At 71.7% G+C, this 55,693-nt stretch carries 53 protein-coding genes (2 of these 53 cut by a window edge); 30 read left to right on the forward strand and 23 right to left on the reverse strand.

Features of this window, described 5'->3' with window-relative positions; all coding sequences use genetic code 11:
- Positions 1–847 carry the 3' portion of a helix-turn-helix transcriptional regulator gene (locus KAK03_RS08450; RefSeq protein ID WP_210853323.1) on the forward strand. Its footprint begins 125 nt before the window's first position, so only the last 847 of its 972 coding nucleotides appear in the window; its start codon lies off the left edge, out of view; the stop codon is at positions 845–847.
- A gap of 13 nt (positions 848–860) precedes the next feature.
- On the opposite strand, the gene KAK03_RS08455 is transcribed toward KAK03_RS08450, so the two are convergent.
- Complete coding sequence (locus KAK03_RS08455; protein ID WP_210853325.1) at positions 861–1,244, reverse strand: VOC family protein; 384 nt, start codon at positions 1,242–1,244, stop codon at positions 861–863.
- Between the two features lie 177 nt (positions 1,245–1,421).
- Between KAK03_RS08455 and KAK03_RS08460 the strand changes: the two genes are divergently transcribed.
- A complete protein-coding gene (locus KAK03_RS08460) occupies positions 1,422–3,704 on the forward strand; it encodes a winged helix-turn-helix domain-containing protein (protein ID WP_210853327.1) in 2,283 nt (760 codons plus the stop codon).
- Positions 3,705–3,739: 35 nt separating this feature from the next.
- Here the strand turns inward: KAK03_RS08460 and KAK03_RS08465 are convergent, their stop codons facing one another.
- The 3 genes from KAK03_RS08465 to KAK03_RS08475 all read right to left on the reverse strand — a co-directional run bounded on the left by KAK03_RS08465 (position 3,740) and on the right by KAK03_RS08475 (position 6,806).
- Positions 3,740–4,624, reverse strand: a complete 885-nt coding sequence (locus KAK03_RS08465; protein ID WP_210853329.1) for a DUF2145 domain-containing protein — start codon at positions 4,622–4,624, stop codon at positions 3,740–3,742.
- Between the two features lie 14 nt (positions 4,625–4,638).
- Entirely contained in the window at positions 4,639–5,091 is a 453-nt protein-coding gene (locus KAK03_RS08470; RefSeq protein ID WP_210853331.1) for a hypothetical protein, read from the reverse strand.
- Positions 5,092–5,159: 68 nt separating this feature from the next.
- Positions 5,160–6,806, reverse strand: coding sequence for a hypothetical protein (locus KAK03_RS08475; protein ID WP_210853333.1), 1,647 nt, complete (start codon positions 6,804–6,806; stop codon positions 5,160–5,162).
- A gap of 129 nt (positions 6,807–6,935) precedes the next feature.
- Between KAK03_RS08475 and KAK03_RS08480 the strand changes: the two genes are divergently transcribed.
- Complete coding sequence (locus KAK03_RS08480) at positions 6,936–8,198, forward strand: alanine racemase (RefSeq protein WP_210853335.1); 1,263 nt, start codon at positions 6,936–6,938, stop codon at positions 8,196–8,198.
- Here the strand turns inward: KAK03_RS08480 and KAK03_RS08485 are convergent.
- Entirely contained in the window at positions 8,182–9,264 is a 1,083-nt protein-coding gene (locus KAK03_RS08485; protein ID WP_210853337.1) for a GGDEF domain-containing protein, read from the reverse strand. The two genes, KAK03_RS08480 and KAK03_RS08485, sit on opposite strands and share 17 nt — an antisense overlap.
- A 109-nt stretch (positions 9,265–9,373) precedes the next feature.
- Complete coding sequence (locus tag KAK03_RS08490) at positions 9,374–10,366, reverse strand: MerR family transcriptional regulator (RefSeq protein WP_210853339.1); 993 nt, start codon at positions 10,364–10,366, stop codon at positions 9,374–9,376.
- A 167-nt stretch (positions 10,367–10,533) separates the two neighbouring features.
- Here KAK03_RS08490 and KAK03_RS08495 point away from each other — a divergent pair, with 167 nt between their 5' ends.
- The 15 genes from KAK03_RS08495 to KAK03_RS08565 all read left to right on the forward strand — a co-directional run bounded on the left by KAK03_RS08495 (position 10,534) and on the right by KAK03_RS08565 (position 23,583).
- Complete coding sequence (locus KAK03_RS08495; RefSeq protein ID WP_210853340.1) at positions 10,534–11,835, forward strand: NAD(P)/FAD-dependent oxidoreductase; 1,302 nt, start codon at positions 10,534–10,536, stop codon at positions 11,833–11,835.
- The gene (locus KAK03_RS08500) at positions 11,832–12,599 is read left to right on the forward strand and encodes a DUF1365 domain-containing protein (RefSeq protein ID WP_210853342.1); all 768 of its coding nucleotides are present in this window, start codon (positions 11,832–11,834) and stop codon (positions 12,597–12,599) included. The genes KAK03_RS08495 and KAK03_RS08500 overlap by 4 nt, the downstream gene beginning before the upstream one ends.
- Positions 12,600–12,623: 24 nt before the next feature.
- Positions 12,624–13,847 (forward strand): SAM-dependent methyltransferase, encoded by a 1,224-nt coding sequence (locus KAK03_RS08505; RefSeq protein WP_210853344.1) that lies wholly within the window; start codon positions 12,624–12,626, stop codon positions 13,845–13,847.
- Positions 13,848–13,850: 3 nt separating this feature from the next.
- Complete coding sequence (locus KAK03_RS08510) at positions 13,851–14,381, forward strand: chalcone isomerase family protein (RefSeq protein WP_210853346.1); 531 nt, start codon at positions 13,851–13,853, stop codon at positions 14,379–14,381.
- A gap of 52 nt (positions 14,382–14,433) precedes the next feature.
- The gene (locus KAK03_RS08515) at positions 14,434–15,687 is read left to right on the forward strand and encodes an MFS transporter (RefSeq protein WP_310738513.1); all 1,254 of its coding nucleotides are present in this window, start codon (positions 14,434–14,436) and stop codon (positions 15,685–15,687) included.
- The gene (locus KAK03_RS08520) at positions 15,684–16,223 is read left to right on the forward strand and encodes a DUF3833 domain-containing protein (RefSeq protein WP_210853350.1); all 540 of its coding nucleotides are present in this window, start codon (positions 15,684–15,686) and stop codon (positions 16,221–16,223) included. Before KAK03_RS08515 ends, KAK03_RS08520 begins: the two co-directional genes overlap by 4 nt.
- Positions 16,220–16,990 (forward strand): SDR family NAD(P)-dependent oxidoreductase, encoded by a 771-nt coding sequence (locus tag KAK03_RS08525; protein WP_210853352.1) that lies wholly within the window; start codon positions 16,220–16,222, stop codon positions 16,988–16,990. Before KAK03_RS08520 ends, KAK03_RS08525 begins: the two co-directional genes overlap by 4 nt.
- A gap of 8 nt (positions 16,991–16,998) precedes the next feature.
- Entirely contained in the window at positions 16,999–17,433 is a 435-nt protein-coding gene (locus KAK03_RS08530; protein WP_210853354.1) for a nuclear transport factor 2 family protein, read from the forward strand.
- On the forward strand, positions 17,426–18,274 hold the full coding sequence (locus KAK03_RS08535) for an endonuclease (protein ID WP_210853356.1): 849 nt from the start codon (positions 17,426–17,428) through the stop codon (positions 18,272–18,274). The genes KAK03_RS08530 and KAK03_RS08535 overlap by 8 nt, the downstream gene beginning before the upstream one ends.
- A gap of 36 nt (positions 18,275–18,310) precedes the next feature.
- Positions 18,311–18,988 (forward strand): response regulator, encoded by a 678-nt coding sequence (locus KAK03_RS08540; RefSeq protein ID WP_210853358.1) that lies wholly within the window; start codon positions 18,311–18,313, stop codon positions 18,986–18,988.
- Positions 18,978–20,384, forward strand: coding sequence for a sensor histidine kinase (locus KAK03_RS08545; RefSeq protein ID WP_210853360.1), 1,407 nt, complete (start codon positions 18,978–18,980; stop codon positions 20,382–20,384). Before KAK03_RS08540 ends, KAK03_RS08545 begins: the two co-directional genes overlap by 11 nt.
- 57 nt (positions 20,385–20,441) lie before the next feature.
- Positions 20,442–21,800 carry a cytochrome c1 protein gene (locus KAK03_RS08550; RefSeq protein WP_210853362.1) on the forward strand — a complete coding sequence of 453 codons (1,359 nt, stop codon included), beginning with the start codon at positions 20,442–20,444 and terminating at the stop codon, positions 21,798–21,800.
- A gap of 2 nt (positions 21,801–21,802) precedes the next feature.
- Positions 21,803–22,171, forward strand: a complete 369-nt coding sequence (locus KAK03_RS08555; protein ID WP_210853364.1) for a c-type cytochrome — start codon at positions 21,803–21,805, stop codon at positions 22,169–22,171.
- Positions 22,168–22,749, forward strand: a complete 582-nt coding sequence (locus KAK03_RS08560) for a NapC/NirT family cytochrome c (RefSeq protein ID WP_210853366.1) — start codon at positions 22,168–22,170, stop codon at positions 22,747–22,749. The genes KAK03_RS08555 and KAK03_RS08560 overlap by 4 nt, the downstream gene beginning before the upstream one ends.
- Before the next feature lie 69 nt (positions 22,750–22,818).
- The gene (locus KAK03_RS08565) at positions 22,819–23,583 is read left to right on the forward strand and encodes a TerC family protein (protein ID WP_210853368.1); all 765 of its coding nucleotides are present in this window, start codon (positions 22,819–22,821) and stop codon (positions 23,581–23,583) included.
- Between the two features lie 49 nt (positions 23,584–23,632).
- Here KAK03_RS08565 and KAK03_RS08570 read toward each other — a convergent pair whose 3' ends face one another.
- The 4 genes from KAK03_RS08570 to cobA are packed head-to-tail and all read right to left on the reverse strand — an operon-like array spanning position 23,633 to position 26,095.
- Positions 23,633–24,226, reverse strand: coding sequence for a nitroreductase family protein (locus tag KAK03_RS08570; RefSeq protein ID WP_210853370.1), 594 nt, complete (start codon positions 24,224–24,226; stop codon positions 23,633–23,635).
- Complete coding sequence (locus KAK03_RS08575; RefSeq protein WP_210853372.1) at positions 24,216–24,668, reverse strand: hypothetical protein; 453 nt, start codon at positions 24,666–24,668, stop codon at positions 24,216–24,218. Before KAK03_RS08575 ends, KAK03_RS08570 begins: the two co-directional genes overlap by 11 nt.
- Entirely contained in the window at positions 24,665–25,252 is a 588-nt protein-coding gene (locus tag KAK03_RS08580; RefSeq protein WP_210853375.1) for an RDD family protein, read from the reverse strand. The genes KAK03_RS08575 and KAK03_RS08580 overlap by 4 nt, the downstream gene beginning before the upstream one ends.
- Positions 25,253–25,303: 51 nt before the next feature.
- The gene (cobA, locus tag KAK03_RS08585; protein WP_210853377.1) at positions 25,304–26,095 is read right to left on the reverse strand and encodes a uroporphyrinogen-III C-methyltransferase; all 792 of its coding nucleotides are present in this window, start codon (positions 26,093–26,095) and stop codon (positions 25,304–25,306) included.
- Positions 26,096–26,278: 183 nt separating this feature from the next.
- Here cobA and KAK03_RS08590 point away from each other — a divergent pair, with 183 nt between their 5' ends.
- From KAK03_RS08590 to KAK03_RS08630, 9 genes are read left to right on the forward strand one after another with little or no spacing between them, the layout of a single operon-like run.
- A complete protein-coding gene (locus KAK03_RS08590) occupies positions 26,279–28,000 on the forward strand; it encodes a cytochrome D1 domain-containing protein (RefSeq protein WP_210853385.1) in 1,722 nt (573 codons plus the stop codon).
- A gap of 51 nt (positions 28,001–28,051) precedes the next feature.
- Positions 28,052–28,357 carry a c-type cytochrome gene (locus tag KAK03_RS08595; protein WP_210853387.1) on the forward strand — a complete coding sequence of 102 codons (306 nt, stop codon included), beginning with the start codon at positions 28,052–28,054 and terminating at the stop codon, positions 28,355–28,357.
- Positions 28,358–28,359: 2 nt separating this feature from the next.
- Positions 28,360–28,689, forward strand: a complete 330-nt coding sequence (locus KAK03_RS08600; RefSeq protein WP_210853389.1) for a c-type cytochrome — start codon at positions 28,360–28,362, stop codon at positions 28,687–28,689.
- Positions 28,689–29,864 (forward strand): cytochrome D1 domain-containing protein, encoded by a 1,176-nt coding sequence (locus KAK03_RS08605; RefSeq protein WP_210853529.1) that lies wholly within the window; start codon positions 28,689–28,691, stop codon positions 29,862–29,864. The genes KAK03_RS08600 and KAK03_RS08605 overlap by 1 nt, the downstream gene beginning before the upstream one ends.
- Positions 29,865–29,868: 4 nt before the next feature.
- Positions 29,869–30,864 carry a siroheme decarboxylase subunit beta gene (gene ahbB, locus KAK03_RS08610; RefSeq protein ID WP_210853391.1) on the forward strand — a complete coding sequence of 332 codons (996 nt, stop codon included), beginning with the start codon at positions 29,869–29,871 and terminating at the stop codon, positions 30,862–30,864.
- The gene (locus KAK03_RS08615; protein ID WP_210853392.1) at positions 30,848–31,318 is read left to right on the forward strand and encodes an Lrp/AsnC family transcriptional regulator; all 471 of its coding nucleotides are present in this window, start codon (positions 30,848–30,850) and stop codon (positions 31,316–31,318) included. The genes ahbB (KAK03_RS08610) and KAK03_RS08615 overlap by 17 nt, the downstream gene beginning before the upstream one ends.
- The gene (gene ahbB, locus KAK03_RS08620; RefSeq protein WP_210853394.1) at positions 31,305–31,784 is read left to right on the forward strand and encodes a siroheme decarboxylase subunit beta; all 480 of its coding nucleotides are present in this window, start codon (positions 31,305–31,307) and stop codon (positions 31,782–31,784) included. Before KAK03_RS08615 ends, ahbB (KAK03_RS08620) begins: the two co-directional genes overlap by 14 nt.
- A 2-nt stretch (positions 31,785–31,786) precedes the next feature.
- The gene (gene nirJ / locus KAK03_RS08625; protein WP_210853396.1) at positions 31,787–33,118 is read left to right on the forward strand and encodes a heme d1 biosynthesis radical SAM protein NirJ; all 1,332 of its coding nucleotides are present in this window, start codon (positions 31,787–31,789) and stop codon (positions 33,116–33,118) included.
- A gap of 42 nt (positions 33,119–33,160) precedes the next feature.
- Entirely contained in the window at positions 33,161–33,397 is a 237-nt protein-coding gene (locus KAK03_RS08630) for a hypothetical protein (protein WP_210853398.1), read from the forward strand.
- Positions 33,398–33,423: 26 nt separating this feature from the next.
- Here the strand turns inward: KAK03_RS08630 and KAK03_RS08635 are convergent, their stop codons facing one another.
- From KAK03_RS08635 to uvrA, 3 genes are read right to left on the reverse strand one after another with little or no spacing between them, the layout of a single operon-like run.
- Positions 33,424–36,573: a hybrid sensor histidine kinase/response regulator gene (locus tag KAK03_RS08635; protein ID WP_210853400.1), complete on the reverse strand. Its 3,150-nt coding sequence runs from the start codon at positions 36,571–36,573 to the stop codon at positions 33,424–33,426.
- Positions 36,570–37,553 (reverse strand): ABC transporter substrate-binding protein, encoded by a 984-nt coding sequence (locus KAK03_RS08640; protein ID WP_210853402.1) that lies wholly within the window; start codon positions 37,551–37,553, stop codon positions 36,570–36,572. Before KAK03_RS08640 ends, KAK03_RS08635 begins: the two co-directional genes overlap by 4 nt.
- A 51-nt stretch (positions 37,554–37,604) precedes the next feature.
- Positions 37,605–43,256, reverse strand: coding sequence for an excinuclease ABC subunit UvrA (gene uvrA / locus KAK03_RS08645; RefSeq protein WP_210853404.1), 5,652 nt, complete (start codon positions 43,254–43,256; stop codon positions 37,605–37,607).
- Positions 43,257–43,537: 281 nt separating this feature from the next.
- Here uvrA and KAK03_RS08650 point away from each other — a divergent pair, with 281 nt between their 5' ends.
- Positions 43,538–43,915, forward strand: a complete 378-nt coding sequence (locus KAK03_RS08650) for a hypothetical protein (RefSeq protein ID WP_247661021.1) — start codon at positions 43,538–43,540, stop codon at positions 43,913–43,915.
- A 101-nt stretch (positions 43,916–44,016) separates the two neighbouring features.
- The gene (locus KAK03_RS08655; RefSeq protein ID WP_210853406.1) at positions 44,017–45,141 is read left to right on the forward strand and encodes an ABC transporter substrate-binding protein; all 1,125 of its coding nucleotides are present in this window, start codon (positions 44,017–44,019) and stop codon (positions 45,139–45,141) included.
- A 3-nt stretch (positions 45,142–45,144) separates the two neighbouring features.
- Here the strand turns inward: KAK03_RS08655 and KAK03_RS08660 are convergent, their stop codons facing one another.
- From KAK03_RS08660 to KAK03_RS08685, 6 genes are all read right to left on the reverse strand, one after another.
- Positions 45,145–45,813, reverse strand: a complete 669-nt coding sequence (locus KAK03_RS08660; RefSeq protein WP_210853408.1) for an ankyrin repeat domain-containing protein — start codon at positions 45,811–45,813, stop codon at positions 45,145–45,147.
- Entirely contained in the window at positions 45,810–46,298 is a 489-nt protein-coding gene (locus tag KAK03_RS08665) for a GlcG/HbpS family heme-binding protein (protein ID WP_210853409.1), read from the reverse strand. The genes KAK03_RS08660 and KAK03_RS08665 overlap by 4 nt, the downstream gene beginning before the upstream one ends.
- 102 nt (positions 46,299–46,400) lie before the next feature.
- Complete coding sequence (locus KAK03_RS08670; protein WP_210853411.1) at positions 46,401–47,024, reverse strand: response regulator transcription factor; 624 nt, start codon at positions 47,022–47,024, stop codon at positions 46,401–46,403.
- Complete coding sequence (locus KAK03_RS08675) at positions 47,024–48,322, reverse strand: sensor histidine kinase (protein WP_247661022.1); 1,299 nt, start codon at positions 48,320–48,322, stop codon at positions 47,024–47,026. Before KAK03_RS08675 ends, KAK03_RS08670 begins: the two co-directional genes overlap by 1 nt.
- Positions 48,323–48,474: 152 nt before the next feature.
- Positions 48,475–48,975, reverse strand: a complete 501-nt coding sequence (locus KAK03_RS08680; protein ID WP_247661023.1) for a hypothetical protein — start codon at positions 48,973–48,975, stop codon at positions 48,475–48,477.
- 355 nt (positions 48,976–49,330) lie between these two features.
- Entirely contained in the window at positions 49,331–49,882 is a 552-nt protein-coding gene (locus KAK03_RS08685) for a hypothetical protein (protein WP_210853415.1), read from the reverse strand.
- A gap of 195 nt (positions 49,883–50,077) precedes the next feature.
- Here KAK03_RS08685 and KAK03_RS08690 point away from each other — a divergent pair, with 195 nt between their 5' ends.
- Positions 50,078–51,133, forward strand: coding sequence for a hypothetical protein (locus KAK03_RS08690; RefSeq protein ID WP_210853417.1), 1,056 nt, complete (start codon positions 50,078–50,080; stop codon positions 51,131–51,133).
- A gap of 12 nt (positions 51,134–51,145) precedes the next feature.
- Here the strand turns inward: KAK03_RS08690 and KAK03_RS08695 are convergent, their stop codons facing one another.
- The 4 genes in view from KAK03_RS08695 to KAK03_RS08710 are tightly spaced (at most 17 nt apart) and all read right to left on the reverse strand, a layout consistent with a single transcriptional unit that may run on beyond the window.
- Positions 51,146–51,982, reverse strand: a complete 837-nt coding sequence (locus tag KAK03_RS08695; protein WP_210853419.1) for an alpha/beta fold hydrolase — start codon at positions 51,980–51,982, stop codon at positions 51,146–51,148.
- A gap of 16 nt (positions 51,983–51,998) precedes the next feature.
- On the reverse strand, positions 51,999–54,185 hold the full coding sequence (locus tag KAK03_RS08700) for a D-(-)-3-hydroxybutyrate oligomer hydrolase (RefSeq protein WP_210853421.1): 2,187 nt from the start codon (positions 54,183–54,185) through the stop codon (positions 51,999–52,001).
- Positions 54,186–54,202: 17 nt separating this feature from the next.
- Entirely contained in the window at positions 54,203–55,309 is a 1,107-nt protein-coding gene (locus KAK03_RS08705; protein WP_210853535.1) for a branched-chain amino acid ABC transporter permease, read from the reverse strand.
- Positions 55,310–55,316: 7 nt separating this feature from the next.
- Positions 55,317–55,693 carry the end of a branched-chain amino acid ABC transporter permease gene (locus KAK03_RS08710; protein WP_210853422.1) on the reverse strand. 637 nt of this gene lie beyond the right edge of the window, so only the last 377 of its 1,014 coding nucleotides appear in the window; its start codon lies beyond the right edge, outside the window — the gene reads right to left on this strand; it ends in the stop codon at positions 55,317–55,319.

Below are 55,693 nucleotides of genomic sequence, written 5' to 3' on the forward strand. Positions count from 1 at the left end.
GTCGGCAGCCGGTGTACCGGTCTATGGCGAGCGCGGTCCGGGCGGTGGCTTCCAGCTGCACGCCGGCTGGCGCACCCAGCTGACCGGCCTGGACGCCGACGAGGCCCGCGCGCTGCCGCTGCTGACGCTGCCCGCCGCCGCCCGTGAGCTGGGCCTGGGCGATGCGGCCCGCCGCGCCGGCGCCAAGCTGCTGGCCGCGCTGCCCGGTGACTCGGCCACGCTCAGCGGGCGGCTGCAGGCCTGCTTCCATGTCGACCCACTGGGCTGGTACCACGCGCCAGACGCGGTGCCGCACCTGCCGGCGCTGGCGCAGGCGGTGCTGGATGGGCGCCGGGTGCTGATCGACTACCAGAGCTGGAAGGGCCCACGCCGCTACCAGGCCGAACCGCTGGGTCTGGTGCTCAAGGCCGGCCAGTGGTACGCCGTGGTCGCGGCCGGCGCACGCACGATGACGCTCAAGGTGACGCAGGTCCAGGCGCTGACCGTGCTGGACGAGGTGGTCGAGCGACGCCCGGACTTCGATCTGGCCCGCTGGTGGCAGGCCTCAGTCGAGCGCTTCGAGCGCGAGCTGCGGCCGCTGCGCGCCACGCTGCGGGCCTCGCCTGAAGGCTGTCGGCGACTGGCCGAACTGGGCGACTACGCGGCGCAGGCCGTGGCCCGCGCCACGCCGGCGCCGTCGCCCGCCGGTTGGCGCCGGCTGAGCCTGCCGATCGAGACTGCCGAGCAGGCCGTGCGCCTGGTGATGGGTCTGGCGCCCGAGGTCGAGCTGATCGACCCCGCGTCCCTGCGCGCTCAGCTGGCCCGCTGGTGCCGGGCGCTGGCGCGCCAACACCAGTCACCGCCGTGAACGCGGTCGGTGCTCACTGGCCCGGCGGCGGCTGCCACAGCTCGAGCTTGTTGCCTTCCGGATCGAGCACCCAGCCGAACTTGCCGTACTCGGACTCCTCGACCTTGTCGAGCACCTGGCAGCCCTCGGCCCGCAGCGCGGCCAGCAGGCCGTGCAGATCCTCGACCCGGAAGTTCACCATGAAGGGCGCGGTGCTCGGCGCGAAGTAGGCGGTGTCGTCCTTGAACGGCGTCCAGATCGTGGTGCCCGCACCAGCAGGGTTGTCGTCGGCCCAACGAAAGGCCACGCCGCCCCAGCCATCGACCGCCAGACCCAGGTGGGTGCGGTACCACGCGGCCAGGGCCTGCGGGTCGCGCGCCTTGAAGAAGATGCCGCCGATGCCAGTGACACGTCGCATAGCCAACTCCTTGCGTGTGGACAGAGGGTCTGCGTACCATCGTAGTCAAATACCCTGGGCAGCGCCAGGCGGGACCGGCAGCGCTGCTCAGCGGTCGAGGCGAGGGTCGGGGCCGCTGCTCGGGCGACGCCTGCCCATCCTCACGGGTGCCCACCACCTCTGCACGAACACCCCCTGATGCCTTCGGTCCAGCGATTCGCCTTCGGGCCCTTCGAGCTCGATGTCGCCCAGCGCGAGCTGCGCCACGACGGCCAGCCGGTCGCACTCGGTCCGCGCCTGTTCGACCTGCTGCACCTGCTGGTCGATCAGCGCCACCGCGTGGTCGCCCGCGAAGAGATCCTGGCCCGTGTGTGGGCAGGCCGGGTGACCTCGCCCGGCGTGCTGCCGCAGGCCATGCTCAAGCTGCGCGGCGCCCTGGAGCGCGGCGCGCCGACCGAGTGGTTCAAGAGCGCGCGTGGCGTGGGCTACCGCTTCGTCCATCCGGTTCAGGAGCTCGACGGGGCCGGCGCCCCGCGGGCGCCGCGCGCCGCCCCGGCCCCGCACAGCGGCAGTCTCCGGGTGGGCATGCTGCCCTGCATGAACTACACCGGCGACCCGACCTTGCAGTGGTTGTGCCTGGGCCTGCCGGCCCTGGCCGCGCAGATGCTGGAGGCCGACACCCGCCTGTCACTGATCGGCAGCGCCACGATGGCCGAATACGCCCGCGCGGCCCAAGAGCCCGCGCCCGCCCAGGACCTGGCCTTGCGCGCACTGCGTGAACTGGGTCTGGACGTGGTGGTACAGGGGCGCCTGACCCGCCAGTCCGACCTGCTGTGGCTGCACGGCGACCTGGTCTACAGCGATGGCCGGCGGGTGCCGGTGACCAGCCTGCGCGGGCCGCACTGGCACTCGCTGGCGCTGCGCTGGGCGGAGTCGGTCCAGGCGCTGCTGACCTCGGGCGCCGGCACCGCGCTGGCCGCGATCTCGCCCGACCCGTTCGTGGTGGAAGCCTTTGCCCGCGCCTGCGAGCTGTTCCTGCGCGGCGAGTACGCCAAGGCCAGGCCGCTGCTGCAGGTGGTGGTCGACCTGGAGCCGCAGCAGCCCGACGTGCAGCTGCAGCTGCTGCGCACCCAGTTCGTGATGAACGACCCGCAGGCGGTGGCCTTCGGCGAACGGCTGGTGGCCCAGCTTCAGCAGCAGTCCGCGCGGGCCGCGCTGATGGCGCCGGCCCACCTGGCGCTGGCGCTGGCCTACACGCAGCACGGAGGTGACGAGGCCGCGGCCGGTGTGCAGACGCAGCTGCGGCTGGCCCTGAAGCAGTGCGAGGGCCAGGGCGACCAGGACTGGGCCCTGATGGTGCGCCTGAACGCCGCCGTGCTGACGGGCCGCCGCGGCGACCTCGCCGACGCTGAGCAGGCGTTCGGCGAGGTCATCCGCCTGTGCCGTCGATGTGGCAACCTCAAGCGCCTGGGTCAGGCGCTGACCGGGGCGTCGATGTTCGATCTGCTCGGCGGCCAGCTGGCCCTGGCGCGACAACGGCTGGAGGAAGCGTCGGACCTCTGGCAGCAACGTGTGCCGCATGTGCGCTCGACGATCCACACCGGGCTGAGCCTGGTCGAGGTCGATGGCCTGATGGGCTGGCTGGACAGTGCGCAGGCGCACCTGGACCAGGCGATGGACGCACTGGAGAGGGAGGGCTTCCTGCCCTACCTGGGCTCGGCCCTGACCACGGCGGCCCACATGCTGCTGGACCGCATGGACCTGGGTCGTGCGCGTCGACTGCTGGCGCTCTATGGCGCACAGCCCGAGCTGCAGCATCCGCTGGTCGAGTGCGGACGGGCCGGCGTGCAAGGCCTGGTCGACCTGCTCAGCGGCGACGCCGCCGCGGCGCAGCAGGCCTGGGCGCTGGTCCATGCCCGGGCCGAGGCGCCCAACGGGCCTGGCTACGCCGTCTGGCGCGCGTGGACCGTGCCACTGCTGCGGCTGGCGGTGCGCCGTGGCCAGCACGCGTTGCGCCAGGCACTGGAAGCGGCGCTGCGCGCCCACTGCCGTCTGCCGCGTGACGTCGAGCTGGCCGGCGTGCTGGCCCATGCCGCAGCGAGCGATGCCCTGGACGCCGGCCGGCGCGACGACGCCGCAGCGTGCCTGACCGAGGTATCGCGCCAGCCTGATCGTGGCCACGAGCCCGCGCTGGCGGCGCTGGACCTGGCCTGGCTGCACCTGGAAGACGCCCGACTGGGGGCGGCCGACGTGATCATCTCAGGCCTGGGCCCGTGGGCCGACCAGCACCCCCTGGGCCGCCTGGTGCAGGCACGCCGCTGCCAGGCCAGCAGCGACCCCGCGGGCGCCGTTGAGCAGCATGCCCAAGCCCTGGCCCTGGTGGCAGGCGCCCGGCCGGCCTGGGCCAGGGCCTGGCCTGACGCGCGGCAAGCCGCGCCCCGACTGCCGCGCCTGCTCAGTGCGATGCACTTCGAACCTTAGGGCCTTCGCAACCCTTCCGGTCGTGTGAACAGCCCCTAGTCCAGCGGCGTCAGCACATCGCCGGGGGCTGGCCGGCAGCCGTCGGCGATGGGCGGGCCGTTCTCGCGCAGCACCACCCGCCGACCGTCATGGCACAGCTCGATGCGCCTGGCTTGCGGGTAGCGCTGCCGCACGAAGTCCTCGATCGAGCTGGGCAGGCTGACCTGCCAGACCCCCTGCTGCAGCGTCTCGCGCGGCTGGCCGCCGCCGCGCACCCACGGGATGAAGGGGGCCAGGCCCTGCAGTGCACCGGTCTCCACATGGGCGGGCCGGTAGCCGGCCTCGGCCAGCCAGGCCTGGGCGCCGGCCCGCCCCGGCGGCGCCCCCCAGGCGCGTGCCATCAACTCCAGCAGCCACTGGTTGCAGTTCTGGTCGCTCAGGTCGAAAGGGTAGCTGGCGGCGTTGTAGCGCGGCTCCAGAACGCCCAGCGCCGAGGTCTCGTCCAGCGCCGCACGGGCCAGCGCAGAAGCCGCCTCGGGGGGCAGCAGCAGCAGCGAGACGTAGCCTTCATCGGGGTCGGCAAAGTCCAGCAGGAAGCCGGGCAGGCCCTGGTCGAAGACGCGTGAGCGCTGCTCCTCGCACGCGAAGTACAGCTGGCGCACAGCCCAGGGCGCCAGCGGGTTGTCACGCAGGGCCACACCCGCGTGTGAATAGCGCTGGCCGAGCCAGTGCAGGTTGGTGCCCGAGCGCGACACCAGCACCGCCGGTGCGGTCGACTGCCGCAGGCGCTCACGCAACACCGCGCCGAAGCGCAGCAGCCGATCGTGCTGGGTGGCGTTGGGCTGCAGCGGCTGGCTGCACCAGACGGACCAACGGGCCTGGACCGCCGATGCGCACAGCAGCGCGAGCGCCCCAGCCGCCAGCGCGCGGCGCCAGGCCATGCGGCGGGTCGATCTCAGATGGCGCGGGTCTGCAGTTCGGCGTGCCAGTCGTCGGCCACCACCAGGAAGAAGGCGGCCTGGGTGGCTGCACTGCGCAGTTCGGTGCCGTACGGCCGGTCGGTCGCGCTGACCACGCCGCCCACCGCCAGTTGGCCCGCCTGCGCCGCCGCGGGCGGCAGCAGCAGCGCGAAGTCCTGCGCCCCAGCGCCATCGATCGCCTGCAGGCTCACCCGCAACCGGCCGGTGGCGTCCCCCGCTTCGGCGATCTGCACGATGCGGTAGTCACCCTGCGCCACCTGCGCAGGCCGGCTGGACGAGTTGCTCGACCCCTGGACCGAGTCGGAGCTGCTGCCCAGCGAAGCCGAGCCGGCCGACGACGCCGAGGAGGCAAAGCTCTCCGCCCAGACGGAGGCGTGGGCCGACAGCCCCAACAGGACAGCGGCGAGAGACAGTCGAACAGCATGCATGGCAGGCTCCTGGCAGATCAGTCGTGGCGAGCCGCAAGCATACCTGCCTGCCAGGAGGTTCCTGCGGTTCAGGGCACCGGCGGCGGATTCAGGCCCGTGAAGCAGGGGAAGTTGCGCACATCGTTGATGAAACTGAGGTCCAGGGCGATGCTCCCCAACGCGGGCGTGAAGTGCACCTCTTCGATCGAATAGGCCGTCATCTGGCGTCCTGCCGCGTCGGTGATGCGCCAGGTGTCCGGTGCCAGGGCGTCCACGCGGTAATCGGCCGCCGTGCCCACCAGGCTCAGGCTGTCGTGGCCCAGGCTGCCGTTGACCAGCGTGCCGTTGTCGAAACCGCCCAGCGTGATCTGGTCGTCGCCCTGCGCCAGGTGGACCACCCCGGCGTTGCGGCCCAGCAGCACGAGGTCATCGCCATCGGCGGTTTCCAGCGAGCGAACGGACCCGTTGACCTGCAGCTGGTCATTGCCCGAGCCCAGGTTCAGCGCGTTGGCGCTGCCGCCAATGAACATCAGGTCGTTGCCGCCGCCCAGCACCACGTCATTGACGTTCAGCGCCACGCTGACCAGATCGGTCCCGTCGCCGGTGCACAGGTTGCCCATGTTCTGGCCAACGGCCAGGCTGTTGTTGCCGTAGCCCATGTTGATCGAGTGCACGCTGCCATCGATCACCGCCCGGTCGTTGTCGTTGCCGAAGCAGACGCTGCCCACGTCACCGCCCACCAGCAGCACGTTGTCACCGAAGCCGAAGCTGATCGACCCGGCGTCGCCGCGCACATTCAGCGAGTCGATGCCCGAGCCGCCCGAGTAGGAGCCCAGGTCACCGCCCACCTCGACGCAGTTGCGCCCATCGCCCACGCTGGCCGAATTCAGATCGCCAAAGACGATGATCTTGTCCTGCTGCCAGCCCGTGGAGACGCTGTGCAGATCACCGCCCACGCGCAGGAAGTTGGTGCCTGCGCCCAGGCTGGCGCTGTCGAGGTCACCGGCCACCCGGACCGTGTCGTTGTCGTGGCCGGTGGAAATGCTGGCCAGATCGCCGCCCACCGTCACGTCATTGGTGCCGAAGCCGAGCGAGGCCGAGTCCAGATCGCCCTTCACCACGACCAGGTCGTCGCCGTTTCCGGTCGACAGGCTGGCCAGGTGACCATCGACCTGGACGCGGTTCTGGCCGAAGCCCAGCGACGCCGAGGCCAGGTTGCCCTGCACCACCACGACATCGTCACCGTTGCCGGTGCTGAGGCTGGCCAGGTGGCCGGTCACCGCCACATCGTTGCGGCCATCGCCCAGGCTGGCCGAGGCCAGGTTGCCGCCCACTTGGACCCGGTCATCGCCCGAGCCGGTGCTGAGGCTGGCCAGGCTGCCCGCCACCTCCACGTCGTTCTGGCCATTGCCCAGGCTGGCGCTGTCCAGGTCGCCATGGATGACGACGCGGTCATCGCCCTGGCCGCCGCCCAGCACCTTGACCCGCACCACACCGTCGCGGCTGGCCGCGCCCACCTCCAGCTGGTTGTTCCCCTCGCCCAGTTGCACCTGGTCCACGCTGTCACCAACGACGATGCGGTCGTTGCCAAGGCCGGCGCTGATCGAGACCGCGCTGCCGGTGATCGTGAAGGCGTTGTCGCCGTTGCCTAGCCAGACGTTGCGGGCATCGCCATTGATGTCGAACGGGGCGCGGAATCTGAAGTCGTAGTCGGTGGTCGATCGGCTGGCAGCCATGGGTACTCCGTCGGTGAAAGGGGTGTGACCGAATGTTAGGAACGCGGCTCATCGAGCGCAGCAGGCGCTGGATCACTTTTCGATCAGTTCTCGATCAGCCCAACCGTGCCAGGCCGCTACGATCGGTCCATGCTGATCGACCACGACTTCAAGGGCTTCCCGCCGCTGCACCCGCCGCTGCCGCTGTCGGCCATCGGCGCCCAGGGCTGGCAGCTGCTGCGCGGCGACCTGGCCCTGCCGCTGGCGGTGCTGCGCGAGGACGCGCTGCGCCACAACCTGGCCTGGATGCGCGACTTCTGCGCAGAGCGCGGCCTGAGCCTGGCGCCGCATGGCAAGACCAGCATGTCGCCCGAGCTGTGGGCGCTGCAGCGCGAGGCCGGCGCCTGGGGCCTGAGCGTGGCCACCGCCTGGCAGGCGGCGCAGGCCGCGCGGCACGGCATGGCGAACATCGTCATCGCCAACCAGGTGGTGCAGGCGGCCGAGCTGGACACGCTGGCCGGGCTGCTGGACCGCGACCCGGCGCTGCGCCTGTGGTTCCTGGTGGACTCACCGGCCCAGGTGGCGCTGATCGAGGCCTGGCAGGTGGCGCGCGCAAGCGCCCGGCGTTTTGACGTGCTGCTGGAGCTGGGCCTGGCCGGCCAGCGCACCGGCACGCGCCACCACGACGAGGCCCTGGCGCTGGGACGGCGCATCGCCGCCAGCCCGGCGCTGCGCCTGGCGGGCCTGGAGTGCTACGAGGGCGCGCTGGCCACCTGCAACGACGCCCAGGATGTGCCGGCGGTGAACGCGCTGATGGACCGGGTGGACGCGCTGGCCCGCGCGCTGCTGGCCGAGGGCGCCTTCGACACCGGCGGCGCGGCGCTGATCCTCAGCGCCGGCGGCTCCTCGGTGTTCGATCTGGTGGCGGCGCGGCTGCAGCCCGACCTGGGCGTGCCGGTGCGCGGCGTGTTGCGCTCGGGCTGCTACCTGACGCACGACCACGTCCATTACCACCGCCATCTGCAGTGCATGGGCCTGCGCCTGCGCCAGGCCACCACGCTGCAGCCGGCGCTGGAAGTGCTGGCCGCGGTGCAGTCGGTGCCCGAGCCCGGGCTGGCGCTGCTGGGCTGCGGCAAGCGCGATGTGTCCTTCGACATGGACCTGCCGCTGCCGCTGTGGCGCGCCCAGCCGGGCGACACCGCCGCGGCGCCGGTGCCGGCCGGCTGGCAGATCAGCCGGCTCAACGACCAGCACGCCTACCTGCGCTTCGACGCCGCAGACCCCGCGCCCGAGGTGGGCGAGATCATCGGCCTGGGCATCTCGCACCCCTGCACCAGCTTCGACAAGTGGCGCTGGCTGCCGCTGGTGGACGCCGCCTACCGCGTCACCGGCGCGGTCACAACGCGGTTCTGACCCGGTTGCGGCCGTCGCGCTTGGCGGCGTAGAGCGCCAGGTCGGCGGCGCGCAGCAGATCGCTGCCGTCGCCCTCGTCCTCGGCGCTCAGACAGGCCACGCCGGCACTGACGGTCATGTCCACCTGCTCGTCGATCCAGGCCAGCGGCCGGGCCGCCAGGGCGGCGCGCAGGCGGTCGATGCTGGCCACGGCGAGCGCCAGGTCGGTGTCCGGCATCAGCACCACGAACTCCTCGCCGCCCAGACGACCGCCGGTGTCGTAGCCGCGCAGCTCGCGCCGCATCAGCTCGGCGAACTGGCGCAGCACCTGGTCGCCGGCCTCGTGGCCGTGGTGGTCATTGACGCTCTTGAAGTGGTCCAGGTCCAGCACCGCCACACTGAGGGGCCGGCCGCTGCGGCGCGCGCGCGCCACCTCGCCCTGCAGCGCCTCCAGCAGCGCGCGGCGGTTGCGCAGGCCGGTCAGCGCGTCGGTGTCGGCCAGGGCCAGCAGGCGCTGTTCGTTGAGGTCGGCGGCCCACTCGCTCAGCGCGGTCAGGGCAATCGCCACCGTGATGCACCCGACCACCAGCGACTGGCTGATCGACTTCTGGGTGGCCGCGGGCAGCGCCTGCAGCGACGCGTGGGCCGGCCAGCCCCATTGGTCGAATGCCAGGAAGATCAGCGCGTTGCACAGCGACAGCACCAGCGCCGAGCGCCATTGCGCCAGCGGGAAGAAGGCCAGCGTCAGCACGGCGAACAGCAGGAAGTAGATGTGGGCGCCCAGGGCGGTGCCGATGCCCGCCAGGACCGCCGCCAGTGTGCCGCCCATCGCCAGCGCGAACACCAGCCAGCGCGCCTGCTGGTCACGTCCCTGCGCGTTCAGGCGCCAGACCAGCGGCACACCCAGCACGAAGGGCAACTGTGCCCAGCCCGTGCGCACCAGCGCCGGATTGCCGCTCCACTGGTAATAGGCGAAGTAGGCCAGGATGGTCAGCGCCACCCCCGCAGCGCCCAGGTTGACCTGCATGATCTTGCGGCGGGTCGTCACGCTGGCCTGGCTGCGCGCGCCCGCCCACAGCCAGTCCATCCAGGGCAGGCAGCGGGCAGGGGAAGACGACGGGCAACTGGACATCAACCAGGACGCAGGGCTGTGTATCGGTGATACATCGGCCCGCGTGGCCGAGTCTTGAGCTGGGTCAGGCGGCGCGCCAGGCCTCGACCAGCGCCGGCAGTTCATCGAGCCGCGCGACCGCCTGCACGCCCTGCGGTGGGCGCGGCCCCAGCAGCGCCTGCACCGGTCCGCCCACCCACAGGCCGACGGCCGGCGGCAACGCCGTGCGCAGGCTCTGCAGGCCCGACCGCAGCGCGCGCGGCTGGGCCAGGCGGCTGGTGCCCAGCGCCACCACATCGACCGCCAGCCGGCGCGTGGCCTCGGCGATCTCGGCCACCGGGGTGTCCGGGCCCAGCATCACGGTCTCGCAGCGCTGCAGGGCCAGCGCCGCCTGCGCCATCAGCAGGCCCAGCGTGTGCTGCTCGCCCGGCAGCGTGGTCAGCAGCACGCGGGGCGGCCGTGCCGGGGCGGCGGCGCCGGGCGCCAGCGCCGCGGTGGCTTCGCGCAGCGAGGCCTCGACGGTGTCGGTGAACAGGTGCTCCTGGAACACCGACAGCTCACCTCGCGACCACGCCTCGCCCACCTGCGCGGCCAGCGGCGCCACCACCTCCTGCAGCGTGGCCAGCAGCCCGCGCGCCAGCATCTGCTGCTGCAGGCCGGCGCGCAAAGCGTCGGTGCGGTGCGCCTGCACCAGCGCCAGCCAGGACGGATCCAACGCGCCCAGGGACTGCGCCGCAACCTGCGCGGCGCGGGCATGGCGCGCGCGCGGACGGCGCCCGGCCGGGGGCTGCCCGCACAAGGCCTGCAACTCCGCCACCGGCAGCGGCACCACCTGTCCCGGCCGGTGGCCGGCATCGAGCAGGCGGCGGATCAGGCGCAGGCGCTGCAGCTGGGCCTCGTCGTATCGGCGCTCACCCTGGGCGTCGCGCTCGGGCGTCGGGAAGCCGTAGCGCCGCTCCCAGACCCGCAGCGTGTCCTTGCTCAGGCCGGTCTCGCGCACCACGTCGGCAATGCCGTGGGTCGCCGCCGGCGGGCGCTCGGGCGCGTCGGGCGAAGACCGTGTCGACATTGGGGGCATGGCCGCATTGTCGAGGACGATCCTGGACATCTCCAAGTGAATAACCATTTTGTCGTAGACAAAACGGTAGTTTGTTGGATACTGTCCACGTCGCTCATCCGTGCGGGCGCATCGCTCGTACGGGTTCCCAGGGGTCGCACTCCTCAGCCCGCACACAAGGACTCTTCATGAGAATCGCCATCGTCGGCTCCGGCATTTCCGGCCTCGCGGTCGCCCATGCGCTGCGCGGGCAGGCCGAGCTGACGCTGTTCGAGGCGGGCTCGCACTTCGGCGGCCATGCGCACACCGTGGACGTCACGCTGCCCACCGCCCAGGGCCCGGTGACCCACGGCGTGGACACCGGCTTCCTCGTCTTCAACCACCGCACCTACCCGCGGCTGCTGCGCCTGTTCGACGCGCTCGACGTGCCCACGGCGCCGTCGGACATGTCCTTCTCGGTGCAGGCCCCCACCGCGCAGGGGCCGCTGGAATGGAGCGGCCACTCGCTGGACACGGTCTTCGCCCAGCGCAGCAACCTGCTGCGCCCGCGCTTCTGGGGCATGTTGAGCGATCTGTTGCGCTTCAACCGCCTGTGCACCCGCCTGGCCGACAGTGGCGAGGAGGCCGCGCTGCAGGAACCGCTGCAGGACTTCCTGGACCGCCACCGCTTCGGCACCGCGCTGCGCGAGCACTACCTGCTGCCGATGCTGGCCTGCATCTGGAGCTGCCCCACCGACCAGATGCTGCGCTTCCCGGTGGCCACGATGATCCGCTTCTGCCACAACCACGGCCTGCTGCAGGTGAGCGACCGGCCGCAGTGGTACACGGTGCGCGGTGGCTCCCGCGAGTACGTGCGGCGCATCGTCGCCGGTCTGGCCGATGCCCGCCTGGATACCCCGGTGCGCGCGATCCAGCGCCTGCCCGGCGGGGTGCGGGTGCACACCGACCAGGGCAGCGAGGCCTTCGACGAGGTCGTGCTGGCCACCCATGCCCCGCAGGCGCTGGCGCTGCTGGGCGAGCAGGCCGACGCGCTGGAGCGCTCGGTGCTGGGCGCGATCCGCACCCAGCCCAACCGCGCCGTGCTGCACACCGACGCGTCGGTGCTGCCCAGTCGCACCGCCGCCTGGGCGGCCTGGAACTTCGAGAGCGCCGGCCAGGGCACGCGCGAGGTCTGCCTGCACTACCTGATCAACCGCCTGCAGCCGCTGCCCTGGTCGCAGCCGGTGGTGGTGTCGCTGAACCCGCTGCGGCCGATCGCGCCCCAGCATGTGCTGGGCGAGTTCGACGTCGCCCACCCGGTGTTCGACCAGGCCGCGATCGACGCCCAGCGCCGCCTGCCGGCGCTGCAGGGTCAGCACCACACCTGGTTCTGCGGCGCCTGGGCCGGCTATGGCTTCCACGAGGACGGCCTGGCCGCCGGCCAGCGCGTGGCCGAGGCGCTGGCGCTGCGCATCGCCGAGCAGCCTCCGCGCGCGCTGGAGGCCGCGTGAACACCGCCCAGCTGGGCTTCGGCCAGGTGCGGCACACGCGGCTGCGTCCGCAGCGCCACGCCTTCGCCTACCCCAGCGCCTTCCTGATGCTGCCCATGCGCAGCCTGCAGCGCGCGCCGGGCGCGCTGCCGCGCAACCGCTGGGCGCCGATCGCCTTCTGGGACCGCGACCACGGCGACGGCCGCGGCCCGGAGGACGGCGGCGCGCTGGCCTGGCTGGACGAGCTGCTGCGCAGCGAGGGCATCACCGATGCGAGCGGCGAGGCCTGGCTGCAGTGCTTCCCGCGCGTGCTGGGCCACACCTTCAAGCCGGTCAGCTTCTGGTGGTGCGAGCGCGCCGACGGTACGCTGCGCGCGGTCGTCGCCGAGGTCAACAACACCTTCGGCGAGCGCCACTGCTACCTGCTGGATGACCCGCGCGAAGGCCAGGAGCTGCGCGCCGACAAGGTCTTCCATGTCTCGCCCTTCTGCGATGTGGCCGGCAGCTACCGCTTCCGCCTGCTGCGCACCCAGCGCCCCGGCGAAGCGCCTCGCGTGGTGGTGCGCGTCGACCACGACGACGCCCAGGGCGCGCTACTGCAGACCAGCTGGAGCGGCGCGCTGGAACCCGTCACGCCGGTGGCGCTGCGCCGCGCCTGGCTGCGCCACCCGCTGCTGACGCTGGGCATCGTCTGGCGCATCCACTGGCAGGCCCTGGGCCTGTGGTGGCGGCGCACCGGTTTCCGCTCCAAGCCCGCGCCGCCGGCGCGCTTCGTCACCCGCTGACCGACGTCATCGAGAGGCCCCCCGATGAACACCCGCACCCTGCGCTCCCCGCTGTCCCTGGCGCTGCCCGGCGACACCCCCGCTGCCGCCCGCACCGTGCTGCGCCTGCTCGGCGGCCTGCAGCACGGCCAGCTGACGCTGCAACTGCCCGGCGGCGCCGTGCAGCACTTCGGTGCCCACGACGCGCCGCTGCACGCCCAGCTGCACCTGCACGACTGGACACCCTTCTCGGCCGCGCTGAAGTCCGGCGACATCGGCTTCGCCGAGGCCTGGATCGACGGCCGCTGGAGCACCCCTGACCTGCCGCTGCTGCTGCGCGTGCTGGCCGCCAACCGGCCGGTGCTGGACGAAGCGATCTTCGGCCGCTGGTGGGGCCGGCTGGCCTATCGGTTGCGTCACCTGATGCGCCGCAACACCCGCGCCAACAGCCGCAAGAACATCCATGCCCACTACGACCTGGGCAACGACTTCTACCGCCTGTGGCTGGACGAGACGATGAACTACTCGTCGGCCTGGTTCGCCGGCGACCGCCAACGCAGCCTGCCCGAGGCCCAGCACGCCAAGGTGCAGCGCGTGCTGCAGCAGGCGCGCGTGCAACCCGGCTCGCGCGTGCTGGAGATCGGCTGCGGCTGGGGCGCGCTGGCCGAAGCCGCCGCCGGCGCCGGGGCGCAGCTCACCGGCGTGACGCTGTCCACCGAGCAGCTGGCCTGGGCGCGCGAGCGCCTGGCCAAGGCCGGTCTGCAGGCCGACCTGCGTCTGCAGGACTACCGCGACATCGACGACGGCCCGTATGACGCGATCTGCTCGGTCGAGATGATCGAGGCGGTCGGCCGCGAATGGTGGCCCACCTACTTCCGCAGCCTGAAGAAGCTGCTGGCGCCGGGCGGCCGGGTCTGCCTGCAGAGCATCGTGATCCGCGACGAGCTGTTCGAGCGCTACCTGCAGGGCACCGACTTCATCCAGCAGTACATCTTCCCCGGCGGCTGCCTGCCCAGCCCCGAAGCCATCCGCCAGGAGGCCGCTGCGGCCGGCCTGAAGGTGGTCGACGCGATGGCCTTCGGCCCCGACTACGCCCGCACCTGCGCGCTGTGGCGCGAGCGCTTCCTGGCCAGGCGTGCCGAGGCCGCCGGCCTGGGCTTCGACGAGCGTTTCCAGCGCACCTGGGAGTTCTACCTGGCCTACTGCGAGGCCGGCTTCACCCAGGGCGACATCGACGTGCTGCACGTCACGCTGGCCCACGCCGACTGAACCATGCACCGCCGCACGCTGCTGGCCGCTGCCCTGGCCCCGCTGGCCGCCCACGGCCACGAACCCAGCGCGCGCCAGGCCGGCCTGCAGCCGGCCGGCGAATCGCTGTTCAAGGTTTGGGGCTTCGAGGTTTATGTGGCGCGGCTGTGGGTGGCGCCGGGCTTTCGCGCCGCTGATTTCGCCGCGGCGCCGCTGGCGCTGGAGCTGGCCTACCGGCGCGCCTTCAGCGGCGCCGACATCGCCCGCAGATCGCTGACCGAGATGCGCCGCCAGGAGAACTTCGACGACACCCAGGCGGCACGCTGGGAGAGCCAGCTCACCGCGCTGCTGCCCGACGTGCGCGCCGGCGAATCACTCAGCGGCCTGCACCGCCCGGGCGAAGGTGCCGAGTTCCTGCGCGGCGATGGCCGCTCGCTGGGCGTGCTGCGCGATGCGCGCTTCTCGAAGCTGTTCTTCGGCATCTGGCTGTCGCCACGCACCTCCGAGCCCGCGCTGCGCCGCGCCCTGCTGGGACCCTTCGCCGAGGCGGGATGAGCGCACCGGGCCGCTTCACCGCGCGTCGGCGCGCCGCCCCGAGGGTCGCCCCGTGAGTGCCGCGGCCGACGCTGGCGCGGGCTGGCGCTACGGGCTGCTGGGCGCACCGGTGGCCTTTGCCAGCGTGCCGCTGTACGTGCACCTGCCGCACCACTACGCGCAGACCCTGGGCTGGCCGCTGGCCGCGCTGGGCACGCTGCTGCTGGCCTCGCGCCTGGCCGACGCGCTGATCGACCCGCTGCTGGGCCGCTGGGTCGACCGCCTGCATGCCCGCTCGCCGGGCCGCGTGCTGGCCTTTGGGGCCGGCGCGGCGGTGGTGATGGCGCTGACGATGTGGCTGCTCTTCTTCCCGCCCTGGCCCGCCGCCCTGCAGTGGCCGGGCGCGGCGCTGACGCTGCTGCTGGCCTGCGCCAGTGCCAGCGCGCTGGCCATCGCCCACCAGGGCTGGGGCGCGCGGCTGGGTGGTGATGCGCTGCAGCGCGGCCGCATCGTGGCCTGGCGCGAAGGCCTGGGCCTGGCCGGCGTGCTGGCCGCCTCGGTCACGCCGGAGCTGGCCGGCTACGCTGCGTCACTGGCGCTGTGCGCGCTGCTGCTGGGCATGGGCTGGTGGGCCTGGACCGCCGCGCCCCGGCCGCAGCCGGTGGCCGCCGCCGACGCCGGCGACTGGCGACGCCCCTGGCAGCAGGCTGCCTTCCGCCGCCTGCTGGCGGTGTTCGCGCTCAATGGCATTGCCAGCGCGATCCCGGCCACGCTGGTGCTGTTCTACATCGCCGACCGCCTGCAGGCCGCCGCCCCCTGGCCCGGCCTGCTGCTGGCGGCCTACTTCGGCGCTGCGGCCGCGGCACTGCCGCTGTGGCTGCGGGCGGTGGCGCGCTGGGGCCTGGCACGGTCGTGGATGGCCGGCATGGGGCTGTCCATCCTGGCGTTCATCGGCGCCGCGGCGCTGGACGCGGGCGACGCGCCCTGGTTCCTGGCGGTCTGCCTGGCCGCAGGCGCCGCGCTGGGGGCCGACCTGGCCCTGCCCGGGGCGCTGCTGTCGGGCGTGATCGGCCGCGCGGGCGACCGCGGTCGGCACGACGGCGCCTATGTCGGCTGGTGGCAGGTCGTCACCAAGCTCAATCTGGCCCTGGCGGCCGGCGCGGTGCTGCCGCTGCTGGCCGCGCTGGGCTACCAGCCGGGCGAGCGCGACCCGGCCGCGCTGGCCTGGCTGGCCGCGGTCTACGCGCTGCTGCCCTGCGCCCTGAAGGCCCTGGCCGCACTGCTGCTGTGGCGGCTGTGGGCTGCTCACCCGGAGGATCTCGCATGAAACGCCGCCACCTGCTGCTGGCCAGCGCCGGCATCCCGCTGACCCAGTTGGCCGGCTGCGCCCACCCCTCGATCGCCGACCATGCGGCCGAGAAGCCGCTGCTCGACCTGCGCCAGTACTTCGCCGGCCGGGTGATGGCGCACGGCGTGTTCCAGGACCGCTTCGGCCGCGTGGTGAAGCGCTTCACGGTGCAGATCGACGGCCGCTGGCAGGGCGAACAGGGCGAGCTGGACGAGCGCTTCACCTACTCGGACGGCAGCACCCAGCGCCGCGTCTGGCGCCTGACCCACCTGGGCAACGGCCGCTGGCAGGGCCAGGCCGACGACGTGGTGGGCCTGGCCAGCGGCGAGGCCGCCGGCAATGCGCTGAACTGGCGCTACACGCTGCGCCTGCCGATCGACGGCCGCGAGTGGGAGGTGCAATTCGACGACTGGATGTGGCTGGTCGACGAGCGCGTGCTGCTCAACCGCGCGGTGATGAGCAAATTCGGAGTGACACTCGGCGAGGTGCTGATCTCATTCACCCGATCCCCATGAGCCTCAATCCTCCCCTGGCCGACTGGCGCGAGCGCCACGTCTGGATCGTTGGTGCCAGCAGTGGCATCGGCGCCGCGCTGGCCGCCGCGCTGCATGAGCGCGGGGCCCGTGTGACGGTGTCGGCGCGCCGGCTGGATGCGCTGCAGGCGCTGGAGCGGCAGCACCCGGGCCTGCGGCCGATCGCGCTGGATGTGACCGACGCCGCCGCGCTGGAGGCCTCGGTGGAGCGCCTGTTCTCGTCCAACCCGCCCGACCTGGTCTGCTACTGCGCCGGCCACTACGAGCCCGGCGGCGCCCGGGAGCTGAGCCTGCGCGGCTGGGAACAGCACCGCGCCGTCAACCTGGACGCCGCCGTGGCGCTGTCGCTGGCGGTGCTGCGGCCGATGCGCGCGCGCGGCCATGGCCACCTCAGCCTGGTCAGCAGCGTGGCCGGCCACCGCGGTCTGCCCAACGCGCTGGCCTATGGCACCACCAAGGCCGCACTCACCCACTTCAGCGAGGCCCTGCACCTGGAGCTGGCGCCGCTGGGCGTGGGCATCAGCGTGGTGACGCCCGGCTTCGTCGAGACCCCGATGACCGCCGTCAACGACTTCCGCATGCCCGCCGTCATCACCCCGGCTCAGGCCGCCCAGGCCATCCTGGCCGGCTGGGCGCGCGGGCGCTTCATGATCGACTTTCCGCGCCGCTTCACGTTCTGGCTGGACCTGCTGCGCTGCCTGCCCTACGCGTGGTACTTTCCGCTGGTGCGACGCCTCACCCGCCGATGACGCTGCCGATGACGCCACCGATCAGCCCGCTGGACCTGCTGGTCGATTTCTACGAACGCCTGCAGCCCGCCGACCTGGCCCGGCTGCCGCAGCTTTATGCCGCCGAGGCCCGCTTCAAGGACCCCTTCAACGAGGTCCAGGGCATCGCCGCGATCGAGGCGGTGTTCGAGCACATGTTCCGCCGCCTGCAGGGCCCGCGCTTCGTGGTGACCGAGCGGGTGGATGGCGGCGAGCAGGCCTTCCTGACCTGGGACTTCCTGTTCACGCTGCCCGGTGAACACGCCGAACGCCGCATCCGCGGCGCCACCCACCTGCGCTTCGACGCCGCAGGCCGCGTGACGCTGCACCGCGACTACTGGGACGCTGCCGAGGAGCTGTACGAGCAGTTGCCCGTGCTGGGCGCGCTGATGCGCTGGCTCAAGCGCCGCGCGCGCCGTGGCTGAGGACCCGCGTTCCCAGGCCGACGCCCTGCGTTCCCAGGCCGAGGCCTTGCCGGAGGCCCCCGGCGTCTACCTGTTCTGGGGCCGCTCGACCACACTGCCGCTGTACATCGGCAAGAGCATCCACCTGCGCAGCCGCGTGCTGTCGCACCTGCGCGACCCCGACAGCGCCCGCTGGGTGGCGCAGAGCCTGCGCATCGAGCACCGCCGAACCCCCGGCGAGGTGGGCGCGCTGCTGCTGGAAGCGGCCCTGGTCAAGCAGTTGCAGCCGCTGCACAACCAGCGCCTGCGCCGGGTGCGCCACCTGCATGCCTGGCGTCTGGCCGACGGGGCCGACGGCACCGAGCGGCCCGAACTGGTCGACACCACGCGGGTGGACTTCGCCACCACGCCACACCTGCACGGCCTGTTCGCCAGCCGCCATGCGGCCCAGGGTGCGCTGCGCGCGATGGCCGACGAGCACCGGCTGTGCCTGCAGCGCCTGGGCATGGAGCGCGCCTGGCGCGGCAGCGGGGCCTGTTTTCGCGCCAGCATCGGCCGCTGTGGCGGCGTCTGCGCCGGCCGTGAGACGCCCGCCGCGCACGACGCCCGGCTGCGCGCCGCGCTGGCGGCGCTGCGCCTGCTGGTCTGGCCGCACCCGGGCGCCGTCGGCCTGGTCGAGCGCGACGAGACCGGCTGGCAGCAGGTGCATGTGTTGCGCCACTGGTGCTACCTGGGCAGCGCTGACACGCTGGACGCGGCGCGCACCCTGGATCGCAGCGCCCCGGGCTTCGACATGGACAGCTACCGCATCCTCAGCGGCGGTCTGCTGCGCGACGGCGCCGAGCTGGTGACCCTGGCTTAAGGCCGCAGCAACACGCTTCTGGCAGCATGTCGCCCCATGCGTGTGCTGCTGGTTGAAGACGATGCCCCGCTGGCCCGCTCGGTGTCCGAGGCACTGGGCCAGGCCGGCTTCACGGTCGAATGGCTGGACCGCGGCGAGACCGCCGAGTCGGTGCTGCTGTGCACCGACTACGACCTGGCCATCCTGGACATCGGCCTGCCCGGCATCAGTGGCCTGGCGCTGCTGCGCCGCATCCGCCACGCGGGTCGCCGCCTGCCGGTGCTGATGCTGACCGCCCGCGACGCGCTGGAAGACCGGGTGCGCGGCCTGGACGAGGGCGCCGATGACTACCTCGTCAAGCCCTTCCAGACGCCCGAGCTGGTCGCCCGCTGCCACGCGCTGGTGCGCCGCGGCCGCTCGGCCAGCGGTCGCACGCTGGGCTTCGGGCCGCTGCAGATGGATGTCGGCCTGCGCGAGGCCCGGCTGGGCGAGGCCGCGCTGGCGCTGACCGGTCGCGAATGGGACCTGCTGGAGCACCTGTTGCTCAGCGCCCCCGAGGTGGTGGCCAAGCAGCGCCTGATCGATTCGCTCAGTCGCTGGGACAACGAACTGACCGCCAACGCCGTCGAGATCTACGCCTCGCGCCTGCGCGGCAAGCTGGCCGGCAGCGGCGTGGCGCTGCGCACCGTGCGCGGCCTGGGCTACCGGCTGGAGCTGGACGCCGGTGTCGCCTAGACGCCTGCCCCGCCATCCGCTGCGCTCGCTGGCCGGCCGGCTGCTGCTGGCGGTGGGCCTGCCGCTGGCGCTGCTGGTGCTGATCGGCGCCACTGTCGACTATGTCAGCGCCCGGCGCCTGACCGACGAGTCGCACGACCGCGCACTGGCCAGCCTGGCCGTGGGCCTGTCGGCGCGCCTGGAGGCCGAGGGCGACGGCGACCTCGCCGCCCACCTGCCGGCCATGGTGCAGGCCCTCAGCCGGGCCCAGCCCGACGATCCGCTGCACTACCTGGTGCTGCAGGCCAGCGGCGCCCCGCTGGCCGGCGACCTGGCGCTGGCCACGCTGCGCCGCGCCGAGACCGACGAGGACACGCAGATCTTCAACGCCCGCCTGGGCGGCCAGCCGGTGCGGGTGGTGCAGCACCGCTACCGCGGCCCCGATGCGCGCGCGACCATCCTGGTGGCTGAAACCGTCAACGGCCGCCGCCGCGAAGCCCGCGAACTGCTGTACGTGACCGCCGCCACCAACCTGGCGATCGCACTGGCGGTGGTGGTGGCCGCCCTGGTCGCGGTGCGCTTCGCGCTGCGGCCACTGGACCTGCTGGGCGAGCGCCTGGAGCGCCATGAGATCGACGAGCTGCGCCCGCTGCCGCTGCGCCTGGCGCCGCACGAGACTGTGCCGCTGCTGCGCGCCATCAACCGCCTGGTCAGCCGGGTGCGCGCCACCGCCCGCGCCCGCCAGGCCTTCATCGACAGCACCGCGCACCAGCTGCGCACCCCGCTGGCCAGCCTGAGCACGCAGGTCGATCTGCTGACGCGGGAAGCCCTGCCGGCGCCGGCGGCCGCCCGGGTGGCCGAGGTGTCGCAGTCGGTGCAGCGCCTGTCACACCTGGCGCACCAGATGCTGGCGCTGGCCCGCGCCGGCAGCGAGGGCGCGGCGCCGGTGCCCATGGCCCCGCTGGCCCTGGCCGACCTGCTGCAGGACGCCGCCAACGCCAGCCTGGACGCCGCGCTGGCCCGGCGGGTGGACCTGGGCTTCGAGACCGGCGAGGCGCGGGTGATCGGCTCGCGCTGGCTGCTGCGCGAGCTGCTGCTGAACCTGGTGGGCAACGCGATCCAGCACACGCCCGAGGGCAGCACCGTCACCGCCCGCTGCGGCGTGGCGGACGGCCGGCCCTTCCTGGAGGTCGAGGACGACGGCCCCGGCATCCCGCCAGCCGACCGGGCGCGCGTCTTCGAGCGCTACGTGCGGCTGAACGAGCACGACCGGCTGGGATCGGGTCTGGGCCTGGCCATCGTGCGCGAAATCGCCGAGCGCCATGGCGCCCAGGTCTCGATCCACGACGGCCCGGGCGGCCGCGGCGGCCGGGTGCGGGTCGATTTCCAGCCGTTACGCATGCTGTCAGCGGATTGAAGGCTGCGCCCGCGGAGGATGGACGCCAGTTTGTCCCACCTCTGTCAGGGAGCCTAGATGCACCGCACCTCCACGGCCCACCGTGCCGCCCGCCGTCTCGCCCGCGTGATGGCCGGCGCCGCGCTGCTGGCCGCCAGCCTCACCCCCGCCTGGGCCGTGCCCAGCTTTGCCCGCCAGACCGGCAGCGAATGCGCCGCCTGCCACATCGGCGCCTTCGGCCCGCAGCTCACGCCCTTCGGCCAGCAGTTCAAGATCAACGGCTACACCGAGACCGACGGCAAGGACGGCAAGGTGCCGCTGTCTGCCATGATGATCGCCAACCTCACGCGCAGCGCCAAGGACCTGCCCGAGGTGCCTGACCACTTCAAGGCCAACAACAACAGCGCCATCCAGGAGACCTCGGCCTTCCTGGCCGGCCGCCTGACCGACCACATCGGCGCCTTCGTGCAGTCCACCTATGCCGGCGTCGACCGCGCCTGGGCGCTGGACCAGCTGGACCTGCGCTACGCGCGCAGCCTGACGCTGGGCGACAAGGAGACCACCGTCGGCCTGGCCATCAACGGCAACCCCACGCTGACCGACCCCTTCAACACCCTGGGCCAGTGGCGCTTCCCGTACACCGCCAGCGATTTCGGCTTCGGCCAGGGCCCGACGCCGATGATGGAGAACCTGGCCGGCGCGGTGCTGGGCGCCAACCTGTATGCGCTGCATGACAAGCACTGGTATGGCGAGCTGGGCCTGTACAAGTCGCTCTCCACCAAGGCGATCAGCGCCATCAACGCCGAGGACGTGGGCCGCCTGTCTCACCCCGCGCTGTACTGGCGCCTGGCCTACCTGGACGACCGCAAGCGCGACAACTGGCATGTCGGCCTCTCGGGCCTGTCCGCCGCGCTGGCGCCGGACCGCGGCGCACCGTCCAGTACCGACCACTTCAGCGACTGGGGCCTGGACGCCGGCTACCAGTGGCTGGGCAACCGTGAGCACATCTATACGCTGAACGCCAGCTGGATGCACGAGGGCCAGAAGCTCAACGCCACCCAGGCCGCCGGCGGTGCCAGCAGCGCGAGCGGCTCGCTCAAGACCTGGCGCCTGACCGGCTCCTACACCTGGCAGCAGACCTGGGGCGCCACCGCCGGCCTGTTCGGCAGCAGCGGCAGTGCCGACACCGGCCTGTGGGGCGGCAGCTCCTACAGCGCCAGGCCCGACACCAACGGCTACATGCTGCAGCTGGACTGGACGCCCTGGGGCAAGGAAAGCTCCTGGGGCTCGCCCTGGGCCAACCTGCGCGTGGGCCTGCAGTACACCGGCTACAGCAAGTTCAACGGCGGCAGCCACTACATCGACGACGTGAATGGCGTCGACCGCCGCGCCCGCGACAACAACACCACCATGCTGTTCTTCTGGTGGAGCCTGTGAGCATGCGCCGCGCCATTCCCCTGATCCTGCTGGCCGGCGCTGCGGCGCTGGCCCATGCCGAGGGCAACGCCAAACGCGGCGCCGACACCTTTGCCGAGGAATGCGGCGACTGCCACAGCGCCCAGCCCGGCAAGGACAAGAAGGGCCCCACCCTCACCGGCGTCAACGGCCGCAAGGCGGGCACCGTGGCCAGCTTCGCCGGTTACTCCGACGCCATGAAAGCCAGCGGCATCACCTGGACGCCCGAGAAGATCGACGCCTACATCACGGCGCCGAAGAAGGTGGTGCCCGGCGGCAAGATGAAGTACGACGGCCTGGGTGATGCCCAGGGCCGCGCTGATGTCATCGCCTTCGTGCTGCAGCTCAAATGAGGCGTCCGTCATCGGGTTGGCGCGGCTGGCTGGGTGCGCTCGCCCTGGTGCTGCTGGGCATGGCCATCGCGTTGGGTGGCACGGCCGGCCTGCACGCCACCAACCGCACCGAGTTCTGCATCACGTGCCACGAGATGAAGGACAACAACTTTGCCGAGTACAGCCACACCATCCACGCACGCAACCGCACCGGCGTGCAGGCCGGCTGCGGCGACTGCCATGTGCCGCACGAGTTTCCGGACGTGCTGTGGCGCAAGCTCGGCGCGGTCAAGGACATCGTCGGCCACTTCTCCGGCGAGATCGACACGCCCGAGCGCTTCGAGCAGCACCGGCTGGCGCTGGCGCAGCAGGTGTGGCAGCGCATGAAGGCCACCGACTCGCGCGAGTGCCGCAGCTGCCACAACGTTCAGGCCATGGACCCCGAGTTGCAGGGCAAGACGGCGCAGAAGCAGCACCGGCGACTGGCGACCGAAGGCAAGACCTGCATCGACTGCCACTTCGGCATCGCCCACAGGGAGCCCTCCGGCGCTGAGCCGGCCGATCTGGACGCGGCGGCCTCCGCCCCGTCGGGGACCTGAAGATCCCCGGCACTTCCCAAGGGAGCTCCGCCGCCCCTATCATCGCGCGCCCGAACACAGGACGCGCCCATGGAACTGCTGACCAGCCCCGAAGCCTGGATTGCCTTCGCCACCCTCACCGCGCTGGAGCTGGTGCTGGGCATCGACAACATCATCTTCATCTCGATCCTGGTCGACAAGCTGCCCAAGGCCAAACAGGAGTTCGCGCGTCGCCTGGGCCTGTTCATGGCGATGTTCATGCGCATCGGCCTGCTGCTGGTGCTGGCCTGGATCGTCGGCCTGGTGCAGCCGCTGTTCACCATCTTCGGCCAGGGCATCTCGGGGCGCGACCTGATCCTGATCCTGGGCGGCCTGTTCCTGATCTGGAAGAGCACCACCGAGATCCACGGCTCGCTCGAAGGCGAGGAGGGCCATGCCTCGGCCGCGGTGAAGACCACGCTGGCCGCGGTGATCGTGCAGATCATGATCGTCGACCTGGTGTTCTCGCTGGACTCGATCATCACCGCGGTGGGCATGGTCAGCGACGTGCGCATCATGATCGCCGCGGTGATCGCCTCGGTGGGCCTGATGATGCTGTTCGCCGCGCCGATCGGCCGCTTCGTCTCGGACCACCCCACCATCAAGATGCTGGCGCTGTCCTTCCTGGTGGTGGTGGGCGTGGTGCTGATCGCCGAGGGTTTCGACCACCACGTGCCCAAGGGGTACGTCTACTTCGCGATGGCCTTCTCGCTGGGCGTGGAGATGCTCAACATCCACATGCGCAAGCGCGCCGCCAAGGTGGTGGACCTGCACAGCCCCTACGAGCCGGCCGCCGAGGATCCGAAGGCCCGTTGACCAGGGCGACGCCGAGCCAGTCGCCGCGAGGGACTTGCTCGGCCTTGCCTCAGGGCTCCCAGCGCGCGATCTCGTCCACCGCGGGCCGCAGCCGCGCCGGCTTGGCGCGGCTGACCGTGCCCAGCGTGATGCAGCACACCGCGTGCTCGCCCTCCTGCAGGCCGAAGGCCTGGCGCAGCGCGGTCGAGCGCATCGAGCGGCCACTGGTCAGCCCGCTGCCCCAGCCGCGCGCCTGCGCCGCCAGCAGCAGGTTCTGGATCGCCGCGCCCAGCGACACCAGGCGCTCGGCCTCGGCCACGCCGGGCTCGTCGGCGCGCAGGTCGGCCACGGCCAGCAGCAGCACCGGGCCCCGCAGCGCCTTGTCACGGGCATCGGCCACCTGGCTCTCGGTGGCCGCGGGATCGCGCTCCTGCAGCGCCTGCGCAAAGGCCTCGCCCAGCCGCGCCCGCGCCTGCGGGCCCAGCACATGGAAGCGCCACGGCCGCAGCTGCTGGTGATCGGGCGCCGCGGCGGCCGCCGCCAGCAGCACGCGCAGCGTGGCCTCGTCCGGCCCCGGCGCGACCAGGCGCTTGGGGCCGATGTGCTGGCGGCTGTGGATCAGCGCGTCGGCGAGGACGGCCAGATCGGTGTCGTCAGGGGTCATGGCGGAGGGACGTTGGAAGCGGTGGCATGGTGCCATGCCGGCGGCGCCACCACGCCGCCCCACCCACGAGGGCCAGCGCATGCAGCAGCGCTTCGACGACCGACATCACCAGGATGCGCGTCTCGCCCGAACCCGCGTAGGACAGCAGGCCGCTGCCCCGCAGCAGCAGCATCGGCGACGCCACCGCCAGGGCCGCCCATCCCCAGCGCTGCGGCCACCAGCGGGTCAGCCAGGGCACGGTGACCACCGCCGCCGCCAGCGAGCCGACGGCGGTGGCGCTGACCATCTCCAGGTACGGTCGCGGCCATACCAGCGGAAACAGGCGACCGGCCCATTGCCCAGAGGTCCAGCCCCAGACGGCGAAGGCCAGCACGGCCAACGCCAGCAGCCGACACAGCTGCCACAGCACGGCGACGACCGCGCGTGCGGGATGACCGCTCATCGCTCGGGCGGCCGCCTGGGCGGGTCACCGAACTCGGCGTCACGCGCGCTGTACATCGGAATCGCTGGCGCCCGGTGCGGTTCGGGCGGCGGCAATCGCACCACCAGCGTCGCCGCCAGGCGATCGGTCAGCGAGCGGCGGTCTCGCAGGCTGTCGATCAGCACCAGGTCCAGCAGCAACCACGCGGTGCCGGCCGTGGGCAACCCTGCCCAGATCGTCAGCGACATCCCTTGCTGCAGGGCCGGGTGGTCGCCGGCCGCGATCAGCAGCCAGGGCAGGCTCAGCAGCACCGCCCGCCACAGGCCCTGCACCGGCCCCAGCGCCTGGCCATGGCGGCTCAGCACGGCCAGGTTCATGACGCGCTTGCCGGGAGTCACGCCTTCACGCAGCCCCAGGAAATAGGCGTGATAGGCCAGGAACAGCACCGCGAACTCGGTCACGCCGGGCGTGTGCGGCGACTCGTTCAGGTAGGCCACATAGCTCGCCGGAAACAGCCCCAGCGCACTGGCACACAGGTCGAACGCATAGGCCAGCGTGCGCGCCTGGCTGCCAGCGAGGTGGGCATGGGGATCGGTGGCGGGCATTGCCGAGGAGCGCGGGCGAGGATTCCCTTGCATTCTCCCCCAAGGCCCTAGTCAGCGGACTGCGGGCGCCACGCGCTGCGCCGGCGCCAGCACCGAGCGCAAGCGCACCACCTCACCCACGAAGATCAGCGCCGGGGGCTGGATGCCGGCCTCGGCGGCCAGCGCGGGCAGCGTGGCCAGGGTGCCGTCCACGCAGCGCTGACCGGGCAGCGTCGCGCGCTCGACCAGCGCAGCCGGCGTGTGGGCCGGCAAGCCATGGGCCACCAGGCCGGCGCAGATCGCCGGCAGGTGGGCCACGCCCATGTAGATCACGCTGGTCTGCTGCGGCCGCGCCAGCAGCGACCAGTCCAGGTCCAGCGGGTGGCCCTCGCGGCCATGGCCGGTGGCCAGCACCAGCGCGCGGCCGTGGTCGCGGTGGGTCAGCGGAATGCCCGCCGCCGCCGCGGCGCCCTGTGCTGCGGTCAGGCCCGGGATCACCGTGAAGGGCACGCCGGCGATGGCCAGCGCCTGGGCCTCCTCACCACCGCGGCCGAAGATGTAGCCGTCGCCGCCCTTCAGGCGCAGCACGTCATGGCCCTGGTGTGCCAGGCGCACCAGCAGCGCGGTGATCTCGCGTTGCGGCAGCGCGTGGCGTGCCGACTCCTTGCCCACATAGTGCTTCTCGCAGCCCGGCGGCAGCAGGGCCAGCACCTCGTCGCCGACCAGGTGGTCGTGCAGCACCAGGCGGGCGCGCTGCAATGCCTTGACGGCCTTCACCGTCAGCAGTTCAGGATCGCCCGGACCGGCGCCGAGCAGCGTGACCGTGCCGAAGCGGCGCGGTGGATGGTCAAGGTCTCTGGGCATGGCGGCATCTTCGCGAGCCAGGCTCGGTGCCGTCCTTGAACCAGTTCAAGGACACCCCCGACCCGGCGGCGGGACGATGCCGACGCTCGCTGCTTCGACGATGGACAGCCGCCCGGCGAGCCCGCCCCCTGCACCCTGCACGGGCCGACCCACGCGCTGCTCCTCGAGGAACGAAGACACACCATGAACGCTCCGACGATTGCCCGGCTCACCGCGATGACCCTCGCGACGCTGCTGGCCACCGGCGCCCTGGCGCAGGACAAGAAGGCCGTCACCCAGCCCGAGATGAACTACCAGGCGGGCGGCTCCCCCCTGGCCAATGAGCCGATGTACCAGAGCACCAACCCGAAGGCCCCGCAGATGACGCAGGCCGAGTTCGACAAGGCCCGCCAGATCTACTTCGAGCGCTGCGCCGGCTGCCACGGCGTGTTGCGCAAGGGCGCCACCGGCAAGCCGCTGACCCCGGACATCACGCTGGGCAAGGGCACCGACTACCTAAAGGTCTTCATCGCCTACGGCTCGCCCGCGGGCATGCCCAACTGGCAGACCAGCGGCGACTTCGACGAGAAGACCACCGACCTGATGGCGCGCTACATCCAGCAGGACCCTCCGCAACCGCCGGAGTGGAGCATGGAGGACATGAAGAAGACCTGGAAGGTCATCGTCCCGCCCGAGCAGCGGCCGACGAAGAAGATGAACGACTACAACATCGCCAACATCTTCTCCACCACGCTGCGTGACACCGGCGAGGTGGCGCTGATCGACGGCGACACCAAGCAGATCATCAACATCGTCAAGACCGGCTACGCGGTGCACATCAGCCGCCTGTCGGCCTCGGGCCGCTACCTGTTCGTGATCGGCCGCGACGCCAAGATCAACATGATCGACCTGTGGATGCCCAAGCCCGACAACGTGGCCGAGATCCGCGTGGGCCTGGAGGCGCGCTCGGTCGACACCAGCAAGTACAAGGGCTTCGAGGACAAGCTCGCCATCGCCGGCAGCTACTGGCCGCCGCAGTACACGATCATGAAGGGCGACACCCTGGAGCCGCTGAAGATCGTCGCCACCCGCGGCATGACGGTGGACAAGCAGGAGTACCACCCCGAGCCGCGCGTGGCCTCGATCGTGGCCAGCCACTTCAAGCCCGAGTTCGTGGTCAACGTGAAGGAAACCGGCAAGACCCTGCTGGTGGACTACTCCAACCTGAAGAACCTCAAGACCACCGAGATCGAGACCGCCCGCTTCCTGCACGACGGCGGCCTGGACAGCACCCACCGCTACTTCATGGTGGCCGCCAACCAGTCCAACAAGGTGGCCGCGGTGGACCTGAAGGAAGGCAAGCTGGCCGCGCTGATCGATGTCGGCAAGATCCCCCACCCGGGCCGGGGCGCCAACTTCACGCACCCGCAGTTCGGGCCGGTCTGGGCCACCAGCCACCTGGGCGACGAGACGATCTCGATGATCGGCACCGACCCCAAGGGCCACCCCCAGCAGGCCTGGAAGGTGGTGGACACGGTCAAGGGCCAGGGCGGCGGCTCGCTGTTCATCAAGAGCCACCCCAAGTCCACCCACCTGTATGTGGACACGCCGCTGAACCCCGATCCCAAGCTGTCGCAGTCGGTGGCGGTGTACGACGTGAAGAACCTGGCCAAGGGCTTCACCGTGCTGCCGATCGCCGAATGGGCCGGTCTGAGCGATGACGGTGCCAAGCGCGTGGTCCAGCCTGAGTACAACAAGGCCGGCGACGAGGTCTGGTTCTCGGTGTGGAGCGCCAAGAACAAGCAGAGCGCGCTGGTGGTGGTGGACGACAGGACGCTGAAGCTCAAGGCGGTGATCAAGGACCCGCGCCTGATCACGCCCACGGGTCACTTCAACGTCAACAACACCCAGCACGACATCTACTGACCCTGGGCGGGCGGGGTCCGGCCCTGCCCGCCCTCCGCGAAGGAGAAGCCCATGAAGACACTGCTGATCGCCACCGCATTGGCGCTGGCCGCCGCCGGCGCCCTGGCCCAGGCCGATGAGGCGATGAACAAGGCCGGCTGCCTGGCCTGCCATGCCAAGGACAAGAAGCTGGTGGGACCGTCCTTCAAGGACATCGCCGCCAGGTACAAGGGCCAGGACGTGGTGGCCAGGCTGATGGACAAGGTCCGCCAGGGCGGCTCCGGCAGCTTCGGCCCGATCCCGATGGCGCCCAACCCGCCCGACAAGATCAACGACGCCGACCTGAAGGCCGCTGTCGAGCAGATCCTGAAGAGCTGAGCATGGCCCGCGCCGCCGTTCTGCTGCTGGCGCTGCTGCCCCTGGCGGCCGCCGCCGAGCCCGCGCCTGAGCGCCAGCAGCAGCTGGTGCGCATGGTGCGGCAGGACTGCGGCTCCTGCCACGGCATGCGGCTGACCGGTGGTCTGGGCCCGGCGCTCACGCCTGCGGCGCTGGCCGACAAGCCGCTCGAATCCATGGTCGCGACGATCGTCCACGGGCGTCCCGGCACCCCGATGCCGCCCTGGCGGGCGATGCTCAGCGAGCCCGAGGCGCGCTGGATCGCCGAGCGCCTGGCGGCCGGTTTTCCTGAAGAAGCAAAGGCCCCGCGATGATGCGCCGCCGTGACACCCTGCTGGCCGCCGGCCTGCTGCCGCTGCTGGCCGCCTGCGCCACCCCCACCCTGCGTGGCAGCGGCGACCTGGGCGTGGTCGTGCAGCGCGCGCGTGGCGCGCTGTCCATCGTCGACACCAGCGAGCGCCGCGTCATCGGCGAGGTGGCCGGCCTGGGCGACCTGTCGCACGCCTCGGTGGTGTTCTCGCGCGATGGCCGCCTGGCCTATGTCTTCGGCCGCGACGGCGGGCTGACGATGGTCGACCTGCTGACCCAGCGCATCGTGCAGCGCGTGATGCAGGCCGGCAACTCGATCGGCGGCGCGATCAGCGCCGACGGCACGCTGGTGGCGGCGCAGAACTACACGCCGGGCGGCATCAAGGTCTTCGACGCCCGCACGCTGGCCCTGGTGGCCGATGTGCCCGCCGAATTCGCGCCCGGCCAGTGCTCGCGCGTGGTGGGCCTGGTCGACCTGCCCGGCCAGCGCTTCGCCTACAGCCTGTTCGATGCCGACGCGATCTGGATCACCGATTGCAGCGACCCCGCGCACCCGGTGACCACCCGGCTCCCGGGCATCGGCCGCCAGCCCTACGATGCCCTGGTCACCCCGGATGGCCGCCACTACATCGCCGGCCTGTTCGGCGAGGACGGCCTGGCGATGGTCGACCTGTGGGCCGACCCCCCCCGCGTGCAGCGCATCCTGGGGGGCTACGGCCGCGGCCAGCAGCCGCTGCCGGTCTACAAGATGCCGCACCTGCGCGGCTGGGCGGTGGCCGGTCGGCAGGCCTACCTGCCGGCCGTCGGCCGCCACGAGGTGCTGGTGGTCGACACCGCCACCTGGCAGGAGGTCGGCCGCATCCCGGTGGCCGGTCAGCCGGTGTTCGTGATGGCCCGGCCCGATGGCCGCCAGGTGTGGGTCAACTTCGCGGTCCCCGACTACGACCGCGTGCAGGTGATCGACACGCCCTCGCAGCGCGTGGTCGCCACGCTGGAACCTGGCCAGGCGGTGCTGCACATGGAGTTCACGCCACGCGGCGAGGCCGTGTGGATCAGCAGCCGCGACGCCCACCGCGTCAGCGTCATCGACACCGCCAGCCTGCGCACCCTGGCACAGCTGGACGTGGACGCGCCCAGCGGCATCTTCTTCACCTCGCGCGCCGCGCGCATGGGGTTCTGACGCCATGGACCGGCTCAACCTGCTCAACACCTGGCAGCGCGGTCTGCCGCTGACCGAGCGTCCCTGGGACACCCTGGCCGCCGTGCATGGCACGACCGTACCGCGGCTGCTGGACGAATTGCGCGCCGCCCAGCGTGCGGGCCAGCTCAGCCGCGTCGGCGGCGTGTTCGCCGCCAGCGCCGGCGGCGCCGCGCTGCTGGCCGCGATGGCGGTGCCCGAGGCACGGCTGGACGCGGTGGCCGCCATCGTCTCGGCCCACGCCGGCGTCAACCACAACTATGCGCGCGAGCACCGGCACAACCTGTGGTTCGTGATGACCGGGCTGGACGCTGAGGCAGTAGAGCGCAGCCTGCAGACACTGGAGGCGGCCACCGCCGTGCCGGCGCTTCGTCTGCCCTTGCGCCGCCCCTACCGGATCGATCTGGGCTTTGACCTGCGGCAGCGCACCGCCAGCACCGCGCCGGACGAGCCGCGCCGCCGTCCTCCCGCGGTGGCCGATGCTGACCGCCCGCTGGCCGCGCTGGTGGAGGACGGCCTGCCGCTTGTCGAGCGCCCGGTGGACGCCTGGTCCCAGGCCCTGGGTTGGACACCCTTGCGTGTGCTGCAGACGCTGGCACGCTGGCTGGACCAGGGCACGCTGCGCCGCTTCGGCCTGATCGTGCGGCACCATGAGTTCGGCTTCACGCACAACGCGATGGCCGTGTTCGATGTGCCGGACACCCTGGTGGACGCGCTGGGCCCGCGCCTGGCCGCCCAGGCCGGCGTGACGCTGTGCTACCGGCGCGAGCGTGCCGAGGGGTGGCCCTACAACCTCTACGGCATGGTCCACGGGCGTGACCGCGACAGCGTTCGCGCCGTGCTCGCCCAGGCCTGCGCCGCTGCCGGCCTGCAGGGCCTGCCGCAGCAGGTGCTGTTCTCCTGGCGGCGCTACAAGCAGACCGGCGCCCGCCGCTTCCGTGACCTCCCTGACGAGGAGACCCGCCATGCACTCGCCGGATGACCTGCGGCTGATCAGCCACCTGCACGGCGGCTTCCCGCTCAGCGACCGCCCGTTCCTGGAGGTGGGCCGCGCGCTGGGCTGGAGCGAGGACCTGGTGATCGAGCGGCTGCGCCACCTGCTGTCGCACGGCGAGCTCACCCGCTTCGGTCCGCTGTTCCAGATCGAGCGCGCCGGGGGTCGCTTCGTGCTGGCTGCGATGGCCGTGCCCGAGGAGCGCTTCGACGCGGTGGCGGCGCAGGTCAACGCACTGCCCGAGGTGGCCCACAACTACCGCCGCGAGCATGCGCTGAACATGTGGTTCGTCATCGCCACCGAGGACGCGGCACAGGTGTCCGCGGTGATCGGTCAGCTCGAGGCGGCCACCGGCCTGCCGGTGCTGGCCTTTCCGAAGGAGCGCGAGTACGCGGTGGAGCTGCGCCTGCCGCTGATGGAGCCCGCCGATGGCACTCACTGAGTTCGACCGCGAGCTGATCGCCGCCACCCAGGGCGGCCTGCCCCTGGTCAACCGCCCCTACGAGGCCCTGGGCGCGATGCTGGGCGTGCCCGGCGAGACCGTGCGCCAGCGCCTGGCCGAGATGCTCGACAACGGCCTGGTGCGCCGCATTGGCGCCGTGCCCAACCACTACCGCCTGGGCTTCACCGCCAACGGCATGAGCGTCTGGGATGTGGACGATGCCCGGGTCGATGCGCTGGGCGCGCGCGTGGCGGCGTTGCCCGGTGTCAGCCACTGCTACCGCCGCCCGCGCCAGGGCAGCGTCTGGCCCTACAACCTGTTCGCGATGCTGCATGGCCGCCAGCGCCGCGAGGTGGAACGCCAGGCCGCGCAGATCGCCGCGCTGCTGGGCCCCGCCTGCCGCGGCCACGACATCCTCTACAGCACGGCCATCCTGAAGAAGACCGGGCTGAGACTGAAGGACTGAGCATGTTCCGTGTATCGCACTACCTGCGCGAGCTGGCCGAGGCCGAGCGCAGCGGCCAATACCCCTTGCCCCGTCGACGCGGGGCCGAGGGGGCCACGGCGCCGGAGCGCCGGGCCGCCCCAAGCCCGGCGCCTGCCCCCTTGGGGGGCGGCCGCCACGCGGCCGGGGGCGCCATCTCAGGCCCCGTGGTCATCTGGAACCTGATCCGCCGCTGCAATCTGACCTGCCAGCACTGCTACGCGCTGTCGGCCGACCACGACTACGCGGGTGAGCTGGACACCGGCGAGGTCTTCACCGTGATGGACGACCTGAAGGCCTTCGGCGTGCCGGTGTTGATCCTCAGCGGCGGCGAGCCGCTGCTGCGGCCCGATCTCTTCCCCATCGCCGAGCGCGCGCTGGCCATGGGTTTCTACACCGGCCTGTCGACCAACGGCACGCTGATCGACGAGGCGCTGGCCGATCGCATCACCGCCACCGGTTTCGACTACGTGGGCATCAGCCTGGACGGCCTGCGCGCCACCCACGACCGCTTCCGGCGACTGGCCGGCGCGTTCGACCGCAGCCTGCACGCGGTGCGCCTGCTGCTGGCGCGCGGCGTGAAGGTGGGCCTGCGCTACACCATGACCGCCAGCAACGCGCCCGACTTCGAGCCGCTGCTGGACCTGATGCGCGCCGAGGGCGCGCCGAAGTTCTACTTCTCGCACCTGAACTACGCCGGCCGCGGCAACATCCACCGCGCCAAGGACGCCCAGTTCGCCGCCACCCGCGCGGCGCTCGACACCCTGTTCGACCGCGCCTGGGACGCCGCGCAGCGCGGCCTGGACGAGGAGTACGTGACCGGCAACAACGACGCCGACGGCCCCTGGCTGCTGCTGTGGCTGCAGCGCCGCCACCCGGACCTGCATGCCCGCTTTGGCGAGGCGCTGCGCCAGCGCCTGCAGGCCTGGGGTGGCAATGCCTCGGGGCTGCACGTGGCCAACATCGACAACCTGGGCGAGGTCCACCCCGACACCATGTGGTGGCACCACGCGCTGGGCAACGTGCGCCAGCGCCCCTTCAGCGCGATCTGGCCCGACACCCGCGACGCGCTGATGGCCGGCCTGAAGCAGCAACCCCGCCCGGTGGGCGGCCGCTGCGCCGCCTGCCAGTACCTGGCGATCTGCGGCGGCAACACCCGCGTGCGCGCCCAGCAGCTGACCGGCGACCCCTGGGCCGAGGACCCGGGCTGCTACCTGGACGACGCCGAGATCGGTCTCGCCGAGGACCGGCCGCGCGTGCCCCTGAGCGCCTTCGGTTCGCAGCGCACCGTCAAGGTCCCTGTCGTGGCCGGCTGAAGCAGCCGACAATGCAGGTCTCGCCGCCCGGAGTCTGCCCCTGTGAAACCTTATGACATCGAGATCCAGCGCCTGAAGGCCATGCGCCACGACCACGGCCTGATCGAGGTCAGCGTGGATGCGCTGGTGCAGACGCGCAAGCTGCGTGACGATGAATCACCGTCCACGGTGCTGAGCCTGCCGGTCGAGCACGCCCGCACGCTGCTGCTGCTGCTGCGTCAGCAGCTGGCCGAACTGGACAAGCTGCAGCCCCGCAGCCGCCGCTCCGGTCGGGCCTGAGAGGGGCGCCTGGCCCGGCGCGCTGCTCAGCGCTGCGCCAGCGCGTCGCGGATGTGACCCACCAGCGCGTCCAGCGCGGTGGCCAGCGCGCGCATCTCGGCCTCGGGCGGCGGCACGCCGCGCGCCAGCTCAGCTTCCAGGCGACTGATCTGTTCGATCAGGCCTTCACCACCCAGGTTGCCCAGGGCGCCGCGCAGGCTGTGCAGGTCCTGGCCCAGCAGATCCAGCCGGCCCTCGCGCCAGGCACTCAGCAGGCGCGTGCCGTCGTCGGCGTGGTGGTCGGCGTAGACCTCAAGCAGACGCATCAGCAGCGCGCCCTGACCGGCCAGCCGGCGCAGCGCCAGGTCCAGGTCCAGCCCCTGGATGGCCGGCCCGCGCCAGGCGCTCGGGGCCGCCGCGGGCGGCGGCGGCGCGGGCAGCCAGCGGCGCAGCAAGGCGCCCAGCGCCTCAGGTTCGACCGGCTTGGCGATGAAGTCGTCCATGCCCGCGGCGCGGCAGCGCTCGCGGTCCTCGGGGAAGGCGTTGGCGGTCATCGCGACGATCGGCGTGCGCGCATGGCCGGGCAGCTGCCGGATGCGGCGCGTGGCCTCCAGACCGTCCACCTGGGGCATCTGCACGTCCATCAGGATCAGGTCGTAGGCGGCCTGGCTGGCCAGCTCGATCGCCATCTGGCCATCGTGGGCCAGGTCGGGGTTCAGGCCCAGGGTTTCGAGCAGCTGGGCACTGACCTCGCGGTTGAGCGGGTTGTCCTCGACCAGCAGCACGCGGGCATGGGCACTGGCCTGCCAGGCCGGTTCCGGGGGTGTGGCGGCATCGCGCTGGTCGCGCCGCAGCGCGCGCGTCAGCGCGTCGTGCAGCTGCGACGGCGAAATCGGCTTGACCAGCACGGCCGCGAAGCCGACCGCGCCCAGCGTGTCGCGCGGCACCTGACCACCCATGGCCGAGATCATCAGGAAGGCCGGCTGCTGCCGCAGCGGCAGCGCGCGGATCTGGCGCGCGGTCTCGACGCCATCCATCACCGGCATGCGCCAGTCCAGCACGCAGAGCTCGTAGGGGTCGCCCTCGGTTTCGGCCGCAGACAGGCGCTTCAGGGCCTGCTCGCCGCCGGACACCGCATCGGCGCGCAGGCCCAGCATCTCGAGCATCTCGACCAGGGCCAGGCGGGCGTCCTCCAGGTCATCCACCACCAGGGCGCGCGTGCCCATGAAGCGGGCCACGGCGCGACGGCCCGGCTGCGGCGACTGGGCCGGCTCCAGCGGCAGGTCGAACCAGAAGCGGCTGCCCTGCCCCGGGCGGCTCTCCACACGCAGCGTACCGCCCATCATCTCGACCAGCCGGCGGCTGATCGACAGGCCCAGCCCGGTGCCGCCGAAGCGCCGGGTGGTGGAGCCATCGGCCTGCTCGAAGGGCTGGAAGACGCGCTGCTGCTGCGCGGCGTCCATGCCGATGCCGGTGTCGCGCACCTCGAAGCGCACCAGCGGCCGGCCGTCGGCCGACTGCAGGCGCGACAGGTTCACCCGGACATGGCCGCGCTCGGTGAACTTGATCGCGTTGCCGATCAGGTTGACCAGCACCTGGCCCAGGCGCAGGTCGTCGCCGCGCAGGTGGCTGGGCAGCGTGGGGTCGATGCGCTGCACCACCTCCACGCCCTTGGCCATGGCGCGCTCGCAGACCAGCTGGCTGGCCTGGTCGACCATGTCGTCGACGTCGAAATCGCGCGTGGCGAGCGTGAGCTTGCCGGCTTCGATCTTGGAGAAGTCGAGGATGTCGTTGAGGATGGCCAGCAGATGCCGCGCGGCGGTGCCGATGCGTTCGAGGTGGGCGGCCTGCTGCGGATTGGCGTCGCGCCGGGCCAGGTAGGCCAGGCCGATGATCGCGTTCATCGGCGTGCGGATCTCGTGGCTCATGTTGGCCAGGAACTCGCTCTTCGAGCGGGTCGCGGCCTCGGCCTCGTCGCGTGAGCGCTCCAGCGCCTGGGTGCGCTCCTGCACCAGGTCCTCAAGCTGGTGGCGGTAGCGCGACAGCTCGGCCTCGGCGGCCAGGCGCTCGGTGATGTCGCGGATCACCGCGGTGGAGTGCCACTGGCCATCGACCTGGACGCGCGACAGCGACACGTTGAGGTCCACGTAGCGGCCGTCGCGGCACAGGCCACGCACACGGCGGTCGGCCCCCATGGTGCGCACGCCGGCGCCTTCCTGGGTGCCCAGCGCCACCAGGGCCGCGTGGCCCTGGCGCACGTCGGGTGGCAGCAGGCGGTCCAGCGGCTGGCCCAGCAGCTCGGCGGCGGTCCAGCCGAACAGCCGCTCGGCGGCGGCATTGAACTGCGTGATGCGGCCGTCGGCGGCCACGCTCAGCACCGCCTCGGGGGCAGCGTCGATCAGCGTGCGCAGCCGGTGTTCGCTGGTCTGCACCTGCTGCACGCGCAGCGCCAGGTCAGCCGCCATGCGGTTGATGCTCTCGGCCATGCGCGAGAGCTCCAGGGTGCGCTGCGGCGGCAGGCGCCGGCCCAGGTCGCCCTCGCCGATCGCCTTGGCCGCCTGGCCCATGGCCGCCAGCGGCCGCGCCACCCAGGCCTCGACCAGGATCCACAGCACCAGCGCGGCCAGCAGGAACACCGCGGCCTGCCAGCCCAGGCGCTCCCAGGAGTCTTCGCTGAGCTGCTGCAGCGGCCCGGCCAGCGTGTACTGCAGCATCACCAGGCCCTGCCGGCCGGTGCGCAGCTGGCCGGCCTCGGCGGGCCACTCGAAGGCATGCACCAGCAGCACGCGGCGTGGCTGGTCCAGCTCAATCACCCGCGAGGCGCTGCCGCTGTGCAGGCCCTGCAGCCACTCGGGGTGCAGGTCGGGCAGGCCGTCAGCGGCCTGACCCACGTCGCTCGGGCGGCTGGACGCCACGACCTGCATCGTCGGCCCGATCACCGCCGCCTGCGACACCATGGTGTCGGACGCCGCATGGGCCAGCACCTCGCGCAGCAGTGAAGGGTCGAGCGCCGCCATGCGCTCGGAAGCCACGACGATCAGGGTCAGCTGGTGGCGCGCGCGCTGCAGCAGCTCGGTCTGCAGCTGGGCGGCATCACGCCGGTAGTGCATCCATTGCAGCGCAGCCAGCGCGACCAGCATGACCACCCCGACCAGCGCCGCCAGGCGCCAGCGCAGCGAGTTCAGATCGGGCCTCATGCCGCCCCTCCGGCTGGCAGGAAATCGGCGCTGCCCAGCAACTCCAGGCCGGGTGGGTTGGCCAGCAGGCCGGCCCGGACCATGACCTGGCGCAGGCGATCGGCGCTGTCCTGCAGCCGGCCACCGGGACGCAGCCAGGCGTGGTTGTCGGCCACCCCTGGCAGTTCCAGCCGCGCCAGGCTGGCCTCGAGCTCACCGGCGCTGATGCCCAGCCGGCGGGCGATCAGCGGCAGGTGCTGCTGCGGCGTCTGCCGCAGCGCAGCCAGGGCGCCGAAGTGGGCCCTCAAGGCCGCCCGGATCTGGGTCGCCCGGGGCTCCAGCACGTCGGCCTGGACGGCCAGTACGTCGACGATGGAGCCGGGGACCTCGGCACTGCTGAACAGCGGACGGGCACCCTCGGCGAGCAGGCGACCGGCGGTGGGGTCGTAGGTGACCAGGGCGTCGATGCGCCGCTCACGCCAGGCGGCTTCGTGCTGGTCAACGTCCAGGGGAATGATCCGGACGTCGCTGACCCGCATGCCGTGGCGGGACAGCATGGCGTCCAGCATGACCGCGCCCACCGCCGAGGCCTCGACCCCCACGCGCTGTCCAGCCAGCGCCGCCACCGAACCCAGATGACTGCGCGCCAGAACGACATCGGCGCCCATCGAGACATCCAGCACACCCACCACCCGCAGATCCATGCCGCGGGCGCGCGCGCTCAGCACTTCGTCAAGCGTGAGGCCTGCCGCGTGCAAGGACTGGGTGCCCAGGCCGCGCAGGCTGGAGCTGGCCGAGGGCATCTCGACCAGGTGCACCGCGTCGGCCGGCCAATCGCCCAGGTCGCGCGCCAGGAAGAACAGCTCATAGCCGGGCCAGGGGTGGCAGCCCAGGCGCAGCGGACCCTGCGGGCCGGAACGGCAGGCCGACAGGGGGGCCAGCGCCGCCAGGGCCGCCGCCAGGCAGACACGTCGGCGTGGGAAGACGAGGCGGGCAGTCATGGTGGCGGACGCGTTGCACTGATTGTGCCTGCGCGCCCGCGTTTCACCACATCAGCGCGCGAGCACAGGCGCCAACGCGTGGCCGGTGTGGGTGCCGGCCGACACCAGGCGCTCGGGCGGGCCGGCGCAGACCACGCGCCCGCCGGCACTGCCGCCCTCCGGACCCAGGTCCAGCACCCAATCGGCCTCGGCCACCACGTCCAGATCGTGCTCGATCACCACCACGCTGTGGCCGCCGTCGACCAGGCGGTGCAGCACATGGATCAGCTTCTCGACATCGGCCATGTGCAGGCCCACCGTGGGCTCGTCCAGCACATACAGCGTGTGCGGGGCCTTCTGGCCGCGGCGGGTGACGTCGTCGCGCACCTTGGACAGCTCGGTCACCAGCTTGATGCGCTGCGCCTCGCCACCGCTGAGCGTGGGGCTGGGCTGGCCCAGTGTCAGGTAGCCCAGGCCGACATCCTTCAGCAGCTGCAGCGGGTGGGCGATGGCGGGCATGCTGGCGAAGAACTCCACCGCCTCGTCGACCTCCATGCGCAGCACGTCGCCGATGCTCTTGCCGCGCCAGGTGACGGCCAGGGTCTCGGGGTTGAAGCGCTGGCCGTGGCAGACATCGCAGGGAACCTTGACATCGGGCAAGAAACTCATCTCGATGGTGCGCATCCCCTGCCCTTCACAGGCCGGGCAGCGGCCCTGGCCGGTGTTGAACGAGAAGCGCCCGGCGGCGTAGCCGCGCGCCTTGGCCTCCAGCGTTTCCGTGAAGAGCTTGCGGATGCTGTCCCAGAAGCCGATGTAGGTGGCCGGGCAGGAGCGCGGGGTCTTGCCGATCGGGGTCTGGTCCACCTCCAGCACGCGGTCCACACCGCCCCAGCCACTGAGGCTGGCACAGCCGCTGAGCATCACGCTGGAGGCCGCGGCCTCGTCGGGCTTGCGGCCCTTGGCCGCCACCAGCGCCGCCACATTGGCCAGCAGCACGTCGCGCGCCAGCGTGCTCTTGCCCGAGCCCGACACACCGGTCACCGCCACCAGCCGGCCCAGCGGCACGTCCACGTCCACCTGCTGCAGGTTGTGCAGCGACGCACCGCGCAGCGCCATCGCTGGAGTGTGTCCATCCACCGGACGACGCGCCTGCAGCGGGTGCTTCAGCGGCGAGGCCAGGCAGCGGCCGGTGAGTGAATCGGGGTGCGCGGCCAGCTCGGACGGCGCGCCCTGCGCCACCAGGCGGCCGCCGCGCTTGCCGGCGCCGGGGCCGATGTCGATCACATGGTCGGCGCGGCGGATCGTGTCTTCGTCGTGCTCCACCACGACCAGCGTGTTGCCGGCGTCGCCCAATTTCTTGAGCGCGCCCAGCAGGATGCCGTTGTCGCGCGGGTGCAGGCCGATCGTGGGTTCATCCAGCACATAGCAGACGCCCTGCAGGTGGCTGCCCAGCTGCGCGGCCAGGCGGATGCGCTGGGCCTCGCCGCCGCTGAGCGTGGGCGCGGCGCGGTCCAGCGTCAGGTAGCCCAGGCCCACTTCTTCCAGGAACTCCAGGCGGCTGCGGATCTCGGTGATGACGTCGCGGGCGATGCCGGCATCGCGGCCGGTGAGCGTGAGGCCGTCGATCCAGGCGCGGGCCTCGCGCACCGAGCCGGCGGCCACGTCGTGGATCGTGCGCTCGGCAAAAGTGACGCCTCGCGCCACCGGGTTCAGGCGGGCGCCGTGGCAGTCGGGGCAGGGCTCGCCGGCCAGGCCTTCCACCTCGGGTTCGTCACTGGGAAAGCGCTGCTCTCGGCCCTTGTCGTCGTCGTTGCGCACCGAATCATCGAAGGCCTGGCGCTGCTCACGCGTCAGCGTCAGACCGGTGCCCACGCAGGTGCTGCACCAGCCGTGCTTGCTGTTGTAGCTGAACAGGCGCGGGTCCAGCTCGGGGTAGCTGGTGCCGCACTGCGGGCAGGCGCGCTTGGTGGAGAACACCTTCAGCTGCCCCAGGCCGGTGGTGGGCTGGCCGGCCTCCAGCCGCTCGGCCAGGCCGTCCAGCGGCGCCAGCAGGTGCATCACGCCCTTGCCGGCCTCCAGCGCCTCGGCCAGCAGCGCGCGCAGCTCGGGCTCGGTGGCGGCCGAGACCACCAGGTCGCCCACCGGCAGCTCGATCGTGTGCTCCTTGAAGCGGTCGAGCTTGGGCCAGGGGTCGGTGGGCAGGAACTCGCCATCCACCCGCAAGTGGCTGTGGCCGCGCGCCTTGGCCCACTTGGCCAGGTCGTTGTAGATGCCCTTGCGGTTCACCACCAGCGGCGCCAGCAGGCCCACATGCTGGCCGGCATGGTCGCGCAGCAGCTGCGCGGCAATGCTCTCGGCGCTTTGCGGCCGCACCGGTGCGCCGTCGTGCACGCAGTGCTGCAGGCCCAGCTTGACCCACAGCAGGCGCAGGAAGTGCCAGACCTCGGTGGTGGTGGCCACGGTGGACTTGCGCCCGCCGCGCGACAGCCGCTGCTCGATCGCCACGGTGGGCGGGATGCCCCACACCGCGTCCACCTCCGGCCGCCCGGCTGGCTGCACGATGGAGCGCGCATAGGCGTTGAGCGATTCCAGGTAGCGCCGCTGTCCCTCGTTGAACAGGATGTCAAAGGCCAGCGTGCTCTTGCCCGAGCCCGACACCCCGGTCACCACCGTGAACTTGCCGCGCGGGATGTCCACGTCCAGCGATTTCAGGTTGTGCTCGCGCGCGTTGACGATGCGGATCGCCTCGTCCCGCACCGCCCGTCCCAGGTAGCGGCCGGAATCGGTGTCCGACGCCACGGTCTTCTCGGCCACGCCCAGCGCGCCGTCGTAGTCGCGCAGCGCGGCGCCGGTGTGCGAGCTCGGGTGGGCGCGCAGGTCATCCGGCGTGCCGGCGGCCACCAGCTGGCCGCCACCGTCGCCGCCCTCGGGGCCCAGGTCGATCAGCCAGTCGGCAGCGCGGATCACATCCAGGTTGTGCTCGATCACCAGCAGCGAGTGGCCGGCGTCCAGCAGCTTGCGCAGCGCGCGCATCAGTTTGGCGATGTCGTCGAAGTGCAGGCCGGTGGTGGGCTCGTCGAAGACGAACAGCGTGCCCTTCTTCGCCACCGCCTGGCGCGGGCTGGCCGCCGCCTCGGCCAGGAAGCCGGCCAGCTTCAGGCGCTGCGCCTCGCCGCCCGACAGCGTGGGCACCGGCTGGCCCAGGCGCACATAGTCCAGGCCGACATCGACGATGGGCTGCAGCGCGCGCAGCACCTCGCGGTCCTTGGCGAAGCACTGCACCGCCTCGCTGACGGTCAGGTCCAGCACATCGGCGATGCTCAGCCGCCGGTCGCCGCGGGTGATCAGCACTTCCAGGATCTCGGCGCGGTAGCGGCGGCCGTCGCAGTCCGGGCAGCGCAGGTACACGTCCGACAGGAACTGCATCTCGACATGCTCGAAGCCCGAGCCGCCGCAGGTCGGGCAGCGCCCATCCCCCGCGTTGAAGCTGAACATGCCGGCGGTGTAGCGCCGCTCCTGCGCCAGCGGGGCCACGGCGAAGAGCTTGCGGATCTCGTCAAACGCACCCACATAGCTGGCCGGGTTGGAGCGCGCGGTCTTGCCGATCGGGCTCTGGTCAACGAAGACTGCATCGGCCAGGTGGTCGGCGCCCAGCAGGCGGTCATGCGCGCCGGGCGCGTCGGTGGCCTGGCCGAAGTGGCGCAACAGCGCCGGCACCAGGATGTCCTGCACCAGCGTGCTCTTGCCCGAGCCCGAGACCCCGGTGACCACGGTCAGCCGCTGCAGCGGGAACTCGACCGTCACGTTCTTCAGGTTGTTCTGGCGCGCGCCTTCCAGGATCAGCCGCGGTGTGGCCTCGTCCACGAAGCGCTTGAAGCCCATGCCCACGCTCTTGCGCGCGCCCAGGTAGGCGCCGGTCAGCGTGTCGGCCGAGCGGGCGGCTTGCGGGCTGCCGTCGAAGACGATCTGGCCACCCTTCTCGCCCGGCCCCGGGCCCATGTCGATCAGGCGGTCGGCGGCCAGCATCACCGCCGGGTCGTGCTCGACCACCACCAGCGTGTTGCCGGCGTCGCGCAGGCGCTGCATGGCCTGCACGATACGGTTCATGTCGCGCGGATGCAGGCCGATGCTGGGCTCGTCCAGCACGAACAGCGTGTTGACCAGCGAGGTGCCCAGCGCGGTGGTCAGGTTGATGCGCTGCACCTCGCCACCACTCAGCGTGCGGCTCTGGCGGTCCAGCGTCAGGTAGCCCAGGCCCACGTCGCACAGGTAGCGCAGCCGCGTGCGGATCTCATCGAGCAGCAGCTTCAGCGCTTCATCGAGGAAGCCCTCGGGCAGATGGATGCCGTCGAAGAAGCGCTTCAGGCGCTCGATCGGCAGCAGCATCAGGTCGTGCAGGTTCAGGCCCGGCAGCGCCTCGAGTTGCGCGCGCGACCAGGCCGCGCCCTGCGGCAGCATGCGCTGCGCGGGCGGCAGCACCGCGTCGGCATCGTCTTTCTCACCGATGCGCCACAGCAGCGACTCCAGCTTCAGCCGCGCCCCCCCGCAGGCGGTACAGGGCGTGTAGCTGCGGTACTTGGACAAGAGCACGCGGATGTGCATCTTGTAGGCCTTGCTCTCCAGGTACTCGAAGAAGCGGCGCACGCCGTACCACTGCTTGTTCCAGTTGCCGTTCCAGTTCGGCGAGCCCTCGATCACCCATTGGCGCTGCGCCTCGGTCAGCTGGTTCCAGGCCGTGTCGCGCGGGATGCCGGCCTCGCCGGCGTACTTGACCAGGTCGTCCTGGCACTCCTGCCAGGCCGGCGTCTGCATCGGCTTGATCGCGCCGTTGCGCAGGGTCTTGCGGTGGTCGGGAATGACCAGGCCGAAGTCGACGCCGATCACGCGGCCGAAGCCGCGGCAGGTCTCGCAGGCGCCATAGGCCGAGTTGAAGCTGAACAGTGCCGGCTGCGGATCGCCATAGCGCAGGTCGCTCTCGGGGCAGTGCAGGCCGGTGCTGTACTTCCACAGCGTGGGTTCGCCCTCGTCGGCCAGCGCATAGACGCTGAGCCGGCCCTGGCCGCGCTTCAGGCCCAGCTCGATCGCCTCCATCACCCGCACCCGCTCGGCATTGCTGAAACGGAAACGGTCGGCCACCACATCCAGCAGCTTCTTGCCGTCGGCCACCCGTTCCGCCTGCACCCGCGAGAAGCCGCTGGCCAGCAGCCACTGCTCCACCTCCTCGGCGCTGGTGTTGGCGGGCAACTCCACCGGGAAGGTGATGACCAGGCGCGGATCGCCCGCGGCAGCTGCGCGCGCCGCCAGGTCGGCATGGATGGTCTCGGCGTTGTCGTGCCGCACCGGCAGCGCGGTCTGGCGGTCGAACAGCTGGCCGGCGCGCGCGAACAAGAGCTTCAGGTGGTCGTTCAGCTCGGTCATCGTGCCGACCGTGGAGCGGCTGGTGCGCACCGGGTTGGTCTGGTCGATGGCAATCGCCGGTGGCACGCCGTCGACCTTGTCCATCGCAGGGCGGTCCATGCGGTCCAGGAACTGGCGGGCGTAGGCCGAGAAGGTCTCGACATAGCGCCGCTGGCCTTCGGCATAGAGCGTGTCGAAGACCAGGCTGGACTTGCCCGAACCGCTGGGGCCGGTGACCACCGTCAGCTCGCCGGTGCGGATGTCCAGGTCCAGGTTCTTCAGGTTGTGCTGGCGGGCACCACGGATCTCGATCAGGCCGGACGACATGGAAGGGTCTGGAAGCACGCAGAACCTGCCATGTTGGCACAAAGACCTGGTCCCTGCAGCCAGGGTGCCACCGGGGTGCTGCCCCTGTCAGCCCGGCCACGTCGGGGCAGCGGCGCCCAGACCGGCTGGCGCCTGGGGTGCCGGACGCGGGTCGACCGGACCACCGTGCACCGGGCCGGCAGGCAGCGACTCCCGCCCGCCGCGCGGACCGCTCCGGCGAGAATGTCAACACCGACGCGGGTGCTTGTCATCCGCCGGGGCCGCTCAGGGGTTGATAGCTCATGAACACCTCCGTCTCCAGCGCCTTCGGGCGCCGCCTGCTGGCCGGATCGAGCCTGCTCGTCCTGCTGGCCCTGCCCGCCTGCGTGGTCGTGCCGGCGCACCGGCCGGCCTATGGCGGCCCGCCGCCGGTGTATGAATCCGGCCCGGTCGTGATGGCGCCGATGGCGCCGCCGCCGCCCCAGTACGAGGTGGTGCCTGCCATTCCATTCCCCGGTGCCATCTGGATTGGCGGCTACTGGAACTGGGTGGGCGGCCGCCATGTCTGGGTGGGCGGCCGTTGGGAATCGCCGCGCCACGGCTGGCACTACGAGCCGCGCCGCTGGGAGCCTGCGGCCCGCGGCGGCTATGAGCTGCGCGGCGGCTGGCGCGTGCGCTGAGCCCGCTCAGGGTCAACCCGATACGCGATCTCCACCCGAAAGTCCCTGACCGCCGCGCGACAATAACCGCCCACTAGGGCCATGAGAGCACGAGGCAGTCGATGGGTGCACGAGTCCGCCAGGCATGGCGTTCAGCCGCTGGGGCGGCGCTGCTGGCGCTGGGCGTCAGCCTGGGCGCGCAGGCGCAGTGGAAGATCGGCCAGACCGTTGGCCTGAGCGGGGCGGTGGCGGCCACCGTGGCCGAGACCCGCCAGGGCGCGATGCTCTGGATCGAGGCGGTGAACCGCCAGGGCGGCGTGCAGGGCCAGCCGATCGAGCTGATCAGCCTGGACGACCGCTTCGAGGTGCCGCAGGCGGTGGCCAACGCGCGCCAGCTGATCGACCAGGGCGTGCTGGCACTGTTCCTGAACCGCGGCACGCCGCACACCCAGGCGCTGATGCCGCTGCTGAGCGAGGCGCGCATCCCGCTGATCGCCCCCTCCACCGGGGCGATGGTGCTGCACCAGCCGGTGCATCCCTGGCTGTTCAATGTGCGCGCCACCTACCAGCGCGAGGCCGAGCGCGCCATCACCCACCTGACCCAGATCGGCGTGCGCCAGATCGGCATCGTGCAGGTGGACGACAGCTTCGGCGAAGACGCCGTCCAGGGTGCGCTCAAAGGCCTGAAGGCCGCCAGCCTGAGCCCGGTCAGCCACCAGCGTTATGACCGCAGCAAGCCCGACTTCTCCGGCCTGATCCCGACGCTGGTCAAGGCCGAGCCGCAGGCGGTGCTGTTCATCGGCTCGGGCACCGCCGTGGTGGACGCGATGAAGGCGCTGCGCGCGGGCGGCTCGAAGGCGCAGATGGTCACGCTGTCGAACAATGCGTCGGCCGGCTTCGTCAAGCAGCTGGGCGAGCTGGCCCGCGGCGTGATCGTCAGCCAGGTGTTTCCGTCCGAGCGCTCGATCGCGGTGCCGATGATCAAGGAAGCCCAGGCGCTGGCCAAGGCCAAGGGGCTGGCGCTGACGCCGGCGATGGTGGAGGGTTTCGCCGCCGCCAAGGTGCTGGTCGAGGGCCTGCGCCGCGCCGGTCGCACCCCCACGCGGCAGAGCCTGGCCGACGCCCTGAACGGCCTGCAGCGCCTGGACCTGGGCGGGCTGGAGCTGGGCTACAGCCCGGCCGACCACAGCGGCCTGGACTACGTGGACCTGTCGATCGTCACCGAAGACGGGCGCTTCCAGCGCTGAGGCTCAGCGTTTCTCCAGCAAGGCCACCATCGCGCCGTAGCCCCGCTCGCGCGCCAGCGCCAGCGGTGTGCGGCCAGCGCGGTCGCTCAGCCGGGTATCCGCACCGGCGGACAGCAGGGCCTGGACCGTGGCCTGGTGGCGCGGTCCGCCGTCGCCCAGCACCACCGCCTCGATCAGCGCGGTCCAGTGCAGGTTGTTGACATGGTCCAGCGGCGCGCCCGCGGCGATCAGCTGGCGCACCACACCGTCGTGGCCCAGGTGGGCGGCGGCGATCAGCGCGGTGCCGTCGTAGCGGCTGGTCACCAGGCGCGCTGACGCGCCCAGCGCCAGCAGGGTGCGCAGGGTCTCTTCGTCATCGGCCACGGCGGCAATCGTCACCGCGTCGTAGCGGTCGTGTTCCAGCAGCTGCAGGTCGGCGCCGTGTCGGGCCAGGCGGCGCAGGGCCTCGCGCTGGCCGGCGAAGGCGGCCACGTGCACGGGCGTGCGGCCGTGCTCGTCGCGCGGGTTCAGCCGCACCTGGTCGGCCAGGGCGTCGATGCGCGCCAGGTCGCCCCGCCACGCCGCGGCGTGCAGGCCGCCGTAGCGGCCGATCTCGGCGGGTGTGGGGGCGGTCTGGGCGCGCGCCGTCAGCGCCAGCGCGGCCAGGCCCAGGCCGAAGGCGCGGCGTTTCACTGCAGCTGCGCCTTGACCTGGTCCAGCGCGGCCATCGCGCACTGCTCGTCCAGGTGGCCGCCCGGCGCACCGCCGATGCCCACCGCACCGACCACCTCGTTGCCGGCCTTGATCGGCACGCCGCCGCCCAGCAGCAGGAAGCCGGGGATGTTGACCAGGTTGGCCGCCGCCGGGTTCTTCTGTGCGTTCTCCATCATCGCCAGCGTGGTGTTCTTGGCCGAGGCCGAGGTCCAGGCCTTGGCGCGGCTGGCTTCCAGCGTGTGGGCGCCGGCGTTGTCGGCGCGCTGCACGGCGCGCACGCCGCCGGCACGGTCGACCACGGTGACGGTCACCGCATAGCCATTGGCCTGGCAGGCGGCCACGCCGGCGGCGGCGATCTGGTTGGCCAGCGACAGCGTCAGGGCCTTTTCGGTGCGCAGTTCGGCGTGTGCGGCGGTGGCGCACAGGGCCAGCGCGACCAGGGTGAGACGGGGGGTGGACAGCATCGGATTCTCCTGAGGTGGCGGCCCTCGTTGGACCGTGCCCTCACTGTAGGAAGCCGAGGCCGCGGCGGCCATTCGGCCGGCTACGCGCGCCGCTCCGTAGAACTACGGAGCGCTGTCGCCCTCCTCGACCAGCCGGGCATAGCGCCGGATCAGCTGGGCCAGCGACTCGGCCTCCAGCTTGGCGAAGAGGTGGGCGCGGTGCGTCTCGACGGTGCGCGGCGACAGGCCCAGCGCGCGGCCGATCTCCTTGTTGGTCAGGCCCTCGATGATCAGGCCCAGCACCTCCTGCTCGCGCGGCGACAGCTGGGCGTGGCGGGCGCGGGCCTCGCGGTCAGCGGCGTGGCGCTCGCGCGAATGCACATGCTGGCGCACCGCCTGCTGCAGGGTGTCGAGCAGCAGCTCGTCGTCGACTGGCTTCTCCAGGAACTCGGCCGCGCCGCTCTTGAAGGCGCGCCGGCACAGCGCCACCGTGCCGTGGCCGGTGAGCATCACCACCGGCTGGTCCACGCCCTCGGCCTGCAGGCGCTCCAGCACCGCGACGCCGCCCAGCCCGGGCATGCGCACGTCCAGCACGATGGCGCCGATGGCCTGGCGGTCAAAGCCCGTGATGAAGGCCTGCGGGTCGTCCCAGGTCTGCACGCGCAGGCCCACGGTGCCGATCAGCAGCGCCAGGCCATCGCGCACCGCGGCGTCGTCGTCGACCAGGTGGATCAGCGGCGTGTGCATCAGGCGGCCTCGGCCCGGGGCAGGCTGAGCCGGAAGCCGGCCCCGCGTTCGGCCAGCGGCAGCAGCGTCAACGCGCCGCCCTGGGCCTGCGCCAGCGATTCACTGAGGCTCAGGCCCAGGCCCAGACCGCCCTCGCGGGTGCTGACAAAGGGCTGGAACAGGCGGGCCGCGACCTCGGGCGCCAAGCCCTCGCCGCTGTCGATCACGCTGAGGTGGCCGCTGCGGGCATCGGCCTCGACCTGCACGGTCAGCCGGCGTTCGTCGGTGGGCACCGTGGCCAGGGCCTGCAGCGCATTGCGCAGCAGGTTGTGCAGGATCTGCTCCACCGCCACCGGATCGGCCCGCACCGCGGCCGCGCTGGGGGCCACCTGCAGCTGCGGTCGCACACCCAGCGCCTGGGCCTCGGGGTCCAGCAGGTCCAGCGCCGCGCGCGCCGCCGCGTCCAGGCGCAAGCTGCTGCTGGGCGGCGGCTCGTCGGGCCGCGCCAGGGCCTGGCGGAGGCGGGACAGCACCTCGCTGGCGCGGCGCGCCTGGGCCGCGGCCTGGGTCATCGCCTGACGCGCGGTGCTCAGCTCGGGCGGGTCCTCGTCCAGCAGGCGGCCGGCCGCCTGGGTGTTGGCCAGCACCGCGGTCAGCGGCTGGTTCAGCTCATGGGCCATGCCCGCCGCCAGTTCGCCCAGCGTGTTCAGCCGGGCCACCTGGCCCAGGCGCAGCCACTCCTCGGCGCGGCGGCGGGCCTGGCGCTGGCGCCAGCCGGCGCGCACCAGCAGCATGGCCGCGGCACACAGCAGCGTCCACAGGGCCCAGGCCAGCCAGGGCAGCTCGGCCCAGCCCCAGGGCTGCTGCAGCACCACGTCCACCGGCAGGCTGTCGGCGGCCAGGTGCTTGCGCGCCTCGTAGCGGCCCAGCACCGTGGCGGGCGGCGGGCCCTGCTGCAGCCACACCAGCGGCCGGTCGGCCGGGACCAGGGCCACCGACACCGCCGAACCCGGCACCACGGGCCAATCCGCCTCGCGCAGCGGTTGCGACAGGTCGACTTCCAGCGCATAACTGCTGGGCTGGCCGGCGCGCAGCAGCAGCGCGCGCGGCGCGGCCGAGTCCAGGCGCACCAGCACCGCCCGGCGCGCCTCGCGCGAGGCCTGCTCGGCGGCCTGCAGGCGGGCGTCGGGCCAGGGCTGCGGATCGGTGCGCTGCTGCACGCTGCGCACCGCGGGCAGCAGCGCCGGCAGGCGGCGCGCCGCGTCGGCCTGCTCGGGGCCGGTGGCCACCAGGGTCAGCGTGGCCAGCACCGCCTCCATCTGCAGCGCATGCTGGCTCAGCAGGCGGTGGGCGATGCGGGCCTGGGTGTCGAAGGCCTCGCGGCGTTGCGCATCATCCAGGCGCCACAGCAGGCCGCAGCCCAGCGCAGCCAGCGCCAGGGCAGCGGCCCACCAACGAACGGCGGTGTGCCTCAGACGCAGGCCTCGACCACCCTGAAGGACAGCTGCACCTGCCCTCCGGTGAACTGCATCGGGGCCCGCTGCGCGCGGTGGAAGACGACGTCGATGTCCTTGTCGCCGTGGCGCCAGTCGATCGCTCGGGCACCCAGGGTCAGGTCGTCCGACAGCAGGTTGACGTCGGCCACCACCCACTGGCCGAAGCGGCAGCTGATCTCCTTCGGCGGATCGACCCGGACATGGAAGCGGTAGTGGTCGGCCGAGCCCTGGTCCTGGGACTGCAGCTGAAGCAGATAGCTGTCGTCGCCGACCTGCGTGAGCATGGCATGCACCCGGGCATCGGTCTTGCCGGTGTCGTTCCTGACCAGGTGGCGCTCGTCCAGCACCGGACCCTGCCCCTGGTGGACGATCTCGTGCAGGGTGCCGGGAACGCGCTCACGCACCGCCGAGCGCATCAGCGTGTTGTCCAGGTTCAGCGGATAGGCCCAGCAGCCGGCGGCCAGCCAGCCGGCCACGCCACACAACAGGGTGCGCCAGCCAGGGCGAAGGTGAACAGGACGAACAGACATCGGCAGACTCCAGTGGGCAGCAGGTTGGGCAACACACGCCACGGGCAAGCCTAGCGAGATGGCGGTGCCACCGCAACGGCAACGCCCCATGATCCCCCAAGTGCGAGGGGGCCGGGCGCAGCGCGCATGGCCGACCCGACCGCCCGCACCGCGCCGCGCTGTGCACCGGGTGCGTCCAGGGAACAAGCGATGAGGCAATGGGGGTGGACTGCGCTGGCCGGTGCGGCCAGCCTGGTCATGCCGCGACGACGGCGCAGAGCGGCCGCTGGGCAGTGGCATCGCCCGGCGGCGGCGGACGCGCTCAGAAGCACATCTGATCCACACGGAAGGACAGCCGCATCTGGCCTTGGGTGAAGCGCATCGGGCCGCGCTGCGCACGGTGGTAGGACACATCGATGCTCCGGTCGCCCGCGTTGTAGACGATCGGGCGGGCACCAGTGACCAGGTCATCCTGCAGGACGGTGAGGTCGGTCAGGTACCAGTAGCCGCTGTAACAGCTCTCCTTGGGCAGTTCCACCTGGATGTGGGCCCGGTAGTGGTCGGCCGTGCCCAGGTCCTGCGACTGCAGTTGCAGCAGGTAGGTGCCGTCGCCCGCGTCGGTGAGCGTGGCGTGCACCCTGGCGTCAGGCTTGCCGGTGTCGTTGCGGACCAGGTGCCGCTCATCCAGCGTCGGGCCATGCGCCTCGTAGACGATCAGGTGCAGCAGACCCGCCTCCCGGTCGCGGACCTTGGTCTGCATCACCGTGTTGTCCAGGTTCAGCGGGAAGGCCCAGCAGGCGGCGGTCAGCCACCCCGCCAGTCCACAGAACACATCTCGCACACCGGGTCGACGCTGCTGAGCACAAGTGGACATGCGGTACTCCTGATGCTGAGGGCCAACGGGGTGCCCAGCCCCAGAGCCTAGCCCCGACACGCCATCGCCACAAGCGCCATGGCGAGACCCACCCCCAGGTTCGCTGGGGGGCGGCAGCCTAGGGGTGCACAACGGGCCAGCGCGGCCTCACAGTGCGCCGCTGGTGACTGGGTGCGCCCACCGGGGGAGTGAATCATGAAGCGATGCCTTGGGGTTCTGGCCGTGGTGCTGGCATGGGTCGCTGCGAGCGGTCACGCCGCGGCCGCACCACGCTATGAGCTGGTGGACCTGGGCGTCTTGCGCCAGGGTGACCAGAGTGAAGCGAAGGCCATCAACAATGCCGACGAGATCGTCGGCGTGGCCTACCAGAGTGGCGGCGCAGGCTACCCGGTTCGCTTTGTCCATGGCCGGGCACAGCGGCTGATCCAGCACAGCGCGCCGCCCTATCGCAGCGGCCAGGTGACAGCGATCAGCGACGCCGGTCATATCACCGGCCAACTCCACATTGGACGCTCAACCAATCCCGTCTTCGTCACCCTGGGCGACATCACCACGCAGTATGAGCCACCCGAGGGCAGCGCATCAGCCCACGGCATCAACAGCCAGGGCCAGGTGGTGGGGCGACGCTCGCAGCCGATGCAGCCTGACCGCGCCTTCCTGATGCATGACGGCCAGTGGCAGGACCTGCCGGTGCCGCAGCCCGAGCTGCCCAGCATCGCCTGGGCGATCAATGACGCGGGCCAGGTGGCGGGCATCGTCCGGCAGACCGTCGATGGCGTGCAAGGGCAGTACGGCGCGCTGTGGCAGGACGGCGTGCTGAAGGAGACCTTCGGTCTGCCGGGCAGCCTGTCCACGCTGGCCCTGGCGATCAACCGCCAGGGCTGGGTGGTCGGCAGCTCCCAGGTGGGTCCGCACTACTTCCAGACCCATGCCTACCTCCACCGCGACGGGGTCACCATTGACCTGGAGACGCGCCATGGCGCCCGCAGCTATGCCTACGGCATCAATGCCGCGGGCGACGTGATTGGTGACCGTGCGCTGGCCGGCCGCTCCGGCCCGTTCCTGTACAGCGGCGGTCGCCTGTGGTGGCTGGCCAAACTGCTGCCGACCGCGCAGCAGGCCCAGTGGCGGCTGCTGTGGGTCCGCGGTATCAATGACGCCGGACACGTCGTGGGTTTGGCGCGCAACGCCGAGGGCAGCCTGCGCGCGGTGATGCTGCGACGGCTCGACCCGAACCCGGCTGGTCGCTGAGCGGCGACCGCCTCAGGCCGCCAGGAAGTCCTCGACCAGCGCGAGTTGCGCCGGCACATTCAGCGCGGGCGCATGCCCGCAGCCTGGCACCGTGACCACCGTGGCGCGCGGGCCGCGCTGGCGCATCTGCTCGGCCACCGGTGCCTCCAGCAGATCGGAGTGTTCGCCGCGCAGGCACAGCACCGGGATGTCCAGACTGTCCCACTGCGGCCACTGGTCGTAGTCGGCGGGATGGTCGATGAACTGGCGCACCATCTGCGGGTCGTAGTGCGGCGTCACGCGGCCGTCGGGCAGGCGGCGCACGCTGGTTTCGGTCAGGCGCCGCCACTGGGCATCGCTGAGCCAGCCATAGGGGGCGTAGATGGTGCGGAAGTACTGCTCCAGCTCGCCCACGGTGGCAAAGCTGGCCGGGCTGCCGGCGTAGGTGCGGATGCGCTCGACGGCTGAGGCAGCGATCTCCGGCCCCATGTCGTTGAGCACCAGCCGGCGGATCCGGCCACGCAGGCGACCGGCCGCGCCGCGCAGGCCGATCGCGCCCCCCATCGAGGTGCCCAGCCACAGGCACTGCCGCACGCCCAGCTGGTCCAGCAGCGACTCGGCCAGGCGCACATAGAAGTCCAGGCAGTACTCGGCCCCGGGGTCCGGGCTCCACTGGCTGAGGCCGCGGCCGATCGTGTCGGGGCAGATCACCCGCCAGCGGGTGGACAGGTGGGCCGCGATGTCGTCCATGTCGCGCCCGGTGCGCGCCAGGCCGTGCCAGGCGATCACCACATCGGCCTGCGCCGCGCCCCACTCGGTGTAGTGGATCTCGCGGTCCAGGCAGCGCAGATAGTTCGAGGTGTGCGACATCGCGGCTCCTGCTCCCTCAGTCGGGCACGTACAGGCGGTTGCGCTGCAGCGTGATGAGGTCGCCGGCCAGCGGGGCGGCGGCGATCGGCGGCACGTTGGCGGCCGTCAGCGCCGGCGCCGCGCCCGTGATGCCCCCCCGCGGCAGGGTGCGCACCACCTGGCTGGGCGGCAGCGGCGTGCCATCCTTCAGGTGGGCCCACATCGCATCCATCGCGCGGTTGAAGTAGACATGCAGCGGAATGAAGCGGGTGTCGTAGCCCATCAGCGCACCGAAGGCGATGAAGCCATCGAAGTGCTGGGCGTTGGTGACCTCGATCAGCCGGACGTTGTCAGCGGCTTCCTTGATCTGGTTGACAGCGTAGTAGGCGCGCGCGGTGTGGTTGACCGGCAGCAGCGCGTCGTTGCGTCCAGCCACGATCACGGTGGGCTTGCCCTTCAGCCGGCCCAGAGGTCGCACGCTGTCCATGCCGCCCCGCACACGGTACGACTGCAGCGCCATCTCCTGCGGCAGCGGCGCGCCAGTGACGGCATCCACGCCCAGGGCCAGCGAGCGCAGGCACAGCGCGCCATCCAGCCCGAAGTCGAACTGGTTGGTGGACGGCGAGATGGCGACGAAGTCCAGCTTGGCGCCACCCACTGATGGGTTGTAGACGATGTTGACACCGCTGGTCGGCGGCACGCCATTGCCGCTGGCAAAGATGCCCGCCTGCACCACCGGCACCTGGGCGATCGGGTTGCCGTTGGCGTCGGTGTTGGCCATGCTGTAGCCGCAGACGTTGTCCAGCACGCTGAAGCCACCGGCCGCATTGACGTAGGTGACGGCGATCGAGTTGGTGGCGAAGCGGAAGTGCGACTGCTGCAGGAAGTTGCTCTCCGGCTGCCAGCCATAGGCCAGCATGCGCGCCAGCGCGTCATTGGCCTGCTCGGCCAGCGTGGCGCCGGTGACCAGGCCCTTGCTGGCCAGGGCGGCACAACGGTTCTGGGCGATCGTCGTGAAGGCTGCAGGCCAGAACGCCGCGTTGAGCGACAGGCCCGCCTGATCCGACAGCAGCGCACAGGGCTGGTAGACGTTGGCCAAGGTGAAGTAGTCGACCAGCGGGCGGCCAACCGTCTGCACCTTGTTGGCGCCTTGCCAGATGTTCACCCGGTGCGTGCCCTGGGGCGTGGCATTGGGCTCGCTGACGGCCACGCCATCGATCAGGCCTGCATGGTCCTGTTCTGCCGCAGCCAGCGCGGCACCGCCGCCGTTGGAGACGCTGGAGGCGATCACCAGCGTCTGCTCCGGCGTGATCGAGGCCAGGTGCCGGCCGGGCCGCTTGGGATCAGGCGCGCCGAAGCGCTCATTGATCGCCCAGAACGCCAGCTTGATCGCCTCCAGCGTGTGGCGGCCCCAGTCCTTCTCGGGGTTGCGCTGCGAATGGGCGTGCTTGTAGGCCACGCGATTGGGCGTGGCGGAATTGAAGGCAGCGCGCTGTTCCTCGGTCATCTGGGCCACGAAGCCGGCCTCGGTGCCGGCGGTGGCGGCATTGAGCAATGTGCCGTCGCGGGCGATGACGACGCCGCTGACCAGGTCATGCAGGCCGTTGCCGGTGCCCTTGTCGGTGTAGGCCACCGCGCAGCCACGCTTCAGGCCCCATTCGCCGGCCGTGGCGATGGCGCCGTAAATGCCGCGCGAGCCCGACGAGGTGGCGCTGATGATGCAAGGCGCCGCCGGATTGAAGCTGTCGGGAATTTGCACCATCAACGCCACGTTGCGCTGGCCGCTGCCGTCATCAGACCAGGCGATGAATTCGCGGCCAGGCACCTTGCCCTCGCCCAGCGTGTCCTGGCCGTGGACATCGATGTTGGGGCCATAGAAGACGCCCATGCCGCCGCTGGCGGTGTAGTCGACCAGGGCGCGGTAGTTGACGTAGATCGCGTTGCGGCGCAACTCAGCGGCGGTGGGTGCCGCCGGGTTGACGTAGGCGGGCGTGGTGCCCATCAGGCCGGTCTTGCCCAGGCCGGCGGTCAGCAGGTCGTTGCTGACGCCGTCGTAGATGGATTCGACCACCCCACGCACGCCCTGCGGCAGGCGGTTGGGTTTGGCATCCGCGGCTTGCGCCGCCTGGACACTGAGCAGGGCCAGCGCGGCCAGGGCCCCGGCCGGGGTGATCGATCGATGCAATTGCACGGCAGTCTCCTCGTTGTGTCGACGCGCGGTCATCGGGCCGATCCACCGCGTCAATGGTCGGCTGGGGAAGGTCCGGTGGTCGACCGGGCCCGCAAACGCCCCACCAGGCCGGTGGGGAAGTGGTACACGCACAGCACGAAGCCCAGGCCCAGCCAGAGCAGCCAGCGGTCCGGCGAGACCAGCGCGCCCAGCACCGGCACCTCGGCCAGCCAGCCGCCCTCGCCGCCCATCCAGCGCAGGCCTTCCTGCAGGTAGTTCTGCGCGAAGACGAAGAGCACCGAGCCCAGCACCGCGCCGTACATCGTGCCCATGCCGCCGATCACCACGATCAGCAGCACGTCAAGCATGATCTCGAAGCTCAGCGTGGTGTCGGGCCCGGTGTAGCGCAGCCACAGCGCCAGCAGCGCACCGGCCAGCGTGGCCACCAGCGCCGAGACCAGCGTGGAGCCGGTACGGTAGACCGCGCTGCGGTAGCCGATGGCCTCGGCGCGGAAGTCGTTCTCGCGGATCGCCTGCAGCACGCGGCCGAAGGGCGAATTGACCACCCGCAGCAGCGCCAGAAAGACCAGCAGCACGACGCCGAAGAGCAGGTAGTAGGTGATCACCTGGCCATCGATCACGCGACCCAGCACCGGGGCCTCGAAAGGTTCGAAGGCGGGCGTCAGCACCTCGGGCACCGAGAAGCTCAGGCCGTCCTCGCCGCCGGTGAGCTCACTCAGCTGCGAGGCCAGGCCCTGGAAGGCCGCTGCCACCGCCAGCGTGATCATGGCGAAGAAGATGGCCTTGACGCGCAGGCTGAACAGGCCGATCAGCAGACCCAGCAGCAGCGACAGTCCCAGCGCGCCGGCCAGGCCCATGAGCAGCGCGCCGAAGCCCACGCCGTCCTCACCGCCCAGGCGCGTGGCGGCGATGGCCACGCCATAGGCGCCAATGCCGAAGAACATCGTGTGGGCAAAGCTGACGATGCCGGTGTAGCCCAGCAGCAGGTCGTAGCTGGCCACCAGCAGGATGAACACCAGCATCTTCGCGGCCACGCCCAGCGCCTTGGCGCCCGGGAACAGGAAGGGCGCGCAGGCCAGGCCCAGCACGGTGGCCAGCAGCAGCACGGCCAGCAGGCGGCTGCGCGGCGGATCGGCACTCAGCAGGCGGTCGATCAGCATGGTCTCAGCGCCCTCCCACCGGGTACAGGCCCTGCGGCCGCCACAGCAGCACGGCCATCATCAGCGCAATGTTGGAAAACAGCGCCGCCTTCGGCGCCACAAAGCCCAGGTAGTTGGCCGCCAACCCCACCAGCAGCGCGCCGACGAAGCTGCCCAGCGTGCTGCCCAGGCCGCCGATGATGATGACGATAAAGATCAGCGTGTTGACCTGCGCGCCGATCTGCGGCACCACGCTCTGCTGGTACAGGCCCCACAGCACGCCGCCCAGACCGGCCAGGGCCGAGCCCGCCACGAACACACCCAGGAACAGGTGGCGCACGCGGTAGCCCAGCGCCTCGACCATCTCACGGTCCTGCACGCCGGCGCGGATCAGCAGGCCCA

Origin of the sequence: Ideonella alba (genome assembly GCF_018069845.1) — a bacterium.
GTDB lineage: Bacteria > Pseudomonadota > Gammaproteobacteria > Burkholderiales > Burkholderiaceae_C > Ideonella > Ideonella alba.

Bases quoted from the DNA above. Each gene is read 5' to 3' on its own strand.
- KAK03_RS08455 (WP_210853325.1), bottom strand. From the start codon at position 1,244: ATGCGACGTGTCACTGGCATCGGCGGCATCTTCTTCAAGGCGCGCGAC.
- KAK03_RS08460 (WP_210853327.1), top strand. From the start codon at position 1,422: ATGCCTTCGGTCCAGCGATTCGCCTTCGGGCCCTTCGAGCTCGATGTC.
- KAK03_RS08465 (WP_210853329.1), bottom strand. From the start codon at position 4,624: ATGGCCTGGCGCCGCGCGCTGGCGGCTGGGGCGCTCGCGCTGCTGTGC.
- KAK03_RS08470 (WP_210853331.1), bottom strand. From the start codon at position 5,091: ATGCATGCTGTTCGACTGTCTCTCGCCGCTGTCCTGTTGGGGCTGTCG.
- KAK03_RS08475 (WP_210853333.1), bottom strand. From the start codon at position 6,806: ATGGCTGCCAGCCGATCGACCACCGACTACGACTTCAGATTCCGCGCC.
- KAK03_RS08480 (WP_210853335.1), top strand. From the start codon at position 6,936: ATGCTGATCGACCACGACTTCAAGGGCTTCCCGCCGCTGCACCCGCCG.
- KAK03_RS08485 (WP_210853337.1), bottom strand. From the start codon at position 9,264: ATGGACTGGCTGTGGGCGGGCGCGCGCAGCCAGGCCAGCGTGACGACC.
- KAK03_RS08490 (WP_210853339.1), bottom strand. From the start codon at position 10,366: ATGCCCCCAATGTCGACACGGTCTTCGCCCGACGCGCCCGAGCGCCCG.
- KAK03_RS08495 (WP_210853340.1), top strand. From the start codon at position 10,534: ATGAGAATCGCCATCGTCGGCTCCGGCATTTCCGGCCTCGCGGTCGCC.
- KAK03_RS08505 (WP_210853344.1), top strand. From the start codon at position 12,624: ATGAACACCCGCACCCTGCGCTCCCCGCTGTCCCTGGCGCTGCCCGGC.
- KAK03_RS08510 (WP_210853346.1), top strand. From the start codon at position 13,851: ATGCACCGCCGCACGCTGCTGGCCGCTGCCCTGGCCCCGCTGGCCGCC.
- KAK03_RS08520 (WP_210853350.1), top strand. From the start codon at position 15,684: ATGAAACGCCGCCACCTGCTGCTGGCCAGCGCCGGCATCCCGCTGACC.
- KAK03_RS08525 (WP_210853352.1), top strand. From the start codon at position 16,220: ATGAGCCTCAATCCTCCCCTGGCCGACTGGCGCGAGCGCCACGTCTGG.
- KAK03_RS08530 (WP_210853354.1), top strand. From the start codon at position 16,999: ATGACGCCACCGATCAGCCCGCTGGACCTGCTGGTCGATTTCTACGAA.
- KAK03_RS08540 (WP_210853358.1), top strand. From the start codon at position 18,311: ATGCGTGTGCTGCTGGTTGAAGACGATGCCCCGCTGGCCCGCTCGGTG.
- KAK03_RS08550 (WP_210853362.1), top strand. From the start codon at position 20,442: ATGCACCGCACCTCCACGGCCCACCGTGCCGCCCGCCGTCTCGCCCGC.
- KAK03_RS08555 (WP_210853364.1), top strand. From the start codon at position 21,803: ATGCGCCGCGCCATTCCCCTGATCCTGCTGGCCGGCGCTGCGGCGCTG.
- KAK03_RS08560 (WP_210853366.1), top strand. From the start codon at position 22,168: ATGAGGCGTCCGTCATCGGGTTGGCGCGGCTGGCTGGGTGCGCTCGCC.
- KAK03_RS08565 (WP_210853368.1), top strand. From the start codon at position 22,819: ATGGAACTGCTGACCAGCCCCGAAGCCTGGATTGCCTTCGCCACCCTC.
- KAK03_RS08570 (WP_210853370.1), bottom strand. From the start codon at position 24,226: ATGACCCCTGACGACACCGATCTGGCCGTCCTCGCCGACGCGCTGATC.
- KAK03_RS08575 (WP_210853372.1), bottom strand. From the start codon at position 24,668: ATGAGCGGTCATCCCGCACGCGCGGTCGTCGCCGTGCTGTGGCAGCTG.
- KAK03_RS08580 (WP_210853375.1), bottom strand. From the start codon at position 25,252: ATGCCCGCCACCGATCCCCATGCCCACCTCGCTGGCAGCCAGGCGCGC.
- cobA (WP_210853377.1), bottom strand. From the start codon at position 26,095: ATGCCCAGAGACCTTGACCATCCACCGCGCCGCTTCGGCACGGTCACG.
- KAK03_RS08590 (WP_210853385.1), top strand. From the start codon at position 26,279: ATGAACGCTCCGACGATTGCCCGGCTCACCGCGATGACCCTCGCGACG.
- KAK03_RS08595 (WP_210853387.1), top strand. From the start codon at position 28,052: ATGAAGACACTGCTGATCGCCACCGCATTGGCGCTGGCCGCCGCCGGC.
- KAK03_RS08600 (WP_210853389.1), top strand. From the start codon at position 28,360: ATGGCCCGCGCCGCCGTTCTGCTGCTGGCGCTGCTGCCCCTGGCGGCC.
- KAK03_RS08605 (WP_210853529.1), top strand. From the start codon at position 28,689: ATGCGCCGCCGTGACACCCTGCTGGCCGCCGGCCTGCTGCCGCTGCTG.
- ahbB (WP_210853391.1), top strand. From the start codon at position 29,869: ATGGACCGGCTCAACCTGCTCAACACCTGGCAGCGCGGTCTGCCGCTG.
- KAK03_RS08615 (WP_210853392.1), top strand. From the start codon at position 30,848: ATGCACTCGCCGGATGACCTGCGGCTGATCAGCCACCTGCACGGCGGC.
- ahbB (WP_210853394.1), top strand. From the start codon at position 31,305: ATGGCACTCACTGAGTTCGACCGCGAGCTGATCGCCGCCACCCAGGGC.
- nirJ (WP_210853396.1), top strand. From the start codon at position 31,787: ATGTTCCGTGTATCGCACTACCTGCGCGAGCTGGCCGAGGCCGAGCGC.
- KAK03_RS08635 (WP_210853400.1), bottom strand. From the start codon at position 36,573: ATGAGGCCCGATCTGAACTCGCTGCGCTGGCGCCTGGCGGCGCTGGTC.
- KAK03_RS08640 (WP_210853402.1), bottom strand. From the start codon at position 37,553: ATGACTGCCCGCCTCGTCTTCCCACGCCGACGTGTCTGCCTGGCGGCG.
- uvrA (WP_210853404.1), bottom strand. From the start codon at position 43,256: ATGTCGTCCGGCCTGATCGAGATCCGTGGTGCCCGCCAGCACAACCTG.
- KAK03_RS08650 (WP_247661021.1), top strand. From the start codon at position 43,538: ATGAACACCTCCGTCTCCAGCGCCTTCGGGCGCCGCCTGCTGGCCGGA.
- KAK03_RS08655 (WP_210853406.1), top strand. From the start codon at position 44,017: ATGGGTGCACGAGTCCGCCAGGCATGGCGTTCAGCCGCTGGGGCGGCG.
- KAK03_RS08665 (WP_210853409.1), bottom strand. From the start codon at position 46,298: ATGCTGTCCACCCCCCGTCTCACCCTGGTCGCGCTGGCCCTGTGCGCC.
- KAK03_RS08670 (WP_210853411.1), bottom strand. From the start codon at position 47,024: ATGCACACGCCGCTGATCCACCTGGTCGACGACGACGCCGCGGTGCGC.
- KAK03_RS08675 (WP_247661022.1), bottom strand. From the start codon at position 48,322: ATGGAGGCGGTGCTGGCCACGCTGACCCTGGTGGCCACCGGCCCCGAG.
- KAK03_RS08685 (WP_210853415.1), bottom strand. From the start codon at position 49,882: ATGTCCACTTGTGCTCAGCAGCGTCGACCCGGTGTGCGAGATGTGTTC.
- KAK03_RS08690 (WP_210853417.1), top strand. From the start codon at position 50,078: ATGAAGCGATGCCTTGGGGTTCTGGCCGTGGTGCTGGCATGGGTCGCT.
- KAK03_RS08695 (WP_210853419.1), bottom strand. From the start codon at position 51,982: ATGTCGCACACCTCGAACTATCTGCGCTGCCTGGACCGCGAGATCCAC.
- KAK03_RS08700 (WP_210853421.1), bottom strand. From the start codon at position 54,185: ATGACCGCGCGTCGACACAACGAGGAGACTGCCGTGCAATTGCATCGA.